45 protein-coding genes and 2 tRNA genes (2 of these 47 running past the window's edge) are annotated in these 57,671 nt (G+C 30.3%); 15 read left to right on the forward strand and 32 right to left on the reverse strand.

The window, feature by feature from the left end; all coding sequences use genetic code 11:
• The 7 genes from ACH5TX_RS12060 to ACH5TX_RS12090 all read left to right on the forward strand — a co-directional run.
• Positions 1–1,954, forward strand: the 3' portion of a protein-coding gene (locus ACH5TX_RS12060; protein WP_439339753.1) for a SusC/RagA family TonB-linked outer membrane protein. Its footprint begins 1,328 nt before the window's first position; 1,954 of the gene's 3,282 nt are visible here — the last part of the coding sequence; its start codon lies beyond the left edge, outside the window; the stop codon is at positions 1,952–1,954.
• 19 nt (positions 1,955–1,973) lie between these two features.
• A complete protein-coding gene (locus ACH5TX_RS12065) occupies positions 1,974–3,413 on the forward strand; it encodes a RagB/SusD family nutrient uptake outer membrane protein (RefSeq protein WP_439339754.1) in 1,440 nt (479 codons plus the stop codon).
• A gap of 89 nt (positions 3,414–3,502) precedes the next feature.
• Complete coding sequence (locus ACH5TX_RS12070) at positions 3,503–4,285, forward strand: DUF4843 domain-containing protein (protein ID WP_439339755.1); 783 nt, start codon at positions 3,503–3,505, stop codon at positions 4,283–4,285.
• 19 nt (positions 4,286–4,304) lie between these two features.
• Complete coding sequence (locus ACH5TX_RS12075; protein ID WP_439339756.1) at positions 4,305–5,924, forward strand: PKD-like family lipoprotein; 1,620 nt, start codon at positions 4,305–4,307, stop codon at positions 5,922–5,924.
• Between the two features lie 15 nt (positions 5,925–5,939).
• Positions 5,940–7,574, forward strand: coding sequence for a redoxin domain-containing protein (locus ACH5TX_RS12080; RefSeq protein WP_439339757.1), 1,635 nt, complete (start codon positions 5,940–5,942; stop codon positions 7,572–7,574).
• A 95-nt stretch (positions 7,575–7,669) separates the two neighbouring features.
• Positions 7,670–8,836: a redoxin domain-containing protein gene (locus tag ACH5TX_RS12085; RefSeq protein WP_439339758.1), complete on the forward strand. Its 1,167-nt coding sequence runs from the start codon at positions 7,670–7,672 to the stop codon at positions 8,834–8,836.
• Between the two features lie 4 nt (positions 8,837–8,840).
• Positions 8,841–9,722, forward strand: a complete 882-nt coding sequence (locus tag ACH5TX_RS12090; protein WP_439339759.1) for a S1 family peptidase — start codon at positions 8,841–8,843, stop codon at positions 9,720–9,722.
• 290 nt (positions 9,723–10,012) lie between these two features.
• Here ACH5TX_RS12090 and ACH5TX_RS12095 read toward each other — a convergent pair whose 3' ends face one another.
• The 8 genes from ACH5TX_RS12095 to trxB all read right to left on the reverse strand — a co-directional run bounded on the left by ACH5TX_RS12095 (position 10,013) and on the right by trxB (position 23,094).
• Positions 10,013–12,616: an alpha/beta hydrolase family protein gene (locus tag ACH5TX_RS12095; RefSeq protein WP_439339760.1), complete on the reverse strand. Its 2,604-nt coding sequence runs from the start codon at positions 12,614–12,616 to the stop codon at positions 10,013–10,015.
• Positions 12,617–12,622: 6 nt separating this feature from the next.
• Complete coding sequence (locus ACH5TX_RS12100; protein WP_439339761.1) at positions 12,623–14,611, reverse strand: TlpA family protein disulfide reductase; 1,989 nt, start codon at positions 14,609–14,611, stop codon at positions 12,623–12,625.
• A 17-nt stretch (positions 14,612–14,628) separates the two neighbouring features.
• Positions 14,629–15,987 (reverse strand): RagB/SusD family nutrient uptake outer membrane protein, encoded by a 1,359-nt coding sequence (locus tag ACH5TX_RS12105; RefSeq protein WP_439339762.1) that lies wholly within the window; start codon positions 15,985–15,987, stop codon positions 14,629–14,631.
• 29 nt (positions 15,988–16,016) lie between these two features.
• The gene (locus ACH5TX_RS12110; protein ID WP_439339763.1) at positions 16,017–19,607 is read right to left on the reverse strand and encodes a SusC/RagA family TonB-linked outer membrane protein; all 3,591 of its coding nucleotides are present in this window, start codon (positions 19,605–19,607) and stop codon (positions 16,017–16,019) included.
• 98 nt (positions 19,608–19,705) lie between these two features.
• The gene (locus tag ACH5TX_RS12115) at positions 19,706–20,884 is read right to left on the reverse strand and encodes a FecR family protein (RefSeq protein ID WP_439339764.1); all 1,179 of its coding nucleotides are present in this window, start codon (positions 20,882–20,884) and stop codon (positions 19,706–19,708) included.
• Positions 20,885–21,079: 195 nt separating this feature from the next.
• Positions 21,080–21,631 (reverse strand): RNA polymerase sigma-70 factor, encoded by a 552-nt coding sequence (locus tag ACH5TX_RS12120; RefSeq protein WP_439339765.1) that lies wholly within the window; start codon positions 21,629–21,631, stop codon positions 21,080–21,082.
• 340 nt (positions 21,632–21,971) lie between these two features.
• Positions 21,972–22,046, reverse strand: a tRNA-Pro gene (locus ACH5TX_RS12125).
• A gap of 67 nt (positions 22,047–22,113) precedes the next feature.
• Positions 22,114–23,094 (reverse strand): thioredoxin-disulfide reductase, encoded by a 981-nt coding sequence (trxB, locus tag ACH5TX_RS12130; protein WP_439339766.1) that lies wholly within the window; start codon positions 23,092–23,094, stop codon positions 22,114–22,116.
• 169 nt (positions 23,095–23,263) lie between these two features.
• On the opposite strand from trxB, the gene ACH5TX_RS12135 reads away from it, so the two are divergent.
• Positions 23,264–23,719: a hypothetical protein gene (locus tag ACH5TX_RS12135; RefSeq protein ID WP_439339767.1), complete on the forward strand. Its 456-nt coding sequence runs from the start codon at positions 23,264–23,266 to the stop codon at positions 23,717–23,719.
• Between the two features lie 3 nt (positions 23,720–23,722).
• On the opposite strand, the gene ACH5TX_RS12140 is transcribed toward ACH5TX_RS12135, so the two are convergent.
• Complete coding sequence (locus ACH5TX_RS12140; RefSeq protein ID WP_439339768.1) at positions 23,723–24,751, reverse strand: LacI family DNA-binding transcriptional regulator; 1,029 nt, start codon at positions 24,749–24,751, stop codon at positions 23,723–23,725.
• A gap of 160 nt (positions 24,752–24,911) precedes the next feature.
• Between ACH5TX_RS12140 and kduI the strand changes: the two genes are divergently transcribed.
• Both kduI and ACH5TX_RS12150 read left to right on the forward strand, forming a co-directional pair.
• Positions 24,912–25,754: a 5-dehydro-4-deoxy-D-glucuronate isomerase gene (kduI, locus tag ACH5TX_RS12145; protein ID WP_439339769.1), complete on the forward strand. Its 843-nt coding sequence runs from the start codon at positions 24,912–24,914 to the stop codon at positions 25,752–25,754.
• Between the two features lie 12 nt (positions 25,755–25,766).
• Positions 25,767–26,558 carry a gluconate 5-dehydrogenase gene (locus tag ACH5TX_RS12150; protein ID WP_439339770.1) on the forward strand — a complete coding sequence of 264 codons (792 nt, stop codon included), beginning with the start codon at positions 25,767–25,769 and terminating at the stop codon, positions 26,556–26,558.
• A gap of 71 nt (positions 26,559–26,629) precedes the next feature.
• Here ACH5TX_RS12150 and ACH5TX_RS12155 read toward each other — a convergent pair whose 3' ends face one another.
• From ACH5TX_RS12155 to ACH5TX_RS12260, 22 genes are all read right to left on the reverse strand, one after another.
• Positions 26,630–28,420 (reverse strand): hypothetical protein, encoded by a 1,791-nt coding sequence (locus ACH5TX_RS12155; protein ID WP_439339771.1) that lies wholly within the window; start codon positions 28,418–28,420, stop codon positions 26,630–26,632.
• A gap of 427 nt (positions 28,421–28,847) precedes the next feature.
• A complete protein-coding gene (locus ACH5TX_RS12160; RefSeq protein ID WP_439339772.1) occupies positions 28,848–31,196 on the reverse strand; it encodes a GumC family protein in 2,349 nt (782 codons plus the stop codon).
• A gap of 244 nt (positions 31,197–31,440) precedes the next feature.
• Entirely contained in the window at positions 31,441–32,172 is a 732-nt protein-coding gene (locus tag ACH5TX_RS12165) for a WecB/TagA/CpsF family glycosyltransferase (protein ID WP_439339773.1), read from the reverse strand.
• Between the two features lie 63 nt (positions 32,173–32,235).
• The gene (locus tag ACH5TX_RS12170; RefSeq protein WP_439339774.1) at positions 32,236–32,820 is read right to left on the reverse strand and encodes an acyltransferase; all 585 of its coding nucleotides are present in this window, start codon (positions 32,818–32,820) and stop codon (positions 32,236–32,238) included.
• Between the two features lie 6 nt (positions 32,821–32,826).
• Positions 32,827–33,729 (reverse strand): glycosyltransferase family protein, encoded by a 903-nt coding sequence (locus ACH5TX_RS12175; protein WP_439339775.1) that lies wholly within the window; start codon positions 33,727–33,729, stop codon positions 32,827–32,829.
• A gap of 61 nt (positions 33,730–33,790) precedes the next feature.
• Positions 33,791–35,275 carry a hypothetical protein gene (locus ACH5TX_RS12180; protein ID WP_439339776.1) on the reverse strand — a complete coding sequence of 495 codons (1,485 nt, stop codon included), beginning with the start codon at positions 35,273–35,275 and terminating at the stop codon, positions 33,791–33,793.
• 114 nt (positions 35,276–35,389) lie between these two features.
• Positions 35,390–36,604 (reverse strand): glycosyltransferase family 4 protein, encoded by a 1,215-nt coding sequence (locus ACH5TX_RS12185; protein ID WP_439339777.1) that lies wholly within the window; start codon positions 36,602–36,604, stop codon positions 35,390–35,392.
• A 32-nt stretch (positions 36,605–36,636) separates the two neighbouring features.
• The gene (locus tag ACH5TX_RS12190) at positions 36,637–37,515 is read right to left on the reverse strand and encodes a hypothetical protein (RefSeq protein WP_439339778.1); all 879 of its coding nucleotides are present in this window, start codon (positions 37,513–37,515) and stop codon (positions 36,637–36,639) included.
• Positions 37,503–38,327: a glycosyltransferase family 2 protein gene (locus tag ACH5TX_RS12195; protein WP_439339779.1), complete on the reverse strand. Its 825-nt coding sequence runs from the start codon at positions 38,325–38,327 to the stop codon at positions 37,503–37,505. Before ACH5TX_RS12195 ends, ACH5TX_RS12190 begins: the two co-directional genes overlap by 13 nt.
• A 3-nt stretch (positions 38,328–38,330) precedes the next feature.
• On the reverse strand, positions 38,331–39,599 hold the full coding sequence (locus ACH5TX_RS12200; RefSeq protein ID WP_439339780.1) for an O-antigen ligase family protein: 1,269 nt from the start codon (positions 39,597–39,599) through the stop codon (positions 38,331–38,333).
• Positions 39,600–39,632: 33 nt separating this feature from the next.
• Positions 39,633–40,121, reverse strand: coding sequence for an acyltransferase (locus ACH5TX_RS12205; protein WP_439339781.1), 489 nt, complete (start codon positions 40,119–40,121; stop codon positions 39,633–39,635).
• 147 nt (positions 40,122–40,268) lie between these two features.
• Positions 40,269–40,961, reverse strand: coding sequence for a CatB-related O-acetyltransferase (locus tag ACH5TX_RS12210; RefSeq protein ID WP_439339782.1), 693 nt, complete (start codon positions 40,959–40,961; stop codon positions 40,269–40,271).
• Positions 40,962–40,972: 11 nt separating this feature from the next.
• Positions 40,973–41,950 carry a hypothetical protein gene (locus ACH5TX_RS12215; protein ID WP_439339783.1) on the reverse strand — a complete coding sequence of 326 codons (978 nt, stop codon included), beginning with the start codon at positions 41,948–41,950 and terminating at the stop codon, positions 40,973–40,975.
• Between the two features lie 16 nt (positions 41,951–41,966).
• Entirely contained in the window at positions 41,967–43,073 is a 1,107-nt protein-coding gene (locus ACH5TX_RS12220; RefSeq protein ID WP_439339784.1) for a polysaccharide pyruvyl transferase family protein, read from the reverse strand.
• 102 nt (positions 43,074–43,175) lie between these two features.
• The gene (locus tag ACH5TX_RS12225) at positions 43,176–44,705 is read right to left on the reverse strand and encodes an MATE family efflux transporter (RefSeq protein WP_439339785.1); all 1,530 of its coding nucleotides are present in this window, start codon (positions 44,703–44,705) and stop codon (positions 43,176–43,178) included.
• 79 nt (positions 44,706–44,784) lie between these two features.
• The gene (locus ACH5TX_RS12230) at positions 44,785–45,795 is read right to left on the reverse strand and encodes an acyltransferase family protein (RefSeq protein WP_439339786.1); all 1,011 of its coding nucleotides are present in this window, start codon (positions 45,793–45,795) and stop codon (positions 44,785–44,787) included.
• Between the two features lie 37 nt (positions 45,796–45,832).
• Entirely contained in the window at positions 45,833–46,438 is a 606-nt protein-coding gene (locus ACH5TX_RS12235) for a DUF8692 domain-containing protein (RefSeq protein WP_439339787.1), read from the reverse strand.
• A 132-nt stretch (positions 46,439–46,570) separates the two neighbouring features.
• Entirely contained in the window at positions 46,571–47,920 is a 1,350-nt protein-coding gene (locus ACH5TX_RS12240; protein ID WP_439339788.1) for an undecaprenyl-phosphate glucose phosphotransferase, read from the reverse strand.
• A 221-nt stretch (positions 47,921–48,141) separates the two neighbouring features.
• Positions 48,142–49,227 carry a GDP-L-fucose synthase family protein gene (locus ACH5TX_RS12245; protein ID WP_439339789.1) on the reverse strand — a complete coding sequence of 362 codons (1,086 nt, stop codon included), beginning with the start codon at positions 49,225–49,227 and terminating at the stop codon, positions 48,142–48,144.
• Between the two features lie 43 nt (positions 49,228–49,270).
• Positions 49,271–50,398, reverse strand: a complete 1,128-nt coding sequence (gmd, locus tag ACH5TX_RS12250) for a GDP-mannose 4,6-dehydratase (RefSeq protein ID WP_439339790.1) — start codon at positions 50,396–50,398, stop codon at positions 49,271–49,273.
• Positions 50,399–51,117: 719 nt separating this feature from the next.
• On the reverse strand, positions 51,118–51,597 hold the full coding sequence (locus tag ACH5TX_RS12255) for a UpxY family transcription antiterminator (RefSeq protein WP_439339791.1): 480 nt from the start codon (positions 51,595–51,597) through the stop codon (positions 51,118–51,120).
• Between the two features lie 354 nt (positions 51,598–51,951).
• A tRNA-Pro gene (locus tag ACH5TX_RS12260) sits at positions 51,952–52,026 on the reverse strand.
• 354 nt (positions 52,027–52,380) lie between these two features.
• On the opposite strand from ACH5TX_RS12260, the gene udk reads away from it, so the two are divergent.
• The 5 genes from udk to ACH5TX_RS12285 all read left to right on the forward strand — a co-directional run bounded on the left by udk (position 52,381) and on the right by ACH5TX_RS12285 (position 56,003).
• Positions 52,381–52,986 carry a uridine kinase gene (gene udk, locus ACH5TX_RS12265; RefSeq protein ID WP_439337156.1) on the forward strand — a complete coding sequence of 202 codons (606 nt, stop codon included), beginning with the start codon at positions 52,381–52,383 and terminating at the stop codon, positions 52,984–52,986.
• Positions 52,987–53,307, forward strand: a complete 321-nt coding sequence (locus tag ACH5TX_RS12270; RefSeq protein ID WP_439339792.1) for an FtsB family cell division protein — start codon at positions 52,987–52,989, stop codon at positions 53,305–53,307. It abuts the gene before it with no gap.
• A complete protein-coding gene (locus ACH5TX_RS12275) occupies positions 53,307–54,680 on the forward strand; it encodes a methylmalonyl-CoA mutase subunit beta (RefSeq protein ID WP_439339793.1) in 1,374 nt (457 codons plus the stop codon). Before ACH5TX_RS12270 ends, ACH5TX_RS12275 begins: the two co-directional genes overlap by 1 nt.
• Positions 54,670–55,320, forward strand: coding sequence for a hypothetical protein (locus ACH5TX_RS12280; RefSeq protein ID WP_439339794.1), 651 nt, complete (start codon positions 54,670–54,672; stop codon positions 55,318–55,320). Before ACH5TX_RS12275 ends, ACH5TX_RS12280 begins: the two co-directional genes overlap by 11 nt.
• 110 nt (positions 55,321–55,430) lie before the next feature.
• Positions 55,431–56,003, forward strand: coding sequence for a hypothetical protein (locus tag ACH5TX_RS12285; protein ID WP_439339795.1), 573 nt, complete (start codon positions 55,431–55,433; stop codon positions 56,001–56,003).
• Between the two features lie 76 nt (positions 56,004–56,079).
• Here the strand turns inward: ACH5TX_RS12285 and ACH5TX_RS12290 are convergent, their stop codons facing one another.
• Positions 56,080–57,671 carry the 3' portion of a M16 family metallopeptidase gene (locus ACH5TX_RS12290; RefSeq protein ID WP_439339796.1) on the reverse strand. Its footprint extends 1,168 nt past the window's final position, so only the last 1,592 of its 2,760 coding nucleotides appear in the window; the start codon falls outside the window, past its right edge; the stop codon is at positions 56,080–56,082.

Below are 57,671 nucleotides of genomic sequence, written 5' to 3' on the forward strand. Positions count from 1 at the left end.
TAAACGTGATAATCTTAACACAGGTTTTAATTTACAATATGCTTTTAAAAATGTTAACGTATCAAACCAACTTGAGTTAGGTTTTAATAAAGGAACTAATAGTCCTTATGGAACGTTTTCTCAATACTATGATATGAATCCATACTGGAGACCATATGATGAAAATGGAACACCAATAACAACTTATGAAACGTTTGGAAACACAAACAGATACAATCCTTTGTATGATGCTTCTTTAGCAAGTTTTTCAACAACAGATTATAATAATATACGTAATAATACTTCAGTTAGTGTTAATTTAAATCCTAGTTTAAAATGGGATACAAGTTTTGGAGTTACATTGCTTAAAGGTGGTTCAGATTTATTTACATCACCACTAAATTCTGCTGGTATTATTGCTAATCTACCAATTTTAGAGCGAGGTTCTTATTCTAAAGGTATTAGAGAAGAGAAAACGTATCAAATATCGTCTACATTAAATTACGGAAAAACGTTTGGCAAGCATGCTTTATTTTTAGGTGTTAATGGTCAAATTATAGAAAACCAAAGCGAAAGCATGTCTATCTATGTTAAAGGTTTTACAAATGAAAATTTAAATGACATTTCAAACGGTATTAACTATTCAGGACAAAGTCCAAGAGTATCAGAGTCTAAAGTTAGAAGCGTTGGACTAACAGGTATATTTAACTATAATTACGATAATAAATACTTTATTGAAGGAACAGCAAGAGTTGATGGTGCCTCTTCTTTTGGTTCTGAAAGTAGATATGCGCCATTTTACTCACTTGGTGCTGCTTGGGATTTTAGTCAAGAAAAAATTATAAAAGAAAATTTAACATGGCTTGACCGTGCTAAATTTAGATATTCTTACGGAGTAACAGGCTCGTTAAACTTCTCAGCATATCAAGCACTTAGTACGTATAAATATGACACAGAGTCTCAGTATAACAATATTACAGGAGTAACTTTATTAGCCTTAGGGAATTCTAATTTAAAATGGCAAAATACGAAGCAAAACAATTTAGGTTTAGATTTAAGTGCCTTTAAAAACAGACTAGGGTTTACTTTTAATTACTATCGTAAAACTACAGACAACTTAATAGGAGATGCATCGCTTCCATTATCAAACGGTTACACGAGTTATACCGAAAATTTTGGAACGGTTAGAAACACAGGATATGATGCACAAGTAAGTGTAAATGTATTACGTGATGATAAAAATCAAATTTCTTGGTATTTATCTACGGGTGTATATCATAATGAAAATGTTTTAGTAAAACTTTCTGATGCTGTTAAAACAGCAAATGAGCAATGGGAAAATCAATTTACAAATGCTGATGCTTTTTACCAATACAGAGAAGGTCAATCTATGGATGAGATATATGTTATAAAATCACCAGGTGTAGATCCACTTACAGGAGATGTATTATATGAAGACCCAGAAACTGGTAATGTTTATAATGAAATTAATGAAAACACAAGAAAGATACCTATGGGTAGTTCTTTACCAAAAATTAATGGACGATTTAGTTCTTCCTTACGTTATAAAGGTTTTATGCTAGATCTAGCGTTTTCATACCGCTTAGGTGCTAAAAAAATAAACTATTCGCTATTAAAAGTAGAAAATGCTTATGTAAGAAACAATGTTGATGCAAGAGTATTAGATACACGTTGGCAACAACCAGGAGACATAACTGCTTTTCAAAATATAGCTAGCGAAAATATAACAGTTAATAACGATCGTTTTGTATTTACTGAAAGAACTTTAGCTTTAAGTAACATAAACCTTAGCTATCAATTTTCTCAAAAAGTATTAGATCTATTTAATGTTAAACAATTAAGCTTAACAGGAACTATTTCAGATGTATTTTATATTTCAAATATAAGAACAGCGAGAGGAACAGATTACCCATATACTATAAGGCCATCATTAAACCTTTCTGTTACATTTTAATTTAAACCAGATAGAAAACATGAAAAAACAATATATAATTATTTTATTTTTAGTAACAACGCTTTTCTCCTCATGTGATGATTATCTTGATGTGGAGCCAAAAGATATGGTAACAGTAGACAAAACACTAACTACTGCCGATGGGTATACTTCTGCTATTACAGGGGTATATCAAATACTGCAAGATGTTTATAACCCAGATAGTTTTTTAATGGGAAATGGTACAGATGTTTTAGCAAATACTTATGCAGAACCATATGATGATTTTTCTTATATGTTAACTAAAATTCATCATTATGAATTTGATAATACTCAAGTTGAAACACAAATTAGTGCAGCATTTTTAAATTTATATAAAGCTATTGCTAACATAAACATCATCATAGAAAATATTGAAAATGAAACAGCCTTAACTATTGATGAGGTTAATTTTATAGAAGGAGAAGCTAAAGCCCTTAGAGCTTTTATTCATTTTGATTTATGGCGTTTATTTGGTACGGTTCCAGATGACACAGCAACAGCTTCAGAAGTCATATTACCATATGCATTAAATGTAACTAACGGTCCTATTGATTATGTAAATTACGAGACTTATTTCTCATATATTCTTGCAGATCTAGAAGATGCTAAAAATGCATTGTCAGTATCAGACCCAATAGTAAAATATACCAAAGAAGCTTTAAATAATTTAGGAAGTATTGATGAATACCCTAATTTAGGATGGTATGGTAGACAAAACAGATTTAATTACTATGCAACACTTGGAACTTTAGCTCGCGTTGAATTATGGATGGGAAACAACCAAAAAGCGTATGAATATGCCAAAGAAGTTGTAGATGCCAAAAACGAAGATGCTTCTTTAAAATTTGAATTAGGTACATCTGCTAATTTAGGTAATGGAGACTATGCCCTTTTTACAGAGCAACTTTTTGGAATAGAAACTTTAGATTATGACGACATTCCTTATGCTGCTACATCATATTATGCACATTGTGTTAATGGTCAATATATAATTCAACAGTTTTATACTAGTGCATCAGATATTAGATTAAGTTTATTTGAAACAACCGAAAATAGTGCTTTATCATGGGATGCTCAGTGTACTAAAAAATATAGTAAAATGACAGAGAATGATGTTTCAGAATATAAAAGCATTCCTGTTATTAGATTATCTGAAATGTATCTAATCCTAATAGAATCGGCACCTACTCTAGCTGAAGCTCAAGAATACTATGATACTTTTATTAATACACGTTTTGATATTGGCACAACACTTACAGAAGCAAATCGTCAAGAAACAGTATTGAATCAATATATTAAAGAACTATGGGCAGAAGGACAGATTTTCTATGCTTATAAACGTTTGAATTTAGAAATGCTTCCTATATCATTTCAAGAAATGAATGCTGATAAATACCGTGTTAAACTTCCAGAAGGAGAAACAAATTCTGGAATATAATAATAACGGCAACATGTATTATTCTTAAAAAAAACTTCATTTAAAGTTAAACTAAGAATATTCAAACCATTAAATAAAAACATATAAAAATGAAATATAGATTTTTAATATTAATAATTTTATTCGCAACACTATCGTGTAGTGAAGATTACCCAGAAACATATCAAGGGGATGCTTATTTAGGTTTTGCTATTGGCCCTGAAGATTATAGAATATATGTGCAACAATATTTTAATAATTTTTATTATTACGATGATAGCACTGTAGCTCGAGATACTGTATATGTGGCAATGAATGCTGTTGGTGCAATTCCTAATAAAGATATTGCAGTAAAAATAAAAACGTTTGATAGTGAAACACGTTCTTACCCTGAACGTATTGATCAAACAACAGAAAATGCGGTATCAGGGGTGCATTATGTCCCTTTTGAATCTGATGAAATGACTAATTTACTGAAATTTCATGCCAATAAAATGCAGGATACAATTCCAATTATTCTGCTAAATGATGCTAGTTTAAAGGAAACAACTTACCGTTTAACATTTCAATTAGATAATTTAGAAAATGCCTTAGTTACAGACAATGATGAAAACAGGGTGGTTATTTACATATCTAACAGAGTAAGTAAACCAAGTAACTGGAACGACTGGGAATTTGGCATCTATAGTGATGTTAAAATAGATTTTATGATTCGCCATTCCGATTTAAAATGGAATGAAGAAGATATGGAAATGGTTTTAAACGATGCATTTCTATTATCGTACTATAAATATAAATTTAAAGAAGACCTTATAAAGGAAAATGAAGCCCTTGGTAGTGATGGTCCTTTAGTAGATGCAAATGGACAAGCCATTAAATTCTCTCTTTTTTAATTCTTAAAAAACATATATCATGCAAAATATAAAGATATTTTTTAAGCCCTTTATTATAGGGGTGTTTACACTATTTATTATTAATTCATGTTCTAATGACACCGATTATGTAGAGCCATTCGACGATATAAACATCCTGCTTGAAAATGTTAAGGATACTTATTTCTATAATGAAACACTGTTATTAGATCCAGCAATAACTTATGGAGAAAATAGCGTTGACGACACTACATTTTCATACAAATGGAATCTTGTAAAAGAAAGCGGTGTAGAACTTATTTCAGAAAGCAAAAGTTTAGAATATCAATTAAATACGATTGGGCAATTAAATATTCAATTACTAGTAGAAAATAACGAAACACACGTTATAGAATCTCAAGTAGTGACTATAGATGTTCAAGCTGTTACCAATAAAGGTTGGTATGTACTTAAAGAAACAACAGAAGGCAATACAGAACTTGATGCGTTTTATATTGATTTAGCTACCCCAGATTATAATATTTTAGAGCAAAAAACAGGAGCAGCTCTATCAGGAGCTCCTAAAGTTTTAACAAGTATGGGGCGTTATAACGAAAACTATCAAACGGTAACAACTATGCAAGTTTTTAGTGAGCATGATGGTGTTGAGCTAAATCTAAAAGAAGCTAAACTATCAAGTAAACTTGATGATATGTTTTTGTTAATTGATAATAAAGCAGAACCTAATATACAATCAGGAATAGTGAATAGAGATATTGTGTACCTTTCTATGGGTGATTATGGCACTAGTTATATGAGAAATACAGATCCAGCATTCTTTCCTCCAATTGAAGGCGATTATAGAATTGATGGGCAAATGACTATGGCATCTTTTGGTAATGTTTTAGCTTTTGACAATAAGAACAAACGCTTCATTAGACTTATAGCAAGTTATGATTCTTTTTATACGCTTGGTGAATTTGCCGATGCTTATACTAGCTATAATAATGGTGTTGAGGTTTCTGTAAACAATATGAATGGAGAATCAATCTTTTTAGAAAACACTCAAAAAGGTTCAGGTTGGGAAGCTACAACTTATGCCTATTCTTTATTTAAAAAAGATGGTATTGATGACGCTTTAACACTTTACGGACTAGATTATGAAACCTTTGTTAAAGGTTCTTATTGGGCACCAGATTTTTCAGTAATTGAGTCTGGAGATTACAGTCCTATTAATCTTGAAAAAACCTTAACAAGTACAGATTATCCAATGCTAGTATCTTCAGATGTTTATACAATGAATAAACAAGTTGATATCTTATATTTTGCAAAAGATAATGTTATTGGAGCTTATAATATTAACGACGAATCGTATAACCCATCATTTGTTAATGATATTCCTGCCGATGAAACTATTACGTTCATGAAATACATTAACACAAGTTATTGGAACTATGATGAGTTTTACACACCTGTTTCTATCGATTTAGAATTTAATGGTTTAGTAGTAGCTACTTACAATCAAGCATCAGATACTTACAAAATATATCGTTACCAATTAGATGGTTTAACTACTATAAGTAAACAAGACGATATAAAAACAGGAACAGGAAAAGTATCAAAAGTTATGTATATATCGACTTCTAACGATTGGTTAAATGACATACACCTGTATAATTAACAAATAATTTTAAAAATGAAAAAAGCAATAATCATTGGAATGATTTCTTGTGTTATGTTTTTAATGTACGCATTTACAAGTGTTAAAACCAATATAATACCACATACAAATACCTTAAAAACTTCTGTTTTTAGTGATTCGTTAAAAGTAGGCGATTTGTGTCCAGACTTTAAAATGGAAAATTTAAAGCATGAGTCTGTTTCATTGTCATCATTTAGAGGTAAATATGTTTTTATTGATGTGTGGGCGTCTTGGTGCTACCCTTGCCGTTTAGAATATCCTTTTCTTGAAAAGATGGCAGAAGAAATTAATTCTGATGATATTGTTTTTCTTGGTTTAAGTATAGATACTAGAGATTACAAATGGATAGGAATGGCTCGAAATTTAAAGATGAAAGAACCACAATGGCGTGTTTTAGATTCTGTATTCGAAACCAAATTTAGAGTTGCTTACATTCCTCGTTTTATTCTTTTAGATAAAGAAGGACGAGTTGTTAATCTTAAAATGGATAAACCTTCTAAGCCAGAAACCAAAGCATATTTAGAGAATTTATTAGGTATAAAAAAAACGACCAAGGTAAAGCAGCCAGAGTATCATATTACCGTACAAATGAAAAACGTTAATAAAGAAGCTCCTGCACTTTTAGGTGTTAGAAAAAATGGTAGAATGAAAATTGATACCGTATATGCTAATAAAAATAATGAATTCATTTTCTCTGGTAAAATGCCTGATTTAAACAGAGGTTTTTTATATGTTTTACACGATAAAATAGATCCTACTGTAGCACCTAATAATGGTGATGGTATACCTGTTTATCTTGAAGAAGGAAAATTACTTATTAAAGGTAAAGACTCTATTGAAACAGCAAAAGTTTCTGGAACACCTTTAAACGAAGACAGCTATAAGTTAAGACTTATTAGCGAATCGTTTACTGCTAAAGAAAAAGCCCTTAACAAGTCTTATTCAAAAGCCATAGAAGCGAAAGATGATAAAAAAATAGCAACACTTCAAAACGCTTATAGCGATTTAATGAATGAGAAAAAAGAAGCCGAAAAAGAATTCTTTTTTAATCACAAAAACTCATTAGTTAGTTTAGATTGGTTAAGAAAAAACATCAATATTAAACAAGATAAGCAAACAGCTGAAACATTATTTAATGCATTATCAGACGATGTAAAAAATTCGGCATCAGGAGTACTTTATTCAAAAGAACTTAAAGAAACACCTGCAGTAGGTCTTAATTCTAAAGCACCAAATTTTAGTGCAAAACAACCCAACGGAGATTTTATAAGTATAGAATCGTTAAAAGGGAAATACGTTTTACTTGATTTTTGGGCGTCTTGGTGTGGGCCATGTCGTAAAGAAAACCCAAACCTGGTAAACACTTATAACACTTATAAAGACAAAAACTTTACAATATTAGGCTACTCTTTAGATGAAGGTGCAGATAGATGGACACAAGCTATAAAAAAAGATGGTTTGCCTTGGAACCAAGTATCAGATTTAGCAGGATGGCAAAGTTTACCAGTTCAATTATATGGTGTTAATGCAGTTCCTACTAATTTTTTAATTGACCCAAACGGCATTATTATAGCTAAAGACCTTAGAGGTGAAGCGCTAAATCAAAAACTAAAAGAGGTTTTAAACTAAAAAACGTCTTTAAAAAAAGGAAAGATGTGTACAAATATGCTTCTAACCAAAACATATTTAGAAGCATTATTAAAAAGAAATAATTAAAAACGAAAATGAAATTAAGAAAATTAAAAAGTCAAGTATTAGCATTAGGAATCATAGGTTTTATAATGCATACAGGGCATTTATCTGCTCAAGATAAAGCCTCAGATTATAAAGTTGTAATAAAGCTAAAAGACATAAACAAAGAAGCTCCTGCATTATTATTAGTAAAAGAAGGTAATGAAATGCTTATTGATACGGTGTATGCTAATACTAAAAATGAATTTGTATTTACAGGAAAAATCCCAACATTAAAAAGAGGATATCTTGTTTTATGCCATGAAAAACTTAAGCCAAATGAACAACCAAGTAATGGTGACGCACTACCTGTATTTTTAGAAGAAGAACCATTATTTGTAACAGGAAAAGATTCAATATCTACAGCTAAAATTACGGGATCGCCTTTAAATGTAGATAATTATGATTTAACTCAAATAGGTAAATCGTTTACAGCTAAAGAAAACGTTCTAGGTATGGCATTTTCAAAAGCATCAACTGCTGGAGATCAAGAAAAATTAGCCGAACTTCAAAAAGCTTATGAAGCTTTGATGGTGGAGAAGAAAGAAGCAGAAAAAGCATTCTTTTTAAGTCACACAAACTCTTTAGTGAGCTTAGATTGGTTAAGAAGTAATATTAATGTTATACAAGAAAAAAATAAAGCTACAGAATTATTCAGTAAGTTATCAGACGAAGTAAAACAGTCACCATCAGGTGTTATTTATTCTAATATTCTTAAAGACACAAAATCTGCCGATATCAATTCTCAAGCACCAGATTTTAGTGCTAAACAACCTAATGGCGAAAAAATGAGTATTCGTTCGTTAAGAGGTCAATATGTTTTACTAGACTTTTGGGCATCTTGGTGTGGCCCTTGTCGTAAAGAAAACCCGAACTTAGTAAAAACATACAATACATTTAAAGATAAAAACTTTACTATTTTAGGGTATTCTTTAGATGCTGGAAACAATGCTTTACAACAATGGATGGGCGCAATTGAAAAAGATGGCTTGGTTTGGAATCAAATATCAGATTTAGCAGGATGGCAAAGTTTACCAGTTCAATTATACGGCATTAACGCAGTTCCTACTAACTTCTTAATAGATCCAAATGGAGTTATCATTGGAAAAAACTTAGTAGGTGATGCATTAAATCAAAAATTAAACGAAGTTTTAAACTAAGACTATGAAAAAGTTTTTTATTTCATTCATACTAGTCGTTGGGATGTCAACAACTGGTTTTGCTCAAAAAGTCACGTATTTTAATTTCTCTAAATTACCAGAGATTATTGAAAAATCATTAAAAGAAGCTCAAGAGAAAGCTCCTTTTAAAACTATTGAAGCATTAAAAGAACACTGCATTACGGCAAAGAAAGAGGAAAATATAGAGTACTCTAATCTTCCAAAAGCTCATACTAAAAAAATAACAACTCAGGAACTAGCAAAACAAATTAGAGCATCATCTTTAATGATTTGTAAGTATAAAAAAGGCTTTGGAGCCTATCCTGATTTTGTTCTAATAGGCGCATCAGCAGTTGTTTTAAGTGAAGATGGTTTATGTGTTTCAAACTATCATGTTTTTGAACCATTAATAGATGAAGGTCAAGGTGTACACCCTCAAGACAAATTGTTTTTTGCAGCTGATGAATATGGACATGTTTACCCAATAACAAGCGTTAAAACTTATAGTGATGTAGCAGATCTTGCTGTTTTTACAATCGATACACGTGGTAAAAAATTAATTCCTGCGCCACTTGGTAACGATCAAGAAGTGGGATCTACAGTGCATACTATGACACACCCTAAGCAAGAAGGTTATTATTATACCCAAGGTGTTGTGGCTAGAAATTCTGGTTTTGATGATAACCCATGGGAAAATAGATGTGAAATTACAGCAGATTTTGGTTCTGGCTCTAGTGGTGGACCTGTTTTTGATGATTATGGAAACTTAATATCGGTAGTATCCTCTACTACTTCTGTATATGCCGAAAAAGGTAATAGTCGCGACTGGCAAATGGTTATGAAATTAACCATTCCTGTAAGTTCTGTAAAAAGATTGATTAAATAAAGATTAATAACACAAGAGTTAGTCAGTAAAAGGAGGTTACTTCACTTAGAAGTAATCTCTTTTTTTGTTTTATCTAGGGGTTTATTTTAGATAAAATTCTATTCTTGAAAGCTATAAAAGATTTACTTTACCTTCCTAAAAAAACGCTTTTATATATAAAATTCCTTATAAAACATAAAAGGCAGCCTTTATAAAGACTGCCTTCTTTTAACTTCTATTATTTAGAGTGACTAATTCAAATAAGAAAACTTAAATCAAAGTTTACAACTAGAAGTTTAAATTATAATTACTTACATCCAATCTGGTTGTTTTTCATCTTTTAAATAAAAATCAAAAAAGGATTGCATTTTCTCTGTCCAATCAATTCTGTTTTTATAAGCATTTAAAGTGTGTCGTTCATTTTTATAATTAATAAGCCAACTTGGTTTACCCAAGCGTCTTAATGCAAAAAACAGCGACATACCTTCTTGAAAAGGCACCGAAAAATCATGATCGTTATGAAATATTAATGTAGGCGTTTGAATGTTTTTAGCAGAAAAAACAGGTGAGTTTTTTATGTAAGCGTCTGGCTCATCAAAAAACGGTCCTTTCATTCTGTATTGATCGGCTTCATATTTAAACATATTAGACAAACCATTACCTCTATAACTTAAATAACTAGAGGTAAAATTACTAACACCAGAACCCACTATAGCACAGTTAAAAATATTGGTTTTGGTTAGCAAAAAAGACGTTTGATAACCACCAAAACTATGGCCTTGAATGCCTATTTTACCTTTAGTAGCAATACCTTTTTTTATTAAATATTCAACACCACTAACAGCTGCATTATAAGCACTCATTCCTGGTTCGTTTAATCTGTAATGTACATCTGGTTGAAAAACAATATAACCTTGACTTACATAGGTAGGAATGTTGATGCTTGACGTACTAAATTCGGGCATATGATAGCGATGTAATTCTTGGGTATGCTTTTCATAAAAATGCACAAGCATAGGGTAGGTTTTACTAGCATCATATCCTTCTGGTAAATAAATTACCCCTTCGTTTTTTTCGCCTTTATAGGTTTTCCATGATACTAATTTAGAAGTTCCCCAAGCGTATTTATTTTGCTGTGGATTTACATTTGTAATTTGCTTCTGATTTTTGAAACTTTTATCAGCCCACCAAATATCTGGAAAACGCGAATAGCTTTCTCTACTAAATAAATAAGCATTATCATTTCCTGAGGCTTCTAAAATTTTTATATCACTATCATCATATTCTACGAGTTTTTCAACAGTGTTATTTTGCAATGTATAGATACCAGAAGATTTCGTTTTTGTATTAAAACTTTTTAAAAGTAGTGGTTTTGTTAAGGACAAGTCGCCTATAAATGATGCTTTATTAAAGCAAAATTGTAAATGGTGTTTTCTACCATATTCTTTAGTAATTGAATACGATTTTTTACGCCCTGTAAGATCTATTGCCCACAAATCATATTTTCCATAAACAACCACTGTTTGTCCGTTATCTAACCAACCTGCAATATCGTAAGAAATAGATTCTAATCCCATATCACTTTCTGTATTCCATAGTGGGTATTTGATATCGCTACCTATGTCTTTAAATACAGGCTTTTCATCATTTGGATTCAACGTCATCCATACTTTCTTCTTACTATTAAATAATACGGCATAAGTACCTTTAGAATTCCAATATGGAGGATTTAAAACACCTTCCATTAATAAAGTTCTAGAATTATTTTTAAGATTTACTAGATACAAATCAAACCGTTCGCTAAATTCCCAATCTAATGCAACCTCATGTTTCTCTTTATTAGTTTCAAAAACACTTGTGTAATTTTCGGTATTTGGAGCTATGACTTGGTCATAATTACCCGAAGATATTTTAACGCATGTTTTTTCTGCTATGTTATAGATATAACGCGCTGGTTTCTTTTTGATTTTTTCGCCTCGTAATTTTTCGAAACGGCGCGCCTTAGTGCCTTCATTCCATTTCCAAATATCAACATCTGTTTTAGCATGATTTCTACCTCTATTTCTATCAAAATGTGGTTTTAATTCAAGGCTAATGGTATTTGTATTGGTATTTAAAAGATATGCTTTTCTTAAAAATTCAACCGATGTGTCTTCACATGTAATGCTATCAAAATCTAAAATTTGTTTAATTTTTCCAGATTTTAAATTGAAATAATACAACAAGTTAGTGGTTTCTGAATTTTCAGATTTTAATGTAAATGTTCCTTCTGTTTTATTTGAGTTTAGTTCAAAATCTCCAAATTCGTTAGCATTACAGGTATAATAAGTTTTATAAGGACCTTCAATAGGGCCTTGTTTTAAATAAACATTACCCGATTCTTCTTGAACAAAAATAATATCGTGATCGTTATTATAGGCTTTAAATCTTTTTACATTATTTATAACTATACTGTCATTTTCTTCAAGATTATAATACACCAATTTTTGTAAAGCGCCGCCATTTACAAAGGGTCCGAAATGATTATAAAATAAAAAATCACTATTCTTTATTGCTCTAGTATAATCTGTAACCGACCAATGGCGTTTTTTATTTGAAGCTAAATCATGTAAAAAAACACTATCGTTTTGTGTGTATTTTAGCCAATTTTCAGTTCCAACAAACTCCAAATCATTTACATTATTTAAAATAATTTGTTGGCTGCTTTTAACGTTTTCAACTGTTATTGTATTAGCATTTGCTTCTCTTTCATCTTGATATGCTGTACTGTAAAATAGCCAATTGCCATTGTATGAGATACCTTTACTTGCTATACGTTTCCATGATTTATAAGCAAGCGTGTCAATACTTTTTTTCTGACCTTCTACATGTTGTACTAATAAAACAGTAAAGCAAATTAGGATAAATTGTTTCATAACAAATTAGATGTCTTCAGATTTTAAAATATCTATAACGGCAGACAATTCATCAACCAACTCTAAAGGATTCACTCCAGAACCTTCTGATGAATATCTTATTTTTCCATTTTTAATAATAACTTTTCTTGGAATACCACTTGAATTAAAAAACGCTGCGAATTTTGAAAAAGTAACATTGTTAGTTTTATCGACAGCTGGTTTTTTATCAAATAACACATTGAAATTATAACCTTTTTTCTTGATATAAGCTTCAGCTTGTGCTTGATAACCTTCTTTCGTTTCCATAGTAGAAATAAAATAAAAACGAATTTTAGGATCATTTTTGTATTTATCAACTGCCATTTTCATACCAGGAAATGCTTTTTTACAAGGCCCACACCATGTTGCCCAAAAATCTATGATAATAATGTCATCTTTATTTTCTGAAATAACAACAGAAGTACCTTGAGCATCTTCTACACTAAATTTAGGGCTTTCTGTTTTTAAAATTTCGGTCTTTAAAATTTCAATATTAACAGCCTTATTTTTGGTTTTTAGTTTTTCTAGATATGTATCAAAATTATTTTCTTCATGCCCTTCTTCTAAATATGCCTGCTTTAATTTTTCAATCATAAGAGGCGATAGCGCATTATAATTTGCTGCTTTTTCTAATAACGGTAAAGTAGGACGTTTAAGTGCTTCTAAAATGTTCATGTGCAATTCATTTACATTTGAATTCTCATACAATGTATCTTTAGATAGTTTGTCGAAAAAGCTTAAAGCTTCTTGATATTCTTTTTCAGCAAAAAGTAATTTTATATGTGTTTTAAGTTTTGCATCTAATTGCTGTATTGCATTATCAGTACTTTGATTAGGTGACCAGTATAAACCATTCATATACGATAGATCTTCTTTTTTATCCATCATATTCGCTATCATTATTTTTGAAAGCTTTAAGAGTGTTTTTGTGTCTACTGTTTTAAAATGAAGTGCTTTTGAAATATTATGATGGTAACTATCATTAATACTTAAAAAATTCATTTGAGGCAATAAAGCTTCTATTTTGTTATATTCTTGTGTTGAAAAATACAATCTAAATAACTCGCTGTAAACCTTATTATAAATATACCGCTGCTCTTCTGGTACATTTTCATCATCTGGAAAGGTTGTTAAAAATGTGCTTAATGCTATAATTTTATCAGAGCTATCTGTAACCGTTCTAAGTTTTTGAAATTCTAAAAATCGCATTTCAATTCCCTTTGGGAATTTTTGTAAAATAACAGTTTCTAAGCTATCTGCTGCTATTTTATTTTCAAGCGTGTATGCAAACAGATTTTTTATTTTTATATACTCAGGCTCATATAATTTAGGAAAATCATTTAAAAATCGATGTAGCATTTTATTACCAAACACCTTATAATCTTCCGGTTTTCTAAGTTTTGCAATTTTAATATAGCTATCGATAAAAAGAGGAAAAAAAGTTGTGTTTTCTTTAATTTCTTTTTTTATCCAAAGCTCTGTTGCTTCTTGAGATACCGAAAATTCTTTAAAATAATTTCCAAATTGCTGATTGAAATCTGAGTTTCTAAAGGTTCCCCAAGCCAAATAGCTTCCTGGGATTTTTTGTTGAGTTGCTGTAATAGGCGTGTACATAAAACCAATATCGTTATTGGTATCTGTAACAACACCTTGATCTGTATTGGCTAAAAATTTAAAGGCTATAAAAGCACAGTCTTTAGGAATTGTATATTCACCATTCCAAATACCGCTACCTTTTGTAAGTTTTACATCGGCTATTTGCCATTTGTAATTTATAAAAAGATAAACAACACCTTGTATGTTAGCTGTTTTCTCTAACGGTCCTCCTACAGGATTATAGGTAAAATGAAGAGTTGTTTCTGATATTACAGGTTGTGTTATGCCTTGTAATCTTGACTCATTTTCTGATGCTTGTACATGACAAACAAATAACCACATCATCATAACGATGATGTGGTTTAGTGTTTTTTTCATAAAAAAACGGGTTGCTATTAATTATCTAATTCTGGGTTTAAATCGATATAATTTTGAAATATTGGAAATACATAACCGTCACTATTTGGCTCTAGGGTAAATGTTTCTCCTAAAAACTCTCTAGTTTTAGTTTCTTTATAACGATCTTCTAAGTTTAATCGTTTTTGATCAAACCATCTAAAGCCTCTTCCTATAAATTCTTTTTGTCTTTCCGCAATAACTAAATCAAGAGCATCTTCTTTAGTTGTTGCTGTTGCTTCATAATCAGACCCTGTATCAAATCGTTTTGCTCTTAATATATTTAATTGCTCTAAACCAAGTTCTACATTGTTTAATCTCACTTGACTTTCTGCTGCTATTAAATACATTTCTGGTACAGATACCCCTACATTAAAACCATTTGTATAACTATAACTGTCAATACCAAAACCTCTACCTTCAAAAGATGGCCAAAAATTGTAACCTGGTGCTGTATACACATCATATCGAGCATCTGCTGCATCAAAACTATTTAACAAACTTTGAGAAAGTGACGCTCCTTTAAAACTAAACTGTATTTTTTTACTGAAAATAATTTCTGGATTATCTAATAACGCAGGGTAACTGTAAGGGTTATAACGAATAGCTGCTATATCGATAAGTCCATTTTGTAAATTCAATGCGTTTTCTGCATATTCTAAAGCCATTTCATAATTCCCCATATATAAATAGGTTCTAGCTAAAAGAGCATAAGTAGCAGCTTTAGATGGCAATACATTAAATTCTGGTAAATTTTGAATGTTATATGCTAATGCATTTTCTAAATCGGAAATAATTTGCTCATAAACCTCATTTACTGTAGATCTTTCTAAACTACTAAATAAATCTGGAGTTAATAATAAAGGTACCGCTTTTTCATTAGCAGTATTTGCTCCATCGTAATGTGGGGCATAAATATTAACTAGTTGTAAATATGAATATGCTCTGTTTACATAAGCTTCAGCAATAATTTCTTCTTTTTCTGATTGGCTTCCTTTTTGACTATCCAAAACACCGTTTATAATAACATTAGAATAGTACACGGCTAAATATAAATTATTCCAATCTGAATCGCCTTGACCCGCATTATAAATAGCAGGTTGCCATGTATAACTATTAGTCCATATATCGTCTATTTGAGATTGAAAATCTCCAGTAATTTCAGTATCATCATTAGCTAAAAGATACATACCTCCTACATTTTCTGTAGGCATATAATTATTAGCTAACCCTCTATAATCTGACGTGTATTTTAACACACGGTCATTACCTACGGGTTCAATTTCTACATAATCGCTACAAGCATTTAAACAACATAAAATGCCAGTAAAAAAAGTTATATATTTTATTATTTTCATCTGTTTTTATTTTAATTAATTATACTTGTTTAAAACCCTAAGTTAAATTGTAACGTGTAATTTCTCTCAGGAGGTAGTGTACTATAATTATTATTAGACAAGTACAGTGGGTCTATGCCTTCATTGTTCTTACGCCATATAACTCCTAGGTTTCTTGCAATAAAAGACACACTCATAGACTTAAAGAAAGTGTTTTTTAACCATTCACTAGGCATATTATACCCCAATGAAATTTGTTGCAATCTTATATTATCGGCAGGAAGCACATTGATATCGGCATTTTGAAATCTATTTAAACTATTATAACTAATATTCGCTAAACCAGGCACATTAGTAGTTAACTCATCTCCAGGAGTTCTCCATCTATTTGCTACAATGGCATCATTACTTACACTACCAAAATGTCCACCAACATATGTAGGATAATTTTGTAGCACTCTGTTTCTAAATACATGTCCCATATAATAGGTCATACGCACTCCTAGATTGAAGTTTTTATATGAAAACGTATTAAAAAAGCCTCCAAAATAAGGAGCTTGAGCTACTCCCATATACTCAACATCTTCAAGATTAATTTGATCATTCCAAACAGAAGCATCAATAATATCACCGTTTTCAGCAAATATTTGAGATTGTCCTGTAGCATCTAAACCAGCCCATTTATAAGCATACACACTTCCAAGAGGTTTACCTGTAATAGGAGAACCTTGACCACCTATAAGTTCATACTCTGCTGTTGGTTCAAATCTAGAATCGGTTACTTCGTTTGTATTATAAGAGAAGTTAAAAGTACTTTTCCATTGGAAATCACCTCTAAATATAAAGCCTGTTAATCCAAGATCTACTCCATGCCCTTTTAATGTTCCTGTGTTTTTTTGTACATAAGACCATCCGTAGGTAGAATTATGAGGTAGAGTAATTAGGATATCTTCAGATTTTTTAGAGTAAAAATCTAAATTACCTGATAATCTATTATTAAACAGGCCAAAGTCTAGACCAAAATTCCAAGATTTTGTTTTTTCCCATTTTAAATTTGTATTTTCAGGTAATAATATATCCGTAATAGGTAATTGTGTATTCCAATCGTTGTTTCCAACACTTATAATAGGATGAGGATTACCAGCACCTCTTCCCGGAGCTTTTCCAGTTATACCATAAGTGACTCTAAAACTCAAAGTGTTTAACCAATCTACATCTCTTAAAAAGTTTTCTTTTTTAACATGCCATCCTAACCCTGTAGACCAAAATGGTTTTGCTCTATCTTTTCTAGTTTTACTTCCTAAAAGATTAAAATCATCTAAACGATAACTTCCTGAAACAGTATATTTATTTTTGTAAACATAACTCCCCAAAGCATAGGTAGAATAATATCTATCTTTCCTTTTATTTATGTTTAAATCTGAACTTGTTAAATAATCATTCCATCCAAATATAGACAAGTATTCAGAATTTGTTGCTTTTGATGTGTTAGTATCTGTGTCATAACCATAATAGGTTTGAGAAGAACCTTCTCCAATTACTTCACTAACTTGAGATCCTGCTAAAAAATTAATACTGTGTATATTATTAAAATTCTTATTAATATTTAATTGCAAACGCATATCTTGACGAGAAGTCAGACTAGTACTAGTGTTGTAATGTGCTCCAAATGGAATACCGTAAACAAGTTTACCATTTTGGTAAGTAGTAGCAGGGTTTAATAAATTTCTTACATAATAACTATCAGCCTCGTTTAATGTGCTTGTATTACTTTTATTTGAACTATACATGCCTGAAGCTTCAACATTTAACCAATCTGTTATTTTTGCGGTTAATTTTGCATTCAAACGAAAATTATCTCCTTTCGTTTTGGTATTAGACATATTAAGTTCGTCTAAATAATTATAAGTCCATGGTAAATAACCATTATCAACTCCAAGCCCTTGCTGTTGTATCGCTTCTGGAGTAAACCTTAGATAATGATTAATGCCATTACCGCTAGCATCTACAATCATATCATAAGGATGTAAAGCTGAACTCGCAGTATAAGGAGAACTTGTTGCATTTGATAAAGCTTCGTTAGCTGTGTTATTTTGATTATAATCGGTTTTAACATAATTAACTCCCGTTTCTAGAGATAAAATAGAATTAAGCTTAACCGTATTGTTTAAAGTAACATAATAAGCACTTGAATTATTACCTTTCATAACAGCATCATCTTTATTATACCCTGTAGAGATATAATAGTTATGCGTATCGCTACCTCCAGCTATAGAAAAATCATACTGTTGAGCTACCGAATTACCTAATAAATACTTATTAATTTGATCTTTATTATTTCTATTTGAAAGCTCATTAAGCATGGCATCTTGCTGGGCTACTGTTATTTCACCACGTTGCGCTTTAAACATAATATTTTGTACTTCTGAAGGATTTGTATTTTGCCAATTCCAACTATTATCAACCAAGAAACCGCCTTCTACCATTTCTTTTTCAAAATCGACATAATCAGATGTTGACATTTGTCGAAGCTTATCTAAACTAATTTTACTACCAATAGTTGTTGAAGAGCTAAAACTAATCGCTGGTTCTTGAGATTTTTTCCCTTTTTTAGTTGTTATTACAATAACACCATCAGATGCTTCTGAACCCCATAATATTGAAGCTTCTGCATCTTTAAGTATTGTAATATTTTCAATATCTTCAGGGTTTACATAGCTTAACACAGATCTTCCAGGAGCTTTTCGTGTTAAACCAAATTCACCTCCTGTAGGTACAGGAAAACCATCTATAACAATTAAAGGCGACCCTGTACTATAACTATTGGTACCACGAATTTGTATTGTTCCAGTTCTAACATCAACTTTAACCCCAGGTTCGATACCTTCTAAACGTTCTGTAATATCTATTGTTGGTGTTATTTCTAAATCTTTGGCAGTTACAAGTCCAAAAGAACCTGTAGCACGTTCTTTTGGGATTTTTGTATATCCATTTGAATAAGATACTATATTAACTTCATTAAGCTCTGTTAACCTTTCTTCCATGGTTACTGCTATATAGCTTCTACTATTAACAGGTACTTCAACATCTTTAAAGCCTAAAAAAGAAAAAATAAGCGTATCGTCTGATTGTACTGTTATTTTATAACTACCATCATTTTTTGTAACATCCCATTTATCTTTCGATTTGTTTATAACAGTTACACTTGGCATTGGAACACCATTTTTATCTGTTACAATTCCTGAAACTTCAATTTCTTGTTGGTTAGCAATTTTAGATTGAGTATTAGGCACTATAATAATTAAATTATCCTCAGTAAACTTAGCTTGATAGTTACTACCTATTATTTGAGAGACAACCTCTATTAAATCTGTATCCTTTACATTTACATTAACTAATTCTTTTACATTAAAAGTGTCATAATTATAGAAAAATGCAACTCCTGTTTTTTCTGTTAAAGTATTTAAAACATCATATACTGATTTGTTTTCAACACTTAACGTTACTTTTTGCGAAAATGCAAAAGCCGTAACATTTATAAAAATTATAAAAAGTATTAAAGATTTTCTCATGAGATCAAGAATTTTATCCCAATAATCATTTCGATTTTCATTGGGAATTCTGCATAATTTTTTTTTCATACATTTGAGTGTTTAGATTGTTAATTAAAATTTGTTGTTAGTTTGCGACTAAACGTCTATTATACCGGGAAATGTTGGCGCATTTTCCGGTTTGTTTTTTAATATATTTTTACTTCATAAATATCTCCCTTTAGGGTGATTTCATAATTTATATTTGCTGTTTGACTTATAATATCTAATAAATAATCTAATGGCTTATTTTTTAAAACAACACCTTTAAAAAGTTTTTGTTTTAAAGCTTCGTTTGCAAAAGAAACCTCAAAATTATACCAACGAGACATGCGTAGTAAAATATTTTCTAGTGATGCATTGTCAAAATAAAACTCGCCATCTTTCCAAGCACTATAAATTTTAGCATCTACATTTTTAACAGCTAAAACACCTGATTTTGCTTCGTTATATGCAGCTTGCTCTCCTGGATTTAAATAAACAAAGGATGCTTTATTACTAAATTGTTCTGCCATGGTAACTTTTACAGCTCCTTCTTGTAAAGTTGTTGTAAAATACGGATCGTCATTATAAGCACTTATATTAAAGTGAGTACCTAAAACTGTAACATCTCCATAATTGGTATTTACTATAAAAGGTTTTAATGTATTTTTTGCAACTTCAAAATAAGCTTCACCTTCTAATTGAACTTCTCTGTTTTGTTTTCCGAATTTTACTGGGTATTTTAAAGATGATTTTGAGTTTAACCACACTTTCGTTCCATCAGAAAGTTCAAGACTATAAATACCACCTACTGGAATTTTTAAAGTATTATAAGCTAATGCTTTTGTAGCAGATATTGAATCTGCAGAATAAACCAGTGTATTATTAGCATTTGTTATGCTTAAATTACCTTCGTCTGTAATAGTTTCATTTTGATGGTTATCTAATTCTACTTGTTTTCCATTGGCTAAGACTAAGATTGCTTTTTCAGTTCCTGGTGAAACCGTATTAACAACTTCAACCTTTTCTTTTTGAAAAACAAAAGGAAGTGCTATTAAAAGAACAAAACAAGCTGCAACAGCATATCTAAAAAATGGCTTTTTATAAAGCGGAATTACTTTTCTTTGAGGAGCAACGTCATCTTCCTGAATAGCTTCAAGAATATTAATTAACATCTTATTTTTAATGGTGTTCTCTGGCCCTAATGCTTCAACCCATTCGTTATTTATTTGAAAACTCTCATAGTAATTAACCAATTTCTTGACTTCTTCAAGAGTGATTTTACCATCGATATACTTTTCAATTAAAGCTTTAAAATCCTGATTATTAATATGATTACTATTCATTTACACTATATTAACAGTTTAGTTACATTAATATAGTATCGTTTAATCAAGGTATCCCCTAAAAGAAAATCATATTTTTTTTATTTAATCAAATAATTATTCAACATAAACCATGAATTGTTTGAACTATTTGCAACAAATCACACATAACTAAGATAATTTGACAAGAAGAAAATTATCTATTTTAAAGAAATATCATAGTAAAAAACTTAAAGCATGTCCTAAAGAAGCTCTTAGTGTTCTAAGTGCATTGGTTATATGGTTTTCAACTGTTTTTGTAGAAATATTTAGTTGCGCTGCAATTTCTTTATGAGTTAAGTTTTCGTGTCTGCTTAATTTATAAACTTGCTGACATTTTTCAGGTAAATCATCAACAACAATTTTTATATACGCTTTAAGCTCTTTATGCATAATTTGTGTTTCGGGTGTAGCATATTGAAAACGTTTATCTAAATCTTCTAATAATTCTACGCGTATTATTTTGTTTTTCCTAAATTCAGAAAACACTTTATAGCGTACACAAGCATATAAATAACTTTGCAATGTTACTTTTATTTGAAGTTGTGCCCGTTTATTCCAAATATCAATAAAAACATCTTGAATAATTTCTTCACAAACCTCTTTATCTTTTAATAGATTGTACGACGATATAAAAAGCGGCTTCCAATAAATGTCGTAAAGCTTAGTAAGCGCTCTTTTATCATCTTTTTTTAGACCTTGAATTATTTCATTGTCCGTATTGGTCATAGAGAGATATTGCTAATTGAAATAAAACTTTGGCGAACAACAAAGATACGGAAATGTTTTTTTTAGTAAATGTTTTAGCTATTAGATTAAAAATTAATATGATTATGAAATTCTTAACTAAAATATGTGAAAATTTCGCTTTAAACTTAACTAAAAAATCTAAAAACATTATTTAATCGGGATAACAGGATTTAAATAATCTTAATGAACCCTCTTTGCAAATAAGATAGTTAAGCCAATCTCCTTCTCTCTTTTTAATTTCAAAACCTTTCACAAACTTTGTTTGTCACACTCTTGAAAGCAAAAAGCGAACCGTGTAACGGTTCTTTTTCCTATTCAGTCGGGATGACAGGATTTGAACCTGCGACCACACGGCCCCCAGCCGTGTACGCTAACCGGACTGCGCCACATCCCGAATTATTTTAATGTCATAAAAAAGCCGAAACTATTTTATAGTTTCGGCTTTTAAACAAAGTTTTATTCTAGTTGTAATTTGAAGTAGACACCTCAAAAGAAGCATCTTTAGCTGCTAAGTAACGCTCAGCATCCAAGGCTGCCATACAACCTGTACCTGCTGCGGTAACAGCTTGTCTGTAAACATGATCGGCTGCATCACCAGATACAAAAACACCTTCAATATTTGTTTTTGAAGAACCTGGTACATTTATAATGTAACCTGTTTCATCTAACTCTAAAAATCCTTTAAAAATATCTGTATTTGGTTTGTGCCCAATAGCTACAAAAAATCCTGTTACTGGAATTTCAGTTTTTTCATTTGTTTTATTATTAAAAACACGAACACCTGTAACCACTTGATCATCACCTAATACTTCATCTGTTTCAGTATTAAATAAAATCTCAATATTCTCAGTGTTCTTTACTCTATTCGCCATAATCTTAGAAGCTCTAAATTCATCTCTTCTAACAAGCATTGTTACTTTTTTACAAAGTTTAGATAAATAATGAGCCTCTTCACAAGCCGAATCTCCTGCACCTACAATAATAACTTCTTGATTTCTATAAAAGAAGCCATCACAAACAGCACAAGCAGATACTCCTCCACCAAGCTTCAAATATTTTTGTTCAGACTCTAAACCTAAATATTTTGCAGAAGCTCCTGTTGAAATAATTACAGTATCACAATGAATCTCTTTGTCTCCATTAACCCATACTTTATGAATATCTCCTGAGAAATCTACTTTTGTAATCCAACCATCGCGAATATCAGCTTCAAAACGTTGCGCTTGCGCTTGTAATTGCATCATCATTTCCGGACCTGTTACGCCTTCTGGGTATCCAGGAAAATTTTCAACCTCATTAGTTGTCGTTAATTGTCCTCCTGGTTGCGTTCCTTGATATAATACAGGACTCATATTAGCTCTAGCAGCATATATTGCAGCTGTATATCCAGCAGGACCAGAACCAATAATTAAACATTTTACTTTTTCTATTGTATCAGACATAATTGCTATTAAGTTTTATAAAACAAAAGTAGAATTTTTGATTAAAACCTTACCTATAAGTTATCAACAGTTTTTATACATTCATAATTACTTACTATTAAATAACATAAAACTCTGCTTTTTTTCGTAAATTGTAGAAAAACAACTACTAACTATTTAAACTAAAATCATGAAAAAATATTTATTTATTATCTGCATTACGCTTTTCTTTTCCTGTAAAGACAATACTAACAGAACTAATCAAATAGAAAATACTAAAATAACTTCTTTACAAGGCGCTTGGGAATTAGACAGTTTTTTTAACTATGGAGTAAATGGTTCTGTTGACACCATAAAATCGTCTAATTCATTTAAACAAATGAAAATGTTTTCTGAAACCAAAATAATGTGGAGTAGATTACGAACTACGGATTCATTAGATTGGTTTGGTGTTGGAAATTACACTTTTAAAGATGGTATTTTAACCGAAATTTTAAATTACGGATCTAAAGCTATGAATAGCCGTATAAAAGCTAAAAAGAACTTTATTTTCAATATAACACTTGAAGAAAACACATTTACCCAAATTGAATACGATAGTTTAGGAAAACCTATTTATGCCGAAAAATATTTAAGAATAAAATAAAAGCTATCCTTTTTTAGACGAATCTCGCTCAATTAATTTTGATTCCAAAACAATGGTCTGACCTTTTTTAGGAACACTTTTATTTGCAATATGTTCAAACAATAAGTCTGTAGCTATTTTTCCTATTTCAAATCCAGATTGGTCAATTGTTGTAATTGAAGGCTCAATAACTCTAGAAACAGGTTCATTACTAAAACCAACTATAGCAACATCATCTGGGGTTTTAATACCGTGTTCCTTCAAATATTTCATTGCTCCTATGGCGGCTAAATCATTAGACGAAAAGATACCATCTATCTCCAAACCTTTTTTCAATAGCTTTTCTATACACTCATATCCATCGTTTTCCATTAGTCTGGAACTTATTATATTTTCGCTATTAAACGGAATACCATGTTTAGACAAAGCTGCTTCATAGCCTTCAAAACGTTTTTTATAAATTTCCACTTCTAATGGTCCAGAAAAATGAACTATATTTTTACAGCCTCCAATAATTAAATGTTCTGTAGCATCAAAACCTCCCTTAAAATCATCAATAATAACAGAACTATATCCTGGTATATGACAATGTCTATCGAAAAACACAAGAGGCACACCACTCTTTTTTAAAACTTCTAAATGTTTATAATCAATGGTTTCCATAGAAACAGAAATAAGTAAACCATCAACCCTATTTGAAATCAATCCATCTACTATTTTCTTTTCTCTATCTAATTGATCTAAAGATTGACAAATGATAACATTATACCCTGCTTGATAAGCGGTTTCTTCAATACCTTGAATGGCTGACGAGAAAAAATGACGAGATATTCTAGGAACAACAACTCCAATGGTATGAGTAACATTTTTACGTAAATTAGAAGCTAGCAAATTACGCTGATAACCTAACTCTTCTGCTTTAGCCAAAATCATCGCTTTAGTATCCTCCTTTACTCTTGGACTATTATTTAATGCTCTAGAAACCGTTGAACTATCAATTTTTAAAGCCCTTGCAATATCATGAATTGTAGGTTTATTGGTTTTATTAATCACTTATTTTTAATAAATTAATGTTATTGTTGTTAACAAATATAAGTATTAATTTAAATCCAATCGATTGGATTTAAATTAATTTTAATACATTTGTAAAATTTCCATCACTATTTTTAATTAGTAACAAAAAAGCTGAAACATAAAACATAATACTAAAATAATGAAAAGCAATTACGAAGTAAGGTATGCTGCATCTCCTCAGGATGTTAAATCATACGATACAGAAAGATTAAGAAAAGAGTTCTTAATTGACAACTTAATGGAACCTGATGCATTAAATCTAGTATATTCTCACTATGACAGATTTATTTCAGGAAGTGCAGTTCCTGTTAAAGGCGATTTAAAACTTGAAACTATAGACCCTTTAAAGGCAGAGTATTTTCTTGAAAGAAGAGAATTAGGTATTATTAATATTGGAGGTTCTGGAACCGTAATTGTTGACGGAACAGAATATGAATTAGATAATAGAGAAGCTTTATACGTTGGACAAGGAAATAAAGACATTACTTTTTCTAGTAAATCGTCAAGTAATCCTGCTTTGTTTTATTTAAACTCAACACCTGCTCACAAAGCATATCCAAATAAAAAAATTGGTATTAATGATGTTGAAATTGTTGAATTAGGTGCACCTGAAACAGCAAACGCTAGAACATTAAGAAAATACATAGTAAATAGTGTTGTTAGTGTTTGTCAATTACAAATGGGAATGACTGAGCTTAAATCTGGAAGTGTATGGAATACTATGCCTGCGCATGTACACGACAGAAGAATGGAAGTATATTTCTATTTCGATGTTCCTGAAGACCAAGCTGTTTGTCATTTTATGGGACAACCACAAGAAACTAGACATATTTGGATGCAAAATAATCAAGCAGTAATTTCTCCTGCATGGTCTATTCATTCAGGTTCTGGTACAAGTAATTATACTTTTATCTGGGGAATGGCTGGTGAAAACCTTGACTACGGAGATATGGATCATTGTAAAATAAACGAATTAAAATAAAAAAATAAAATTATGTCTATTAACTTATTTGACCTTACAGGAAAAGTTGCTTTAATTACAGGAGCTGTACACGGATTAGGAATGGCTATGGCAAAAGGTCTTGGAAATGCAGGAGCTACTATAGTTGTAAACAACAATTCTGAAGATAAATTAACAGAAGCTGTTAACGAATATAAAGCTTGTGGACTTAATGCCCATGGCTATGTATTTGATGTTACTGATGAAAAAGCAGTTATTGAAGCTATTGCTAAAATTGAAGCCGAAGTTGGACCTATTGATATTCTTGTAAATAATGCAGGAATTATTAAAAGAACTCCAATTGTTGATATGGAAGTAACAGATTTTGAATTAGTTCTTAAAGTAGATCTTGTTGGTCCATTTATAGTTTCTAAGCAAGTTGTAAAAGGAATGATTGAAAGAGGTGGTGGAAAAATCATCAATATCTGTTCAATGATGAGTGAATTAGGAAGAACTTCTGTTAGTGCTTACGCAGCTGCTAAAGGAGGTCTTAAAATGCTAACAAGAAGTATGGCTACAGAATGGGCTAGATTTAATATCCAAACAAATGGTATAGGTCCTGGCTATTTTGCGACAACGCAAACAGCTCCTATTAGATTAGATGGTCATCCTTTTAATGATTTTATTATTAATAGAACACCTGCTGCACGTTGGGGAGATCCTGAAGATTTACAAGGTGCTGCTATATTTTTAAGTTCTAAAGCAAGTGATTTTGTAAACGGACACGTAGTGTACGTAGACGGAGGAATCCTTGCAACTATTGGAAAACCTTCTAACGAAGAATAAATTTTCAATAAATATAAAAAGAGAAAGCCTTGCTAAATTTAGTAAGGCTTTTTTTTATTAAAATCTTTCTTTTAAAAGAAATTATTTTCTTGACCAAACCACATAGAACCAAAAATCATATTACCCCAAGCACCTGAATCCTCATTCCATGCCCCTCCATTATAACCCTTATATATAGTTTGTTTCAAAGGATAACCTGCACTAGAACTATATCTGTACCAATCTTCTAAATCTTTATCCTTATAGTATAAATTAGCCATAGCTATGTGCGATGATGACATTAGTTTTCCTGTAGCGTCTAAAGGATGATAATTATCATCATCATCTACATAAAATCTAATATCATTCCATCCACCATTAGCCTGTGTACGCAAATAATTTGATTGGGCTTTCATAAATAGTAGTAAACCTTTTTTTGTTTCTCCATCTGTCGTACTAGAACCTTCATAGGGAGTGGATGAAATAGTAGTAGAACCATTCAAAACACCATCGGTTGTAGTATAATCGTAAAGTAAATCACCAACAAAATGACCACCCATAGCATCTTTGTGTGCCATGTGTATAGCTGACTCAAGAGTTGTATCCCCATACATAAGCCCTTGATAAGGAACAGTATTATTATTTCTTTTTAACTCCCAAATAGTCCCATCTGGAAAAACACCATATTTAAAAAACATTTTAAAAAAATCTCTACAGTAAGTCTCTTTAGATAAATCACCAGCTTCAACCGCCCAGGAATGAATCCAAGCTATAATATCAAAATTTCTATTATTATAAATATCCTGTGGTTGTGCCATTACATATATATCATTTCCTTGTGCATCTTGTAGAGGTCTACCATATTCAGCTCCTGTATAATATTTTCCAGTAAGATTATTTACAGACCATCCCCCTCCAAAAAATAAATCAATTCTAGTCGAAATAGAATTAAAAGATAATTCTGCAAAACGTTCAAACCACTCTTCTATCGAGGTCTTATCTGTTGAGGAAAGAACAGTTTGTATTTTCTTTATAAAATTGTAGCTATCTTTCATTTTTTTTGCTTTTGAACTTTGAATCCATAAAGCTTCAGGTGCACTATCCCATCTTAATGTATGGGAATTATTCCAATATGACGTATACAAATCATTGGAATTTACAATTTCCAACAGTTCACTAGCTACAGAATTAGCCAAAGTTTGATCATCAATGGCATAAGCATAAACAGCCGTAGTATGAAGATAATGACCTCCATTAGATATACTACTAGACTCTCCAAAAACGGGTCTATCTCCACTTGGATTTAATAAAAACTCAGAAGCTTTATCTATAACCCTGCTTATTTCATCCTCAAATCCTACACCTGCAATATATCCATTTTCAAACCTTTGTTTAAGAACACTTTTGGCCTTTGCTGTAAATAAATAATTTTCAGAACTAATATCAGCACCACACTGAATAGTAACATTTCCTGTGCCAGAAAAAATCTCTGAATCATTTTCTATCACTACTACAGTATAAATTAAAGTTTCAGTAATTTCTGTCAAAGTGTATGGCGCAACATATTCAATAGTATTATCTTCTTTTATCTGAACTTCTCCATATATTGGATTATTTACTAAATTTAATTTTAAGTTAGTAGCCGATAAAATAGCGTCATTTTTTAAAACATCTAAGACCTCGATGCTTCCAGATTTTATAAAAAAACTATCATCTACTACCTCAAATGAATAATTATCTTCATTTTGATTATCTTCAGTGAGAATTAATTCTTCTTCGTCTAAAACCAATTCACTATCTTTGCTACAAGATATTAATATTGTAGATAAAAATATAGCGAATACTAATACAAACGATACTTTAGTATTACAAAAAATTTTCATATAGGCTGATTTTACAAAAACAAAAATACTAATTATCATAATTTAATTGACAAAATATCTTATTTATTCGATGAAATACGTATTTTATTAACTTAATATTACTTAAAACATTAAAACAATAGATAAATTCAAAATTCCTATGATCGTTTAAAACCTTGCTTCATACTAGTATACTATATTTTAAAAAATAGATCGCACCTTTACGCAATCCTTTAAAATGAAAGAATTAATGTTTTTAAACAAAAAACCACTATAGTTATATCCTTTAAAGATTAACTTTAGTGGTTTTTTATTCGCACATATTAATATTATAAACAAAAAATCATAACAAACAAAAAGGAGAATAAAAAAATATAGTCATATTTATCTTTGAATGTTTATAGTTTTAAAGCACTCAGCAAACATTTTTGCTCCTTTTAGTTTATACTTAACTACCATAAGTATATCCATATTTAACTCCAAAACCTAAATTTTTAGGAGACACATCATTTAAAATCAAACTCACGTTCTTAAGTTTTCCATTACGAGTTGCTTCAAGGGCAAAATCCATTAATTTTCCTTCTGTAAAACCTGCCCTAGTAACATAAAAGGTTAAATCTGCATGCTTATTAATTAAAAACGTATCAGCCACCTGCAACGAAGGCGCAGTATCTACTATAACATAGTCAAAATCCCCTTCTAATTCTGAGAACATAACATCTAATCGACTGGATTGAAGTAATTCTGCTGGGTTTGGAGGGATTGTCCCTGATGGTAAAATCATCAAGTTTTGATTTAATTTACTACTTTGAAGTAATTCTCTAAGATTTAATTCATAATTAGCTAAATAATCACTAACACCCAGTTTTTTATCAAGCCCTTCTTGATAACGTTGTAACTGCGGATTACGTAAATCTGCACCAATGAGAACTATTTTTTTTCCTGTTAATGCTAAAGTGATTGCTAAATTGGTTGCCACAAATGTTTTTCCCTCTCCTTTAATTGTAGAAGTCACAAAAATTGATATACCTCCAGACTTTTTATGAGAACCAATCAAAAATTGCAAATTTGCTGATAAAATTCGAAAAGCTTCAGCCAATACCGACCTATCATTTGCCTTTATTAAAACTGAATCCTTTTTTCTAATACTTGGTAATTCTCCTAAAATCGTAATATGTTTACTAAATTTCATTAAGTCTTCCTTACTTTTTATTTTATCACTAAGAAGTTCTTTTCCTCTAATAACTATAAATGGCAAAAAGATTCCCAAAATAAAAGCTAGACCCAATACAATTTTTGGACTTGGACTAATACTACCTCCAAAACTAGAGGCGCTATCCACTATTTTAGCCTTTGGACCAGTAACCGAGAGCTCAAGCGTATTTTCTTCACGCTTTTGTAATAAAAATAAATATAATGATTCCTTGATAGATTGTTGCCTTTCTATTCCTCTTACTTGACGTTCTTGTCCTGGCATTCTAGCTATCTGAGACCCTATAAGCCCTGTTCTCTTACGCAAGTTTTCTTGCTGAATTCTTAAGCTTTGACGCTTATTAAGTAAACTTTGGTTTATATTATTACGTAGCTGATTAATTTGATTATTCAATCTTATCACAAAAGGGTTTTTTTCTGTAGAACCCGCCAAAAGTTTATTTCGTTCTAAAATTAAATCATTATAATTATTAACAAATTCATTAGTCTCCGATTCAAAACCTAAATTTGCAGGTAATAAATCTTCACTATCGGAATCCAAATAACCTAACATAGAACTAGTTACATCCAACTCAGTTTGTACAAGTTGTTGTTGACGTTTGTATTCGTTCACATTCTGAATTAACACATTAGATTCAGCTCCAAGATTTGCTAACTTATTTGCTTCTTTAAAGGATTCCTTTCCTGATTCTACCGAATCTAATTCTGTATTTATAATATTTAAACGCTCATCAATAAAATCTGCTGTATTTTCAGCAATCAAATTTTTATCTACAATGGCTTCTTTGTTGTACTCGTATATTAATTGATTTAAGATATCTTCACCTTTTTTTGGTACACGGTCAATTAATTTCAATTGAATTAAAGTAGCATTATCATCTATCAAATCAACTTTTAATTTTTTATTATAAAAATTTGCAACACTTTTTATAGGCAAAAACTTAACGATAACTGATGCCCAGCTACTAATTTGAGATTCCTGTAATTCATTATGAGTTATTACAAAGTCAATAAAATCTAATTCCACATGGCTATTAAAACTCGTCTTCATAACGGTTTCAGATTCTTGGTTTAGTAATTGCAATCTGCCATCTCCTAGGTTTTGTACCTTAAATGCATTATTTCCAAGTTCAATAGCATGTTCTAATTTTTTTTCATCTAAACGAAAAACCTCTACTTTAATGGGGCTTTTTGTATATAAGGGTTGTGAAACTAAGTCACTATCATCAAGATATTGAACATTTAAATCTAAAGCCTTTACAGTATTAAACATTAACCTTTTTGAGGTTAATAAACCTAATTCATTAGCCATACTATTAGCACTTAATCCACTAAACATATCTACATCAAAACCCATTTTAGCTCTTGAACCTCCATTGTTTTTTTCATTATTTACAATAATACTAGCAACACTTGTATATTGTCTGGGTGCATATTTAATATAACAGACAGCTAAGGCCAGAAACATAAGCGTTGTGATAACAAACCAAGGCCAAAAACGTTTATATTTATTTACAAATTGATGCAGATCTAATTGAATACTTTCTTCAGCAACAGGTAGGTATTTGTATTTCTCTTTTGCCATTCTTTTTTAATGTTTTAAAAAAATTGTTTCTAGTTTTGTTTAAGAGTATTGTATTGTTAAAACCAATAAAAATCTAAATTTCGTTAAGATTTCAATATATTTTTGTTTAAACTATATCTTTTACTCGAATAAAAATTTATCCTTTTTTAATTTGGAAATTCAATTTATGCTTTCAATCTAAAACTTTTCTTTAACTAATTCTAGAGTACCAAATAAAGAAAAATTTAAGAATAAATTAAAATAATTAGGTTCTTACTTTTGCCTTAATAAGGTAACCACTAAAAACCGCCCCATAATATATATAACGTTTCCACATGCGTTTAGGCTCCTTTAATAATCTACCTAACCATTCCAATCCTAGATTTTGCCATAATTGACTTGGTCTTGTTACTGTGCCTGCATAAAAATCAAAAACAGCACCTATAGCACAAATTGGACCATTTACATCTAGTGATTCTTTATGTTCTAAACTCCATTTTTCTTGTTTTGGTGCTGTCATACCAACAAACAAAACATCGGGCTGAAAAGTATTAACTTCTGTTATAATTCTAGTATTTTCTTCTTGAGTAAATTCTTTTTTAAATGGAGGTGAATAGCTCCCCACTTTTATATTTGGATATTCTTTTGCAATTCGTTGCTTTATTTTTTCTAAGGTAGTTTCAGATGCTCCCATATAAAAACAAGACCCATGTTGCTTATTTAATCGGTGTAGTAGAAAAGCATGTACATCTGCACCCGCTATTTTTTTTAGTTTCTTTGACATTAACCATTTGGCAGCAATAACAATACCTACTCCGTCTGGCAAAAGTACATCCGAAGATTGTAAAGCTTTTTTAAATCGGGCATCTTTTTCTGCTAAACAATAGGAATATTGATTGATTGTATTAACAATCATTTTTTTGCCTTCTGGAAGACTATCTAAAGTTTCTGAAAACACCTTATAACCTAAACAAGATATGGTTGAAAATATATTCATAAAAGACAATTTGAGGATTAATTTATTTACAAAAGTATACTGTAAAAACTAGTTTTAATTTATTTATAAGGATATTCCGTTTACCCCCTTGTATGAACTGTGAGCTTTTAAAAATTCTTTCTCTAAAGCAATATGTTTCTCGGTATCATCGTCATTATCGAAACGCGACGCAATTCTTCTTGCAGGGTTACCACCATAAATGCTATAATTCTCTGTAGTTTTAGTTACAACTGCTCCTGCTGCTATTATACACCCCTTTTTAATTGTAACACCACTCATAACTATAGCTCCATAACCAACCCAAACATCATCTTCAATAACTGTTATACTAGTTAAGCCTTTCCAATCATAATCATTATCTCTAATCCTTGAAGCCATGCGAATAGGCACTCCAAGTTGTTGATAATTATGATCATATTTACCAACTATAGCAACATTATCTCCAAAAATCACATTATCACCAATTATACAATCTGTTTCAATTTGAGAATCTCTACCTATATAAAAGTTCTTCCCAATAGTCAGTGTGCTTTTTGCCCATAACTTAACTCGCATTCCTGTATAAAAATTAGGCCCAATGGTATAGTTTTTCCATTTTACCTTTTTTAGGTAAAAAAAGCGTAATTTTCGGATAGCATCTTTAATCATAGCTACTTACAATTTCAATAAGGTTTCTATTTTAGAACGAATTCTAGCCATTATGCCCATTTTAGACTGAAATTTCTTTTGGTATGCCTTAGTAATTTCAACTGGTTTTGGGTATTTAAAAACATTTGAGTGTTCTTTATCTAAATAAGGTATATAACGCTTTTCAGAACCGTTTGTATGTGTAGCATGCTCATCAAAACCATTATTATAAATTTTAGAACCCAATGGATAAAGTGTTAAACCATTAATTTTAAATTGATGATAAAACCAACGAATAGCCCATGAATCTAAACTACCAGACATTTGCTTATCCAGCATGGCATTTAAATCTGATCCACCTTTAGCGAATTCTTTTCGAGCTTCTTTACTATTACAAAATGATTCGTAAGACTGGACTTCCCAATCTACCTTTTCCCATCGATCTTGCCAAGTAGCCCATCCCCAAGACCAACCTCTATTCAAAAAATACATAGCATTAGGATCGCTGTTTTTTAAACGTAAATCAAATGAATAGCCAGATATTGAAAAAACCTGCTCTTCATTTTTATAAGCGTTTAAAGCCCCATTCATATATGTAAGAAAATTGGGAGTCGTTAATAAATCATCTTCTAAAACAATAACTCGATCAAAATTTTTCATAACTTGACTTACCCCTCCAATAATAGAATTTGCTAACCCCTTATTAGTTGCAGATTCATTGATTTGAATTGTTTTAAAACCATCTACCGTTTTTAAAAACAATCTGATTTTATTTATAATTTGTTTATCTTCTTCGTTTTTTGCACCATCAGAAAAAATAAACAAATCTGATGCTGAAGCCAATTCGTTATTCTTCAAAGCTTCAATGGTATTTTTTAAAGCCTTCAATCTTTTATATGTAAACAGTAATATGGGTGCAGGAGTATTCATATTGAAAAAAGTTAAATATATTTCATCTAATTTTACTATCTAGTTCTAACAAATAAAGGATTTATCTATTATATTTTTCAAATCCGAATTTGACCAGTATGCTTTTACACTTATATTTTAATTTTGTTTTAATTGTTTCAGGATTAATAGGTTCAAGCAATACTTCTGGCCAGAGTTTTTTCATTGTATCTCTATACAATGTATAATTTGGTTTTGAACGGTATTTTGTATTTATATGAAGCATAATATCCAAAAGTTCTCTGTTATTAAAAGGCGTAAAAGTGTCATGAACAATATCCCATTCTAACTGGCTTTGGGATTGCCAACTCCCTGTGCTTACTTCCCAATGAAATAAATCTAAAATGTTATATCCCTTATTATTTGATGGCTTTTTAACTTCATCAAACCAAACTGAAATTTGCTCGTCTATAAATGGAATTTCTTTCCATTTAGGATTAATATTCATAATATCCTGACTAGAGCTAATATTAGGATGTACTCCATTTTTATAAAAAAAACAACGTCCAGTTTCAGAACAACTTCCTTTTACTGACATGGTATCTTCAGGAAAATTTTGAGAAATACCATAAGCTATATGCCCCCAATCTTCTAAATGTGCCATATCTGAATTACCTAAATAAACATCTTTAAATGCATCAGTTATTGGGATTCTACAGTCCATAACCTTATGAGGAAATCCCAATTTATTCGATAGTGAAATCGGAATTCTAAGATCATTAGAATTTGGACATAAAGACCTATACCGCAACGTATAGAACAACATGTTTTCCCTAGCATCTTTGGTAGCACTTAAAAGTATCCTACTATCAAAACCACCTGTGAGACCTAGCCCTAGATTGTATTTTTTACTACCTGCATCTAGTGTAAGTTTTAAAAGTGTTGCAAATTTTTCTTTATAGTCTTCATAAGGACCTATTTCTAATTGTTTAACAGGCCAATATCTTGTTTGTTTTAAGGTTGCGCTTTTTAAATAATGGTTAGCAACCAAATGATAGACTCCTGGATATAGTGAGGTACCACTAGGGAACCAATTTTCTTTGCTACCTTTCACATAATCTGAATTAAAATAGCTATTGTAACGTTCTCCCTTAACAATTAAATTTTGAGTGACTAACTTTAAAAGTAATGGCTGTGAAGCAGCATAAAAGTTGTTTTCATATTGTGCATAAAAAAATGATTTTAAACCGCATGCATCGTTAAAAAATGTAAAGTTATTATGCTCTTCGATAATTAAAACAAATCTACCAACCAATCCATATAAAACCTTAGCGATACCTTCTTCACTTTTTTGACTTAACAAGTTTGTTAGAATTTCAATATTCGTTAATTCTGAATCCCTTGGATCAAGTATGTGTCCTAACAATACTCCTTTCTTGCCATTTTTAGTAAATGAAGTCTGTATACAATCTGGATGTACATACAAATGGTGTTCCCCTATTTTTTCATAACACCAATAATCCAACTCTGGACATGATTTAGGTGTCAATAAAAATTGTCTCCTAAATTTTAAATCTTTTAAACTCATGATTTTACTTTCACATACTAAAAATGTATGCCTTTATTTAGTTACTAATTGGTTTGCTGTTATAACTATCATTAAATTAATGAGGGACATAGTTAATTTTAAAAAAATAAGTTGTTAACAGTAAAAGTTTTCTGAAATATATTTTATTTTATTTTCTAAGGTCTGTTTTAGTGCATACCTGTATGCGTTTTCTGATAATCTCTTTAATTCTTTTCTATCTTTTTGTAAGTTTTTAATAAAACCTGCTAATTCTTTTATAGTTTTTTCTGGACTATCAACACTTGCGGTAAATCCTCTGTCTTCATTAATCATTAACCCTTGACCATGAAGATTTAGTGTAATTACTGGTAACCCAAATACCATTGCCTCAATTAATTGAACACCACCAGAATCTCGTAATGAGGTAAACAAAAATGCATCATGGGTAGAATAATAAGATCTTACTTCTTCAAATGAAACCCTACCTATCCAGTTTACTTGACTTTCTAAATTATATTCTTTCCGCTTACTTAAAAAAGCATCTTTCATATCACCATCTCCAACTACAGTTAACGTAATATCAGGACAATTTATTAATTCTCTCATAACGTCTAAAACTAATAGTATTCCTTTTCTGGGTAAAAAACGACCAACCCATAATAATTTTAATTCTTCCCTATTTCCTTCGAATGTCAACTTAGCATCTTTAAAATATTCTATAGGCAAAGCTGAATCTAATATGGGCACTACACTATTTGCTCTCATTTGTTTTGCCATTTTTAATGTATCTTCATTAGCTGCAAAAATCACCTTAGCTTTTTTAACCATTGATTTACATGCTGGATTTATTTTTTTAAGAATTTCACTTATTTTTTCACGTTTTATTTCTGTTTTCCAATGTTCTTCAAAATAATCCTTAAATGCTTCTGGTGCTTTTTGTCCTCCACCTGCTGGACCAAAAATAAATGGTATTGGTAATTTATACAGGAATGAACCTTGTTGTAAACTCCCCCAAGTGACATGATGCGCTAAATCAAAATTTTTAATTCTATGCATTTTTTTAACGTGCTTGTAAGCTAACCATTGCCAAATTAAATAATGCATATACATACCTAATTGTGTCCAGTAATACATTTTATCTAAGCCAAAAGGTAAATCAATATAGGCTATTTCTAAATTCGAATTATTTTGACTCGCTGCTTCTATAGGAGCTTTCCCTTTACTTGTAGTAACACAATACACTTTATGCCCATATAAAGATAATTGGTTTGCCCAATTAAAACCATTACCAGGTTCTGATCCTTTTGATGGATCACAGGAATAAGCAGATAAAACAACTTTCTTATACAACACTAATTTTGTTTAAATTAAAGGCAATTTTATTAAATTTTAGCTATTTTTTCTGTCAACTTCTTTTTAAACCGATTTACTACAGCCATGCCTACCGTATGTATCGTTTTAAACCAACCATCAATACTTACAGAAAACATAAATGGATGATATTCTTTTTTAGAAAGTTTTACCAATTGCTCTTTATCTAGTTTCAAAACGTGACCTAAATTGTGCCGTAAAAAAGGAAAACCGTGATTTGCTGTTTTAAAAGGTATCCTTAAAATATCTTTCTTTTTCTGAAAACTATCGTATTGCTTTTTATCAAATAAAGATTTACTTGATTGAAAATAGAAATAATCTGTCTCTGGCACTATAAAATCATCTATTTTAAAAAAGTTTGCTCGCTCAGTATCTCTATATTTAAATAATAATGGGTCTGTATTTGCATTGGAATCTTGCACAATTAAATCTAGATTTAATTGTGCATTAAAAGCATAAACCCGTTCTGCTTTTAACAAACTACCATAAAGCATTGCTGCGAAACCGCCTGCTGAACTACCAATAGCAAAAATTCTATACCCAGCAGTTAGTTCTTTAAGTAATTTTATCAGTTCATTCGGGGTATTGTATGTTGCGTTTATACCTTCGACATACCACTGTTTTTGTATGTCACGTATAAAAACATGCTTATGAGCAATTCTTAAAAAATTACGCTGCCATTCAAATTTATCTTTTACTGAAATACTATTTTGAAAAGCTTTAGGGGTATTTGGGTAATATAATTCGTTACTACTAAAATAAATAATACAAAGATCTTTTTGAACGTTATTATCTTCATATAGCTTTACTTTATAATTATTAGCATTTGAATAAAAGTCTAATACATCTGGACTATTTATTTGAAAAATAAAGTCTTCTACTGTTTCCATAAGCTAGGTATCAAAAGTCTTAAATGAATGCTTAGCATGTGTTTTAACGCTAAGCCTAAACCAAAGTGCCTATTTATATATATAAAATAGTACTTTGGATGGCTATTTCCTAAAGGAGAGTAAAGTGCTTTAACACGTTCTTTAAAAGGGACATGGCTGTAACACCATTTAGGTAAATAGTCGTTACTTTCACAGGTACCTAAGTATCGCTTTGTTGTTATTAGCTTAAACCCTTTTGCCATGGCACGCTGTCCATAATCAAAATCGCCAATAGCATGAGGAAAAACAGGATCTAAATTCCCTACAGAATCAAACACCTTTTTTGGTACTAATAAGCAGTTCCCATTAATACTGTGGCATTCCTGTAAGTTACCATCTGGAATTACTGGTGTACCATTTTTTGTTTGACCTCCATAGGTAAACTCTCCTGTTTTATCACTACAAAAAGCAGCACAAACAACTACTTGATTATTTTCTACTAATGCACATTTTATCATGTCCTCTGGTGCATTAGGATATAAAAACGTATCATCATTTAAGAGCATGTAATAATCGTATTGATTAGACTTTGTTGCCGTATCCCATGCCAAATGCATTCCTCGATTCCAATACAAACTCCCTGTACCTTGAATTACATTTACTTGTGGAAATTTCTTCCTAATTGAATCTCCAGTACCATCTGTAGAGCCATCATCCACTAAGAACACGTCTAAACTAGCATTCTCAGGTATAGATACAAATAAATTTTCCAAACATGCTAAAGTTTTATTTACCCTATTAAAACAGGTAAGTAGCACTGCAATTTTATACATAATTTAAGATTGTTTAATAACACGTACTTTTTTTAAAGTGGCTTTCCTATATCGGATGTCAAAAACACCACGAATCCAATATTTAAATTCATCATCAGTCATACTTCTAAATGATACAGAATAGCACATACCAATTATAAACCACAAGAAAATATAAGAAAGATCAAAACGACTAAAGTCCTCCACCCATGCATAAGTCCATCTAAAACATATATATACCGCCAATATTTTCATATACCAGCTTTTAGATTTATATAACGCCAAATAGGAAGCCCTTAAGAATACTAAAAAATATAAGATTAAGCCAATCAGCCCTGTCCAAGTAAATACATTTAACACAGACACTTCATTCACATACCGCTCATATTTTCCTGTACCTGTTTGAGACTCAATAAGAGCTCCAAAAAGCAAAGAGTCATTACCACGAGCAGGAGTTCTTCCAAACCATACATAATCATTCACCAAAGCAGAAGCAATCACCTCAACATATAAACCAGTACGAGTATCTGCAGTTAAATCTTCTTGTTCTCCTGTTTTAGTAGCTGTAGTATAATCGCCTTCCACATAATCACTAATTTTAAACACATTAAATTGACCAGTTAAACCTAAAACAAATAAAACAACAGGAAGACCTACCAGAAGAATACGAGCAACCCCTAAAATGTTTTTATTTACAAATGGACGAAAATAGTAAAGTATTCCAAGAATCAAAGGAACTATAAATTTAATAACATTACTTCGAGCGGCGAAACTTGCTGTTATTCCTATAAATGTAAAGCATAACATTATTATTTTCCATTTCTTACTTAAAAGAGGTAAAAAAAGTAGAACAAAACTAACAGGAATTAAATATACACCATATGCAATTCTGTCAATTATTAAAGCAAAAACAAAAAACAAAGGTAAAATATAGGTCATATAATTGTTAAAAACTATTTGCAACAAATTACGACTACTACTTATATATATTGTTAAGGGTAATAAAAGAGTAAAACCCATTGTTACCAAGTTTTTAACTTCCCAATAATTTTCTGCTACAAAAGCTCCCCTAATAATACTTACAATATTCCAAAGCAAATAGAGTTTTAAAATCAAAATATTTTTATCGTTTTCTTGATCATAATATTTAGTCTTAGCTTTGAGAAATAAAATTATTGTAAAACCATTTACTATCCAAAACAAAAATGTATTCCCTAATGGTATCGTACTCCAAGGGCTTACAGTTTCTAAAGTGATTAAAAAAATAAAGAGTAAGCTAATTTTCTTTATCATATATTTTTTTAAAATGAAAACATTATAGAATTATTAATGATAATCTAAATTTTTTATTTTTTTTGCAGGATTACCTGCCCATATTTCGTTAGCAGGTATATCTTTGGCCACTAAAGAACCTGCACCAATAATAGAATTATCTCCAATTGTTACTCCTTTAAGAATTATGGTATACGCACCTATGAATACATTATTTCCGATATTTACAGTAGCAACTTTTTTACTTTTTAAATCCTCGTCTATTGACATTCTCTTAGCCTTATCTAGGCTATGAAAATCAGTGTCGTAAATACAAACACCACCACCAATTTTAACATAATTACCAATATTAATTTCAGAATGACAAACCAATGCCGTCTGACTTATACTTGTATTATCTCCAATAGTTAATTTTGAGTCTTTATTTACAAAGAACATACAAGGCTGCACACATCCGATAGGATTTGAACCTATAGTATTGTTCATTCTAAAACCCTTTCCTATCGAGAAATCTCCTCCTCTAGCCACCATTACTTTTGGCATCCCCTTAGTACTAAAACCCTTATGATTTACTTTATTCAAATAAAATAGTAAACTACAAAAGTGACCATTAAAAAAATATTTAATCGTAAAAAATATTTTTCTAAATACCTTGTATATTAAACTTAAAATATGTTGCATTTTTTTTAATTAATTGCTCCCTGTAATTGCTATCAATTTTGTACTCATTTTTTTAACTTCATCTGGTCTTTTCGTCCACCATTGTGTTTTTAAAAGGGCTTCTCTTTGTTCTTCAGTAAATCGGTATTTAATTAGTTTAGCAGGAATACCAGCAAAAATTGCAAAAGGAGGAACATCTTTAGTAACTACTGCACCAGCAGCAATTATTGCACCATGCCCTACAGTTACCCCATCCATTATAATTGCTTCTGCACCAATCCATACATCACTACCAATGACAATCATTTCATACTCCTTATAATCAATACCTTGCCCTAATATAGGTTCCTTAAAGAAAGTATTTGGCTTATAAAACATTCTAGCTGTAGAAAATAAATGTGTAGGATGACTCCCTAAGCCAATTCTTACACCATGTGCAATAGAACAGTAATTACCTATTTCTGTATTTTGAATGATGCAATCATAATTTGTATAAGAACAAAAACCAATTTTAGTGTGATTTAAAGTCGTATTATCATATATACTGGTATAATCACCTATACTAACATCGTTGGTAAGCTTACAGCCCTTTGAAATTTTAGATTTTGGAAATCGCCTATTATTTTGTATATCTCGCGCTTTGTTATTAGCTACTTCTATAAGCCCTCCTAGTAAACCTAGTGGAAACCAAACCATGCGCGCTAACTTTTCTTTTAATGTCATATATTACTTATTTACCAATAACATGCACCTTCTACGGCATCAGCATTTTTTGGCTTATCTTTTTCGTTTGGCCGCACCCAATACTCATTCATTAATTTTACATAGCTACCTTTATCGATACCCCACTCTTTAACTCCGTAATTTGGATCTTCCCAACGATTACCTCTAATTCCAAAAAGGAGTTGTAAACTACCTCCTAAATGCACTGCTTTTTTCCCACTTCGCTTAACGTGAGCAGCCAAAGGAAATCCGTAAGCTCCAGCTCCAATTAAACATATATCATAGTCTATCTTGTCAATTTCATTTTTCATGAAATCTAGAGCTTCAAACCAGTCTTTAAAACGTGTATCAGAATCACCAATACTTTGAATAGCTTTTATAGTACTTAACTCAAACTCTGGTAATATTTCTTTCTCAAACAAAAAATTTCTCTTGCTATATTGTTCTTTAATAGTTTCGTCAAATGGATGTAACACCAATACCTTTTTACCTTCTAAAGCTTTTGTCCAGGGTGTTTTAGCCCAAAACGGTTCTAATAATCTTAAATGCACTTTATCTCCTGTTAATCTATCATCAATAAAATTTTCTGATTGCATCCAAGAGCCTAATATATCCAATTGAGGTATATCGTTAAGCATTAATTGGCAGAATTGCTCAATTTTTTCAATTGTAGGTGGAAAAAAGCCTGCATTGGTATTCATATATTTAATCAAGGATTCTGACCACCACCAATCTGGTTCATTTCCTCTAATATAATTTAATACTTTTTTATTATCACTATTAACACCTAAATAATTAACAACTATACTCAATTCAAAAGCTCCAAAACGAGCAATCATACATGGTTTTCTAGATATTAAAGCATCAATAATTAACTGAGACGCTTTATTAGGATCTTGTTCACAAACAAGTTTTAGTTGTTCCTTACCCCAAATTTTTTGTTGAACTGCTCGAAGCGATTTGAGGAGATATCTTTTAACTTTAATCATCTTTTTTATAACGTAATTATTCCCTCAAAACTTTTATTAAACTGTCTTTAAGCCAATTTAGTGACCTAACTCTTTCAAATTCAATTTTATCTTCAATCTTAGAATAATCAATAAATAGCTGATCGTCAGAAAACTCTAGAATTTCTTCAGCATTTACAGCTTGTCTATTAAGTAAATCAAATTTACTTAACACGGTCTCCATTCTCGAATTTCTGTTAGGATGTTTAATAGATAAAAAACTTTTTCTAAAATGAATTGCAAAAGCTAAACCATGAAACGAACTTGCACAAATAAAATTAGCATATTTAAAAAGGTTAATAAATTCTTTTGGTCCAGCCTCTTGGAAAAAATTATCTACTTTAAAAGGGAAGGAGATACCTCCAGAAATTGCCACAACAGGCAGGTTTAATCTTTTTTTGAGGTTTTTAATGAGTTTCCCAGAAAGTTCAGAATTATCAAACCCATAATAAAGTATATAATCTTGTTTAATTATTCTTTCTGAAGATAATTCACTCCATTCATCACCATTTAGTAAAAAAGTTGGATCTAATACCTGAGTAGCATCTATACTTGTTGCCTCTTTTACAATATCAACTCCGTCATCTTCTCTTACAGAAATAGCATTAAAACTAGACAATAATAACTTTAAATCTTTGTAATATTTTTCGTTTACTTGAGAAGTACCAAAGCTAGAAGCATAAGATATTTTTTTCTTTTCACTACCAATAAAATCTAAAAAATAATAAGGAGGATCAGGAACTCCTCGCTCAAGGTTCCATACCTGATCACTACCTACTAAGTGAATATCATAATTAGGTGGGTTAGTATAGATTTCATCTAAACTTAAATATCTTTTTGATAATTTCATTTCAGAATGAAAGTCTCTAAATCTCTTATATTTTAATTGTATTTTGGGGTTTATTCTACAGTAAATATAAATAAGCAATGACTTAGGTTTTAAAGAAAAAAATTTATTTTCATTCTTTTTTTCATAGTCAGAGGTATATAGATTTATAAACTCATTATCATATCCCAATTTACTCAGAGCTTTTTGTGTTCCATAAGCCTGAAACATAGCCCCGTAATTATAAGCTGCATGAATTGTATAAATTCCTATCTTCATTTTACAAATTTTATTTATTAAATATTTTAAGTTATAAGTGAATCTTGTTTTAGATGAAAAGCTTTATTATGCCTAATAATTCATTTAGTAAAAACATCAATCTTATTTTCTGATTTTTAACAATAGACCTTTCCATAATGCTAAAACCAATGTTTTTTCTGTAGATTCCAATCCAATTACAACCACTGATAGAATAAAAGATACTGAACTGATGACAAGAACAGATATTAACCTCAAAAAACCTTCTGAAAATATCAATAATGGTAAAAAAGATAAGGTAGCTGTAAAAAGAAAAACCCCAGCCCCTCTAAGGACTACTCTATTGATATAACTTTTAATTGACATACCACAAACCCGGTGAGCAAAATAAATTCTAGAAAAAGACAATGCAATTACCATAAAAATTAAATTAATATAAATCGTTTCTGGTCTAGCTCCATTTTTAAACATGATATAGCTCACAGGAAGCAATAATATCCAAATTATAGACTCTATAAGTTGGCTTTCCTTTATTTTACCTGTTGCTCCAATGGCAGTTGGAAAAGTAACTGTCAATTGTGTTAGTGTAGATCGAAAGAGGTTGAGCCTACAAAATATTATAGCAAATTCAGGAACGTCTTTAAGCCATAAACTTAAAATATAAGGCATTTCAATTATTGCAGGTATTGAGAAAAAAGCTAATAATAAGAAGGATAACTTATTACCAGTCATAGATGCTTTAAGCATTTTTTCTCTATTATTCTCGCCTTCGCTTTTAACGATTAGAGGATTCAAAGCTTTAAGCATTGTATTAGAAAAAGCCATGATTTGTCCAGTAATTTGGAGGGCTATTCCTTGAGCAGCATTTACAATAACTCCGAAAAAGGAGTTAATCAAAATTGTCATCCCTTGCATAGTAAGCATACTAGCCGAACTACTTAACAATGACCAACCAGCAAAAGAAGTCATTTCTTTAAATGTTGTTTTATTATAATATTTTTTTACACCAATAGTAACTTCTTCATAATTTTTATGGCAGTAAATAACTCGAATAAAAAATAAAGATACAGTTAGAATAGCCATTAAAAGTCCATATATATATAATCTATCTATAGACAAAAACCCAATTAAAATAGCAATACCTAATTTTAATACAACTTCTATAATCCTTAAAATAGCGACTAACAGCATATTTTCGTGGGCATTAATTACAGCGTCATATGGAACAGATATCAGAGTAAAAAAAGTGCTAAAAATCAAAAATTGATAAATTGTCTTCGCAACTTCTATTCTATCTGGAGAAATTTTTAATATACCATCAAATAAAAAACCACTAACCAATTCTAATAAAACTACTAAAATTGTAGCGATACAAAAATGCAATAAAGTACTTACATTAAAAATTGTTTTTTGTTTCTTAAAATCACCTTGACCTTGGGCGAATGACATAAAGCGTTGAGAAGCAGTTGTCATTGCCGAATTTAGAAAAGTTAACATTGCAATTGCACCACCGACTACATTAAATACACCAAAATCCTCTGCACCTAATGCTGCTAAAATTAAACGGGTGGCATATAATGACATAGTGACCGTAATGGCCATTTGCACATATAAAATCCCTGTGTTTTTTGCTACTCTTTTTGCTTGTTGCATGATTTTATATAAATCTAAAACTTAATTTTTTTTAATAACACTCAGATTTAACATCAAGTAAATATTCTTTTTGTATTTACTACAATGACAACTTATTACCATACAATAAAAAACCTAAAACATTACTTTGTGATAAAATTTTATAAATAAACATACATACAGTTGCTACTAACACTGTTAATAAACCTGTAATTATAAATAATATAATTTGGTTTAAATCTTCTTTAATAAAAGGAGCTGCAAAAATAGATACTACATAAGAATGGGTAACATAAATAACTAAGGAATGTACCCCCCATAAACGAATGTATTTATCTATATATGTATTAAAAGTAAGTCGCCTAATTAAATTGTAAAAAACAAATATACCCGAAATGGCACAAACCACCTTGATACATGTATTTTTTATAGATGACAATCCATATTCATAATGCCCGACTAATATAAAAAAGGATATTAGCGCTATTGAGAATATTATTTTATTCATTAAGAATTTATTTAGAAAATCGTATTTGGCAAAAAATACTCCTAAAAAATAAAACACAAAGAACAACATAAAATTCCTCATAAAACTAACTACTCCAAGCTGCCAAACACATAAAAGTCCTGTTGCTATTATTGATAAAAAAAACAAATCCAATAAAATCTTTTTTTGTTGATTGAATTGGTATGATAAAAATAACCAAAAAGAGTAAAGCATTTTAACAAAAAACAGATACCATAAAAACCATAAGCCTCCACCATTGATTAATTGTTTTAATTTTTCAATGAAATTAAATGTAAAAGTCTCTGAAAAAAAGAAAGGATCAACTAACAAAGGCCAAGCAAAAAATGGCAACAAAATGGTTCTGCTTTTATTAAGTACAAATAACCCATAATTATCAAAAATTTTTGGTTTTATCACTTTACTTGCTATGTATCCGCACAAAAACATAAATAATGGCATTCTAAAAGTAGAACCATATATTAAAACTTCAGAATGTTCTCCATTGATGACATTCCCTGTAATAACATGCCCCATAACTACTAATAGTATATTAATACCTCGTAACCTATCTATATATGCTATTCGCTTTTTTTTTGTATTCAAATTTTATTAACGTAATATAAAATTGTTATAATGAAGACTAGTTCTTAATATTATTATTTATATATGTTGAATTTACCACCAAAGAATAAAAATACCAAACCAATATACTTAGACTTAACATTTCCCCTCCCTCTTCAACTATGGTTAATAAAGTGTCAACACCTTCACTTCTGTGAAAAAACACATGTAACACATCAATACCTAAACCAAAAAACAGGAAGAAACTTAAAAACTTATAAATATTAATCAACGACTTTTTAGAAACCTCTGAAGCCCATCTATAATTCCATTTATACAGCAACAGAAAAAACACTAGTACGATTATTGAATAGATTAAATATCCTCTAACCTTACTTGCCTCAAGAATATTACCAAAACTACTCATACTGATAAAATACTGACGTGTAAGTTGATGTAATTGAAACATATCATCAACTAAAAAAAATGTAAAAAGAAAAAACAAGGGGATATATATATAATTCTTTTTAAAATAAACAAGGTAAGCTACAAATCCGAGAATACTTATATATTTTAAATATTGAAAGATTTCTGGATAACCAAAATCCTTAGCATCTAATAAAAAGGGACTTGACTTTAACTCCCATAATGTAACTGTAAAAATGTGCCCTATAATAAAAAGCAAATCTATTATAATTAACAAACCAAGAACTACATATGTACACTTCTCTTTTTTCTTTATTACCAAAAACAAATATTACAGATTTGCTTACACTTATTGATTTGATTCATCATTCATAATATTAGCTATTTCGACTTAGTATGCTTTTTCTTCTCCTTTGAATATATTATAAACTGTTAAATATATGATTTCCATATCCAGACTAAGAGACCATTTTTCCATATAGAAAATGTCATACCGTACTCTATTCACAATATCAGACTTAGCAACTATTTCCCCACGGTAGCCTTTTACTTGTGCTAAACCTGTTATTCCTGGTTTTAAAAAATGTCTAACTAAATATTTATCTACAGACGTTTCATACTGTTCTGTATGTAATTGCATGTGTGGGCGGGGTCCAACTACACTCATATCTCCCATTAACACATTAAAAAATTGTGGCAACTCATCAATACTAGTCTTTCGCAATATATTCCCCAAACGTGTAACCCTCATATCATTCTTAGTCGCCATTTTAGTATCAGACTCTTCAGTTTGAGTCATTGACCTAAACTTATAGCATAAAAAAGTCTTTTTATTAATACCATGCCGTTTTTGTTTGAAAAATAATGCCCCTTTAGAATCAAACTTTTGCAATATATATACAAGTGGAATAAGCCACGACAGAACAAACAGAACAACCAAGCTAGAGAATACAATATCGAATATCCGTTTTACTAAGTTTGCATATTCCAGCTCTAGCTGGGAAGCTCTTAAATTTAAAACAGGTACACTACCGTAAAGTTCAATAGACATGGCCCGAGAAAAAAACTCTTTATTATCCGGAATAATCTTTATACGCTTAAAACTATTATCAGCTATATGCATAAGACTCTTAATTTCTTCTTTTGACAACCTGGAGGCAATACAATACACCTCACTAATATCGTTTTCAAAAATATACTTATAACATGCTTCAATTGGCCCCAAGTAGGTTGGGCTTTTAGAATGTTTATTATCAAAAAAACCAACATATTGATAATTATGATCTGGATTATCAAAAATGCTCCGCACTTTCTTTAAATTTTTATCCCAACCAACCACTACGACTTTGGATTTGTTAAACGCTTTTGCACGATATTGCTCTCTAGCCCATTTAAAAAACATACGAAATGCTATAACCTGAAGGCAAAAAAATGCATAAACAGCAATAAGATGAAACGGAGAGTAAACATTTGGCCCCAAGAAAATAAAAGAAGCGAAGAATGCTAAACCATATAATGCAAATAATTGAGAAAAACTTATAGTCTTAGATATAAATGTAATACTTCTAGATTTTGCATAAAATTTAATAGCATGGGTTATAATCAACCAAGCTAAATTATAATAAAACACCCCTATAACTCCAACTTTATAGGTTACTGGCGTTAAATAAAACAGTGTTAAATTTAACACCGCTATATGAACTATTAACGAGAGCGGGAGGCCAAAATAAGACTTTTGCATTTTACAATTAAAATTTTATTAGTAAAAAAAAATGCATTATTTATATATGCAATGCGTTTAATTATATTAGGCATAATAATGAAATAACCTATTACATTTATATCTTGAGACAAGATTAAGACAACAAAAGACAGGTTGCCCCTAAGTATAGATCGGTTTCTAATATTTGAATTAATCACCACTACTTTAATAGATTGAGTGATTAATCAAACTACTTTTAATTATAATTTGGAGTACCAGTTGTATACTTTTTGAATACCATCTTTTAGGCCTATTGTATGCCTCCATCCTAAACCATGTAATTTAGAAGGGTCCGTTAATTTTTTCATAGTACCGTCGGGTTTATCACTATTAAAAAACAACACTCCTTTAAAACCAACTGTTTGCTTAATAATTTCGGCTAACTCTTTTATTGAAATATCAACTCCAGTACCTATGTTTATATGTGTATTTCGTATTTCTTTATTATTTGTTTCATAACAATCTGAAAACTGTCTGTTTTCCATTAAAAAGATACATGCGTTGGCCATATCTTCACTCCATAAAAACTCTCTCATAGGTTTTCCTGTCCCCCAAATCTCAAGATAGATTACGTTATCTCTTTTTTGAATACCATATTTATGAAGCACTTCATAGATTACGTTCTTGCTAGCACTACCATCTACCCCTTCAATTGGTAGATTATTTAAGTCTTTATGTATAGCATCCCAGTCTCCTATTTCTAAAGCTTTACCCAAATGCATTTTTCGTATCAAGGCAGGTAAAACATGTGACTTTTCTAAATCGAAATTATCATTAGGTCCATATAAATTAGTAGGCATTACAGAAATAAAATTGGTACCATATTGAATATTATAGCTTTCACACATTTTAATACCAGCTATTTTGGCTATAGCGTAAGGTTCGTTAGTGTATTCTAAAGCATCCGTTAAAAGACTATCTTCTTTCATTGGCTGCGGACAATTCTTTGGATAAATACAGGTGCTACCTAAAAACAATAATTTCTTTACATTATGCAAATAACTTTGATGAATTACATTATTCTGTATCATTAAGTTTTCATAAATAAAATCTGCTCGATATGTATTATTAGCAACTATACCTCCAACTTTAGCTGCCGCAAGAATTACATAATCTGGTTTTTCTTTTTCAAAAAATGTTGCAACAGCTGTGGAATCCTTAAGATCCAATTCCTTATGTGTTCTTGTTACAAAATTATAATAACCTTTAGACTTTAAGTTTTTTAAAATTGCACTTCCAACCAATCCTCTATGACCTGCAATATAAATTTTAGATTTTTTTTCCATAATTTAATAAACACCTAACTATATTAATTAAACCTTTAAATATTTACTCTGCTTGTCTTAAAATTTCATGCCCTGCTTTCAATAAATCAACATCCTTCTTCATTAATTTTATATCTGACTCCATCATATCCTTAACCAAATGTTCCAAATCATATTCAGGCACCCATCCCAATTTTTCTTTAGCTTTTGTGGGATCTCCAATCAATAAATCCACCTCTGTTGGACGGAAATAAGAAGGATCTACAGACAACACTTCTTTACCAATCTCTAATGTAAAATCCTTGTTGTTACAAGCCTTAACGAAAGCTTTCTCATCAACACCTTTACCTTTAAATTCTAATTCTATTCCTACTTCTAGAAAAGCCATACGCACAAAATCACGCACAGTAGTGGTTACACCTGTAGCAATAACCCAATCTTCAGATTTATCTGCTTGTAAAATCATCCACATCATTCGCACATAATCCTTAGCATGTCCCCAATCGCGTTTTGCTTCTAAGTTACCTAAGTATATTTTTTCTTGTAAACCTAATGCTATCTTTGCTACAGCTCTAGTAATTTTTCTAGTCACAAAAGTTTCTCCTCTTCTTGGTGACTCATGATTAAATAAAATTCCATTACAAGCAAATAAATCGTAGGCTTCTCGGTAGTTTTTTGTAATCCAAAAACCATATATTTTAGCCACTCCATACGGAGATCGTGGGTAGAAAGGTGAGTTTTCATCATAAAAACCTCTTTCATTTTTGTTTTCTGGTAAACCTCCGTATAATTCAGATGTTGATGCCTGATATATTCGTGTTTTCTTCTCTAAACCTAAAATACGTACCGCTTCTAAGATTCTTAAAGTTCCTAACCCATCTACATTACCTACATATTCAGGACATTCAAAAGATACTTTTACGTGAGACATAGCTCCTAAATTATATATTTCATCTGGTTGACATTCTTGGATAATACGAGTTAAATTCATAGAATCTGTTAAGTCTCCATAATGTAATTTTAATCTTAGATCAGGATCATGGGGGTCTTGATATAAATGATCAATTCTATCTGTGTTAAAAAGAGAAGCCCTTCTTTTAATACCATGCACCATATAGCCTTTTTCTAACAATAATTCGGCTAAATAAGAACCATCTTGCCCTGTAATACCTGTAATTAAAGCTACTTTCATAATTTTATATAAGTTTAAAAGATTATTAAATTTTATTCTCTGGAATCAATTAATACAATTCAAACGCTAAAAATACTAATATTTTATTACCCTAGGACAAGTCCTCCATCAGGTTTTTTTAGTACAAATTTAAGATTAGATAAAATGAATACAGCGCTCCGCGAAGTGAGTCCCATACAGATCAACACTTAAGAATAATTTAGTTAAAAATACCCAAAGGTTATTCGAGTTGCAAGAAATGAATAGCATAATTTTAAAAAATTATGCTATTCATTTCTTACACATCTGATTTTTTAATATTTATATTTATTCAGATGTTTTTTTAGCATATTCATAAAAACAAATAAAGCCACATTTATGAATTCCGATTAAAGGGCTAAATTACAAGTTAAGCTGTTTAACACAACTAGATACGGGTTATATCTAGTAAATAAAAATCAAACAGCACTAAACTAATAAGCGATAATTCTTACAAAAACATCATAAACAACAAAAAAGAGAAAGAAAAATTTGTTTAACAAAGTTAACATTGTAGCACCAACAAAAAAACACATTTATTGACGAAAAATATTACGTAATTTTCTCAAATAACATCTAAATAAAAATGAAATAAAATAACCATACGAACTACTGAAACAATTAAACTTGCTCTATCTTAAACTAATTCAGAAAAGAGCATCACTCCAAAGAATATTAATACATTTTAACAAATAAAAACATTATACTATTTGCTTTATTTTCATATTTAGAACCACACCAAAATCTTCTAAAACAAGTCGCACTCTAGTTTTCCCTACCTCCTTAACAACAGCCCGCTTGCCTTGAAACAGACTGCTTTTAATAAAGACTCTTTCTCCTGGTTCAAATTTTGAAACACTAAACTCCTCAACACAATCACTTGACAACCAATGCTTAATAATATCTATTTCTTCATTTTTGACAATAGCAGGTTTTCCCAACCAAAATAAATAACGTATTATCCCAGGGTAGTTAAAAACCAATTGTCTATCCTTATCCAACAACTGTACGAAAACATAAGATTTAAACAATGGTACTTCTATTGTTTTTTTTCGATCACTCCATACTTTAGTCTCCTTTATCATAGGACAATACACTTCTATATTGCCTTTCGATAGCATATCAGCAACTTTTTTCTCATTTTGAGGCTTTACATAAAGTACATACCATTTTTTTTTCATGTGATTTAATTACTAGGTCAGGTATATGGGTCTTTCACAAATATAATTTCTTTTTCTTAAATCACAAAAGTCAATAACTTTAGTTAAACTATTTAAATTATAGAATTTTAACATCTTTCTTTTACAACAAACTTTTATTCCATTACTAACAAATTATTATTATAATTCACAATCAGAACATTTTTTCCTTAAACCCTTTCTTGAGCTAATAACAAAACTACTTAAGATAACTTTAGACGTATTTACTTAAAAATTGATTTAGAAAAGCACAAACTATATAATTCAAAATAAAAAAACACCGAAAATCATTCGATTAACAGTGTCTATTTTATTAAAACCTAAATTTTTATTTAGTCGGGGTGGCAGGATTCGAACCTGCGACCTCCGCGTCCCAAACGCGGCGCGATAACCGGGCTACGCTACACCCCGAATTGGTTATCTTTTAACAGGCTGCAAATATACTTATTTTATTCACTCTACAAATTTTTTTAAAGAAAATATTACACTAAAAATAAAATTAACATTCTATATACATTTCAATTCTTAGGCATCTATTTTTAAATCACTAATATTAATCACAAAACACCTCATAATCTATAATAAATTTTGCTTATACAATTGATGACATTAAAAAGCTCATGAACTATATTTTTAAGAATTAGAATCATAAAAATTACAAAACACTAAAAAACAAGAAGTTTCGAAAATTAAAAAATAAAAGGGATTACCCATATATAATTATACATTTAACTAACTTTGTGAAAAGCTAATTAAATAACAAACATGTTAATCATAGGTATTGCAGGAGGCACTGGCTGCGGAAAAACTACAGTAGTAAACAAAATACTAAACGAACTTCCTGAAGGTGAATTAGGTATTATTTCTCAGGATTCTTATTATAAAGACACAACGCATTTATCTTATGAGGAACGGGTTAAAATAAATTTTGATCATCCTAGGTCTATAGATTTTGATCTGTTAACAAATCATTTAAAAGCATTAAAAAATAACGAAGTTATACACCAACCTGTTTATTCGTTCGTTAAACATAACAGAACAGGTGATACTGTTTTAACGCACCCCAGAAAGGTAATGATTGTTGAAGGCATCTTAATTTTAACCAATCCAGAATTACGAGACCTTTTTGATATTAAAATATTTGTACATGCTGATACTGACGAACGCTTAATTAGAAGGCTAAAACGAGATATTACAGAACGTGGTAGAGATATTGATGAAGTTTTAACAAGATACCAAACTACATTAAAACCAATGCACGATCAGTTTATTGAACCTATGAAAGAGTATGCAGATATTATTATACCAAACAACAAACATAACACGGTTGCGATAGATATTGTTCGCACCATTATAAACGAAAAACTCTAAGTGGCAAAACTCAATCAAAATAAATATTTAAAACCATTTAAAAACTGGTACATTTTAATTCTAGCAATTTTTGCTGTTTGGATGGTTTTTTTTGACACCAATTCTTGGTTCATTCACAACGAATTGAACAAAGATATTAATGACCTTGAATCTGAAAAAAAATATTACGAAAGAGAAATTGAAAAAGACAAAAAAGGAATAAAAAAACTAAGTACAGAAGAAGGTTTAGAAAAGTTTGCTCGCGAGGAATATTATATGAAACGCGACAATGAAGAAATTTTTATAATTGAATACGAAGACAGTTTAAAAGTAAAACAATAATGGCTAAGCGGTTATTTAATGAATTTGATTCTGTTTCATCTAAACAATGGAAACAAAAAATTCAGTTTGACTTAAAAGGAGCTGAATATAACGATACCCTTGTTTGGAAAACAAATGAAGATATCTTGGTAAAACCATTTTACCATGCCGATGATTTACATGAACTCCCTAAACCATCAAATACAAAAGCAACCGAATGGAAAATTTGTCAATCAATTTTTGTTGCTAATACTGAAAAATCAAACCTAAAAGCCCTTAATTCTATTGAAAAAGGTGCCGATAGCATCAAATTCATTATTCCATCTGAAACGGTTTCAATTGAAGATTTATTAAAAAACATCGATTTAAATATAACGTCAATTCATTTTGAATTACACTTTTTATCTCTCAATTTTATTAAAAACATTTCTACCATTTCCGCGAAAGCAAAAATTTATTATCATACCGATATTATTGGAAATCTTGCAAAAACAGGAAACTGGTTTAATAGTATTAAAGATGATTTTTCGCAATTTGAATCTATAGTAAAACAAACTAAAAGCTTTAGTATTAATCTATCATTATACCAAAATGCAGGAGCTACTATAACACAACAGTTAAGCTATGCTTTAGCACATGCAAACGAATACTTAAACCATATAGACACAAGTCTTTCAAATGAAGAAAAAGAAGCTATTTACATTAATTTCAACGTTAGCGTTGGCTCCAATTACTTTTTCGAAATTGCAAAACTACGAGCGCTTCGTCTACTCTGGAAAACATTAGCTTCAAAATATAAAATTAACACGAATTGCCACATTACAGTAACACCATCAATTCGTAATAAAACAGTATACGATTATAACACCAATATGCTACGAACCACAACAGAGTGCATGAGTGCTATTTTAGGAGGAGCAAATACTATTTATAATTTACCTTACGATGCCCTTTTTCATAAAGACAATGAATTTGGAGAACGCATTGCTAGAAATCAATTATTAGTTTTAAAGCATGAAAGCTATTTTGATAAAATTGATAACCCAACCGACGGCGCTTACTATATTGAATCGTTAACAAATCAATTAGCAGAAAAAGGCTTAGAATTATTTAAAGATATTGAGAAAAACGGTGGTTTTTTAAAACAATTAAAGACAGGAACTATACAACGAAAAATAAAAGAAAGTGCCGCAAAAGAGCAACACCTTTTTGATGCAGGTGAAAGCATATTATTAGGAACCAATAAACATGCGAATCCTAATGATAAAATGAAACACGAACTTGAAATTTATCCATTTGTAAAAACCAATCAAAGAAAAACATTAATTGAACCTGTAATAGAAAAACGATTATCAGAAACATTAGAACAAAAACGATTAAAAAATGAAAATTAACATGAAATCAAATTTAAAACTTATTGCATTATTTTTAGGAATTACTTTACTAAGTTGTAAAAACGAAAACACGCTAACCGATTTTAAATATAGTGACAAACCCGTAGCTTTAACTTGTACTGATATAAACGCAAAGCTATACAATGAAGCATTATATGCGTTTGAAGATGACATTTTAACTTTTTATAGCAAAGGCAAACCAAATGCTACTTTAACCCAAGCTTATAATCAGTTTATTAGAAATGCTAGTTACGGAAGAGTAAAATATGAAGATATTATTTCTAAACATACTTCAAAAATATTTGAAGCATTAAAACTAGATAATGATTTATGGGATGCCGAAAACACCAAAAGCCATTTAAATTATAATAGTAAACTTATAAAGTGTGTATCAGAGAACATTAAAGATGAAAATTTAAAAACAACATTTAATGCGCTTTTATCAACAAATAGTATGAGTCCTAAATTATTTGCTGCACCATTAAGCACAAAATATAGAAATGTGCTTTCAGATAAATTCTTAGCAACCTATACAGCTTTCGATTTGTTTTATGCTAATCTTTTTAACATAGATTTTTCTAAAATAAATTTTGATAAGCCTGAAGAAAATGTCGATTTCAACAAAGTTCCTCAAAAATAAAAATCAATTTTCGCAAAAGAAATAATCATTAATTAATATTGAATAAAAGCAAGCTTATACTATTTTTAATTACAACTCCATTATTCATGGTTTCTATTTCCTGTTTAACATTGACTTCAGACATAAAAAACTGGATTGAAATAGATAATATTGAAGATGTTAGCGGAAAGTATCATTTTCTTAGTAGTGATGGTATAAAAATCTACTTGCCTGATAGTTTTAAAAAATATTCAACAGCAGAATACCAATATTTATTAGATTCATTAACAACCAAAGAAGATTATCAATTAGAAATAAAACGCTTGCAATATTTAAAGCAAATGAAAGGTAACTTTTATATTTTTTTTGATGAAGATACGCGCTCTACATATACCATAAACACGATGCCTTATATGCCTTTTAACAAACAAGATGCGAAGTACCTTTCGGGTTTAATTTCTATGAATAATGAAAAAGTTTCTAATAAAACCGATTTAGATTTTACGAAAATAACAGCTAAATATAGCGGAAATTCTAAAACTCAAATATTTAAAACTATTTATAAAGTAGACAATACTAAAAAAGAGCTAACCAGTTTCAATTCATCATATATTGTATCTTCAAACAAAAAAACAGTTTACATACAATTGCTAACAGGTTTCGAGGCTAATTTTGATTTATTTCTACAAAAAATGATTTTATAATTTTAAGAGTAAACAACAATCATAAAAGCCCATTTATTTAAAATAAATGGGCTTTTAAATGCTTTATAACAAATATTTAATCTACTTTTTTATCTTGATTTTTAATTTCGTATTCAACAAAATCTCCTGCATTAACTACTGTCCACTTATCAAAGGTTCTAAAATACTTTTTAATAACTTTATTTACATCTTCAATAGTTAAACTTGTTACTTTGTCTTCAATAGCTTTATGAAACATCATATCTCTATCGTAATACAAATTATTATTTATTAAAGACGACAACTCATTATCTTTTGCCCTAGAAACATTTTCCCCTTGAACCCAACTAGTTATTGCGACCTTAAGTTCTTCCTCTGTTATACCATCTTTAATGAATCGTTCAATTTCCTCACTAAATCCTTTTTGAACTTTTGATGCATTCTCTGGAGCATAAATAGCGTAAACTGTAATAGAGGATTTTTTATTTTCCGAGTCAGAATCAACATTAACATAGCCTCCTGCACCATAACTAACTCCATCTTTTTGACGAAGACGACCAGCTATTCTAGAATTTAAAAATCCGCCTCCAAAAATAGAACTAGCCACTTGAAGTGCCGCGTAATCTTCATCTACTTGACTAGCTTCAAAAGACATAACCCCAATACTAATAGCATTTTTCTTATCTGGAGTTTGTATTTTTTCGTTTGATGGTATATATGGGCTAAACTTATTAGCTATTGGTGTATATGGTTTATTGGTTTTAAAATCGGCAAACTCTTTTTCAAAATAATCCTTCAAACTTTGTTCGTCTATATTACCTATTGCAATTAAACTTGCATTATTTGATAGCCCATAAAAAGTATCATAATATTCTTGCATTGCTTCAACTGTAACAGCATTAACATCTTCAATATCTTCTTCTATTGTATTTACATATAAAGGATGTCCTTTTTCATACTTTTGGTTTAACAATCTTAATTTTTTACTTGCTAAATAATTAGGCTCTGTTTTATTTTTTTCTATCCTTGCTAATTCTTCAGTTTTAAGCTTTTCAAGCTCTACTGCATCAAACTTTGGATTTTTAAGCATATCTGTCATTAAAGCTAGAGTCTCGTTAAGATGTTCTTCCGTAGTACTAATCATAACGTTAACTTTTCCATTTGAACCAACAAAACGGATGGATGATTTTAAAGCACTTAATTTATCTTCAATATCCTGTCTTGAATTATTTTGAGTCCCTTTATTAAGCATTCTGCCCGTATAACTAGCTATTTTACCTTTATTCATCAAATCATCTACATTTCCATTTCTTAGCATAAACCTTAAATTTACCGTTTTTCCTCGGTTATCTTTTTTTATAAACCCATACTCTATTGGTGCTTTTTCTAGCTTACCAGATTGTAATCTATTCTGTATATTTTCATAAGATACATCAAAAGCCTCTCCAGCTCCATAGCCTTCTTTACCTTTATAAGACTTTACCAATGCATCTAAACCTTCGGTATGTTCAATTTCTACTCGAATAGGTTTCTTACTAGGTATAAAATTCCCAACGGTTCTGTTAGTATTTATTAAATAACGATTTGCAGCTGCATTAACTTTTTCTACAGTCATACTTTCAACACGATCTCTTTGAATAAAAGCCAAACGCCAATCTCCTGCTCCAATAAACTCACTCATATAAGTCC

Source organism: Thalassobellus citreus (assembly GCF_044385915.1).
GTDB classification, from domain to species: Bacteria; Bacteroidota; Bacteroidia; order Flavobacteriales; family Flavobacteriaceae; genus Thalassobellus; species Thalassobellus citreus.

What these genes read in the sequence shown, in the direction of transcription:
- ACH5TX_RS12065 (WP_439339754.1), top strand. Translation starts at nt 1,974, where the DNA reads ATGAAAAAACAATATATAATTATTTTATTTTTAGTAACAACGCTTTTC.
- ACH5TX_RS12070 (WP_439339755.1), top strand. Translation starts at nt 3,503, where the DNA reads ATGAAATATAGATTTTTAATATTAATAATTTTATTCGCAACACTATCG.
- ACH5TX_RS12075 (WP_439339756.1), top strand. Translation starts at nt 4,305, where the DNA reads ATGCAAAATATAAAGATATTTTTTAAGCCCTTTATTATAGGGGTGTTT.
- ACH5TX_RS12080 (WP_439339757.1), top strand. Translation starts at nt 5,940, where the DNA reads ATGAAAAAAGCAATAATCATTGGAATGATTTCTTGTGTTATGTTTTTA.
- ACH5TX_RS12085 (WP_439339758.1), top strand. Translation starts at nt 7,670, where the DNA reads ATGAAATTAAGAAAATTAAAAAGTCAAGTATTAGCATTAGGAATCATA.
- ACH5TX_RS12090 (WP_439339759.1), top strand. Translation starts at nt 8,841, where the DNA reads ATGAAAAAGTTTTTTATTTCATTCATACTAGTCGTTGGGATGTCAACA.
- ACH5TX_RS12095 (WP_439339760.1), bottom strand. Translation starts at nt 12,616, where the DNA reads ATGAAACAATTTATCCTAATTTGCTTTACTGTTTTATTAGTACAACAT.
- ACH5TX_RS12100 (WP_439339761.1), bottom strand. Translation starts at nt 14,611, where the DNA reads ATGAAAAAAACACTAAACCACATCATCGTTATGATGATGTGGTTATTT.
- ACH5TX_RS12105 (WP_439339762.1), bottom strand. Translation starts at nt 15,987, where the DNA reads ATGAAAATAATAAAATATATAACTTTTTTTACTGGCATTTTATGTTGT.
- ACH5TX_RS12110 (WP_439339763.1), bottom strand. Translation starts at nt 19,607, where the DNA reads ATGAAAAAAAAATTATGCAGAATTCCCAATGAAAATCGAAATGATTAT.
- ACH5TX_RS12115 (WP_439339764.1), bottom strand. Translation starts at nt 20,884, where the DNA reads ATGAATAGTAATCATATTAATAATCAGGATTTTAAAGCTTTAATTGAA.
- ACH5TX_RS12120 (WP_439339765.1), bottom strand. Translation starts at nt 21,631, where the DNA reads ATGACCAATACGGACAATGAAATAATTCAAGGTCTAAAAAAAGATGAT.
- trxB (WP_439339766.1), bottom strand. Translation starts at nt 23,094, where the DNA reads ATGTCTGATACAATAGAAAAAGTAAAATGTTTAATTATTGGTTCTGGT.
- ACH5TX_RS12135 (WP_439339767.1), top strand. Translation starts at nt 23,264, where the DNA reads ATGAAAAAATATTTATTTATTATCTGCATTACGCTTTTCTTTTCCTGT.
- kduI (WP_439339769.1), top strand. Translation starts at nt 24,912, where the DNA reads ATGAAAAGCAATTACGAAGTAAGGTATGCTGCATCTCCTCAGGATGTT.
- ACH5TX_RS12150 (WP_439339770.1), top strand. Translation starts at nt 25,767, where the DNA reads ATGTCTATTAACTTATTTGACCTTACAGGAAAAGTTGCTTTAATTACA.
- ACH5TX_RS12155 (WP_439339771.1), bottom strand. Translation starts at nt 28,420, where the DNA reads ATGAAAATTTTTTGTAATACTAAAGTATCGTTTGTATTAGTATTCGCT.
- ACH5TX_RS12160 (WP_439339772.1), bottom strand. Translation starts at nt 31,196, where the DNA reads ATGGCAAAAGAGAAATACAAATACCTACCTGTTGCTGAAGAAAGTATT.
- ACH5TX_RS12165 (WP_439339773.1), bottom strand. Translation starts at nt 32,172, where the DNA reads ATGAATATATTTTCAACCATATCTTGTTTAGGTTATAAGGTGTTTTCA.
- ACH5TX_RS12170 (WP_439339774.1), bottom strand. Translation starts at nt 32,820, where the DNA reads ATGATTAAAGATGCTATCCGAAAATTACGCTTTTTTTACCTAAAAAAG.
- ACH5TX_RS12175 (WP_439339775.1), bottom strand. Translation starts at nt 33,729, where the DNA reads ATGAATACTCCTGCACCCATATTACTGTTTACATATAAAAGATTGAAG.
- ACH5TX_RS12180 (WP_439339776.1), bottom strand. Translation starts at nt 35,275, where the DNA reads ATGAGTTTAAAAGATTTAAAATTTAGGAGACAATTTTTATTGACACCT.
- ACH5TX_RS12190 (WP_439339778.1), bottom strand. Translation starts at nt 37,515, where the DNA reads ATGGAAACAGTAGAAGACTTTATTTTTCAAATAAATAGTCCAGATGTA.
- ACH5TX_RS12195 (WP_439339779.1), bottom strand. Translation starts at nt 38,327, where the DNA reads ATGTATAAAATTGCAGTGCTACTTACCTGTTTTAATAGGGTAAATAAA.
- ACH5TX_RS12200 (WP_439339780.1), bottom strand. Translation starts at nt 39,599, where the DNA reads ATGATAAAGAAAATTAGCTTACTCTTTATTTTTTTAATCACTTTAGAA.
- ACH5TX_RS12205 (WP_439339781.1), bottom strand. Translation starts at nt 40,121, where the DNA reads ATGCCAAAAGTAATGGTGGCTAGAGGAGGAGATTTCTCGATAGGAAAG.
- ACH5TX_RS12210 (WP_439339782.1), bottom strand. Translation starts at nt 40,961, where the DNA reads ATGACATTAAAAGAAAAGTTAGCGCGCATGGTTTGGTTTCCACTAGGT.
- ACH5TX_RS12215 (WP_439339783.1), bottom strand. Translation starts at nt 41,950, where the DNA reads ATGATTAAAGTTAAAAGATATCTCCTCAAATCGCTTCGAGCAGTTCAA.
- ACH5TX_RS12220 (WP_439339784.1), bottom strand. Translation starts at nt 43,073, where the DNA reads ATGAAGATAGGAATTTATACAATTCATGCAGCTTATAATTACGGGGCT.
- ACH5TX_RS12225 (WP_439339785.1), bottom strand. Translation starts at nt 44,705, where the DNA reads ATGCAACAAGCAAAAAGAGTAGCAAAAAACACAGGGATTTTATATGTG.
- ACH5TX_RS12240 (WP_439339788.1), bottom strand. Translation starts at nt 47,920, where the DNA reads ATGCAAAAGTCTTATTTTGGCCTCCCGCTCTCGTTAATAGTTCATATA.
- ACH5TX_RS12245 (WP_439339789.1), bottom strand. Translation starts at nt 49,227, where the DNA reads ATGGAAAAAAAATCTAAAATTTATATTGCAGGTCATAGAGGATTGGTT.
- gmd (WP_439339790.1), bottom strand. Translation starts at nt 50,398, where the DNA reads ATGAAAGTAGCTTTAATTACAGGTATTACAGGGCAAGATGGTTCTTAT.
- ACH5TX_RS12255 (WP_439339791.1), bottom strand. Translation starts at nt 51,597, where the DNA reads ATGAAAAAAAAATGGTATGTACTTTATGTAAAGCCTCAAAATGAGAAA.
- udk (WP_439337156.1), top strand. Translation starts at nt 52,381, where the DNA reads ATGTTAATCATAGGTATTGCAGGAGGCACTGGCTGCGGAAAAACTACA.
- ACH5TX_RS12275 (WP_439339793.1), top strand. Translation starts at nt 53,307, where the DNA reads ATGGCTAAGCGGTTATTTAATGAATTTGATTCTGTTTCATCTAAACAA.
- ACH5TX_RS12280 (WP_439339794.1), top strand. Translation starts at nt 54,670, where the DNA reads ATGAAAATTAACATGAAATCAAATTTAAAACTTATTGCATTATTTTTA.